The following is a 56,426-nucleotide window of genomic DNA, read 5'->3' as shown; positions in this document are numbered from 1 at the left end:
GAGCAGACGAACTTGTTGGCGTTGAACGCGACGATCGAGGCGGCTCGTGCGGGTGAGGCGGGCAAGGGGTTCGCGGTGGTGGCCAGCGAGGTGAAGGAGCTGGCGCAGGAGACGGCGAAGGCGACGGAGGACATCGCGCGTCGGGTGGAGGCGATCCAGGGGGACACGGTGGGGGCGGTGGAGGCGATCGGGGAGATCGCGGACATCATCGGGCGGATCAACGACTACCAGCTGACGATCGCGTCGGCGGTGGAGGAGCAGACGGCGACGACGAACGAGATGTCGCGGGGGGTGCAGGAGGCGGCGACGGGGTCGAGCGAGATCGCGGGCAACATCACCGGCATCGCCGCCGGCGCGCGGGAGAGCGCGCGGTCGATGGAGCAGCTCAACGTCGCCGTCGGCGAGCTCGCCCACGTCTCGGAGCAGCTCGACGCCCAGGTCTCCCGGTTCCGGCTCTGAGACGCCGACCATGACGCCCACACCCCGCGCGGCCGGCGCGCGCCGCGCCCGAGGAGGCCGACCGTGATCCGCGTGCTCGTCGTCGACGACTCCGTCGTGATCCGTCGCCTCGTCGCGCAGACGCTCGACCGGGACCCCGAGATCACCGTCGTCGGCACGGCGGCCGACGGCCGCCTCGCCCTCGCGAAGGTCGAGCAGCTCGATCCCGACGTCGTCACGCTCGACATCGAGATGCCCGTCATGGACGGCATCGAGACGGTCCGGGCGCTCCGCGCGGCCGGCCGGCGCATGCCCGTCGTGATGTTCTCGACGCTCACCGAGCGCGGGGCGTCCGCGACGCTCGACGCCCTGACGGCCGGCGCCACGGACTACGTCACCAAGCCGAGCGGGAGCGGGTCGGTCCAGACCGCGCTCGAGCGCGTCGGCCTGGAGCTCACGCCGAAGATCAAGGCGCTCGTCCCGCGCGCGCCCGCCGCCCCGACGGCGCGGTCCGGCGGGGCGACGGCCGTGGTCCGGCGTCCCGCCCCGGCCCGACCCGTGCGCGCGGTCGTCGTCGGCTCCTCCACGGGCGGGCCGGAGGCGCTGCGGACCGTGCTGTCGTCCCTGACCACGCCGCTGCCCGTCCCGATGCTCGTGGTCCAGCACATGCCGCCGGTGTTCACGCGGCAGCTGGCCGAGCGCCTGGACCGCGCGGGACCCACGACCGTGGTCGAGGCCGCCGGCGGCGAGGTGCTCCGTCCCGGTCACGCCTACCTGGCGCCGGGCGGCCGGCACCTCGAGCTCGGCCGCCAGGGCACGGGCCTGACGACCCTCGTCACGGACGGGCCCCCCGTCAACTTCACACGCCCCGCCGTCGACGTCCTGTTCCGCTCCGCGGTCCGCACGCTCGGCGGCGACCTGCTCGCCGTCGTCCTCACGGGGATGGGCTCCGACGGCCGCGACGGTGCGGGCGAGATCGCCCGCGCCGGCGGCCACGTGCTCGCCCAGGACGAGCAGAGCTCGGTCGTCTGGGGCATGCCGGGTGCCGTCACGACCGCGGGGCACGCCCACGCGGTCCTTCCCCTCGACCAGGTCGCCCGCGCCATCGTCGGTGCGGCCGAAGGAGCGCACGCATGACCGTCTCGACCCAGTCGTTCGCCTACGTGAGCGACCTGGTCCGCAAGCACAGCGCGATCCAGCTCGCGCCGGGCAAGGAGTACCTCGTCGAGGCCCGGCTCGGGCCGCTCGCGCGCGAGAAGGGCCTGCAGGGTCCCGACGCCGTCGACAGCTACGTCCGCCGCTACCTGCGGGGCGGCTCCCCGACGGAGACCGTGCGCGTCGTCGAGGCCATGACGACCAACGAGACGTCCTGGTTCCGCGACACCTCGCCGTTCACCGCCCTGCGCCGGGCGATCCTGCCGGAGCTCGCGGGCGCGGACCTCAGCATCTGGTCCGCGGCGTGCTCGACCGGCCAGGAGCCGTACAGCATCGCGATGGTCCTGCGCGAGGAGCGGGTGCGGAGCTACCGGATCCTCGCGACGGACATCAACGCGCAGGTCGTCGAGCGGGCCCGGACGGGCCGGTACAGCCAGCTCGAGATCAACCGCGGCCTGCCCGCGCCCATGCTCGTGCGCAACTTCCGGCGCGTGGGCGCCGAGTGGGAGGTCGACCCGGCGCTGCGGGAGAACCTCACGTTCCAGCAGCACAACCTCCTCACGGCGCCGCCCGGGCCGCGGATGTTCGACATCGTCTTCCTGCGCAACGTGCTCATCTACTTCGACATGCCGACCAAGCAGTCGATCCTCGCCCGGCTCCGCAGCCGGGTGCGACCGGGCGGCTTCCTCCTGCTGGGGGCCGCCGAGACCACCGTCGGCGTCGATCCCGCGTGGGAACGGGTCGACGTCACGCAGGGCTCCATCTACCGACTCCGAGGAGGCAGCGCATGAGAGCGCTGATCATCGACGACGCCCGCGTGATGCGCCGCATCGTCGCCACGACGCTGAGGGATCTCGGCTTCGAGACCGCCGAGGCGGGTGACGGACGCCAGGCGCTCGACCTGCTCGAGGCGGGCGAGCGCTTCGACCTCGCGTGCGTCGACTGGAACATGCCGGTGATGGACGGGCTGCAGTTCGTGCAGGCCGTCCGCGCGCGCCGCGAGTGGCGCGACCTCACGCTCATGATGATCACCACGGAGTCCGAGCAGTCGCGCATCGTGCGCGCGCTCGCCGCCGGTGCCCACGAGTACCTCATCAAGCCGTTCACGCCGGACGCACTCATGGGCAAGCTCGACATGCTCGGGCTGCTGCCGACCAAGGAGCTCGCATGATCGACACCCGGGACACGCTCGCCCGGAGCGTCCTGCCCATCGCCCAGGACCTCTTCGCCGCCATGGTCGACGGCGAGCCGGGCCTGCTCGAGCCCGTCGACGCCCTCGGGGCGCCGATCCCCGACCCCGTGCACGCGTGGGTCGACATCGTCGGCCCGACCTCGTGGCGCACGCTCGTCGTGACCGCCCGCCCGACCGCGGACCGGATCGCGCGCGCGCTCCTCCAGCTGGACGACGACGAGACCGTGGGTCTCGACGACGTGCGCGACGCGCTCGGCGAGGTCGCGAACGTCGTCGGCGGGAACCTCAAGGGCATGCTCGACGGCGGCTCCTCGCTCACCCTGCCGGTGGTCGACACCACGGGCCCGGCGGTCGCGCGAGCGGCCGACCACGCGCAGGCGCTGCTGTGGCGCGGCGAACCCCTCGTCATCTCGTTGTGGACCTCGAAGGACGGAGAACAGCTGTGAGAGTCGTCGTCGCGGACGACAGCCGCGTGATGCGGCAGATCGTCGTCCGGACCCTGCGCCAGGCGGGGTTCAAGGACTGGGAGATCCTGCAGGCGGGGGACGGCGCCGAGGCGCTCGCCCTCACCCTGGCGGAGCAGCCGGACCTCGTGCTGTCCGACTGGAACATGCCGGAGATGAACGGCATCGACGTCCTGCGCGCGCTGCGCACCGCGGGGTCGAGCGTGCCGTTCGGGTTCGTCACGTCGGAGGGCTCGCCGCAGATGCGCGAGCTCGCGGACGCCGAGGGCGCCCTGTTCCTCATCGCCAAGCCGTTCGACGCGGACACGTTCGAGGACGTCCTGCGTCCCCACGTCCGTTGACCCGACGCACGTCCCCCCGGAGGAGCCCCCTGTGACCACGACCCCCCTGCCCGAGCTCAAGGAGATCCGCGACCTGTACGCGGGACTGGTCGGCCGCGGGTGCACGGCCGTGCGCGCGAGCGCGCTCCTGACGCCCGAGACGAGGCCGGGCGTCATCGCCGCGACCTACGTCAGCCACCGGGCGCAGGTCGAGGCGGTCGTCGCCGTCGACGTCCCGCTCGGTGCCCACCTCGGCGCCTCGATCGGCCTCGTGCCGCCCGGTCCTGCCCAGGACGCGGCGGCCGAGGGCACGCTGAGCGACGTCCTGCTCGAGAACCTGTCCGAGGTCCTCAACGTCACCGCCGCCCTCTTCAACGCGGAGGACGCGCCGCACCTCAAGCTCGCGGAGGTGTTCGACTCGACGCGCGGGCCGCTGCCCGGCGCGCCCGTGTCGTTCCTGCGCAGCACCGGTCGCCGGCTCGACGCGGAGATCGAGATCGCCGGCTACGGCGGCGGGGCGCTGACGGTGGTCCTCGCCTGACGGCGACGGGACCGAGACCCGTGCGGAGGCCGGGCCGGGGGCGCACGCCCCGGGCCCGGCCTCTCGTCGTCCCGGCTCGGTGCTCGTCCGGCACCGCACGGCACGGCACGACGACGGACAGCCACCCCGGTGCCGTGAGCGGCGCCGGGGTGGCTGTGGTCGGGGTGGGGACGCGGTCGTCCGCGAGGTCAGGCGGTGACGAGGGTCCGTCGCAGGTCGAGCCCCTGGCCGTCGAGGACGGACTGGACCGCGGCGCCCGTGTCGGGGTGCACGAGCACCGGCGCCATGAGGTTCGCGTGGACGCCGCCGGCGCGCACGCTCGCGACGACGAGCACGAGCGGGTCGGTGTCCTCGGCCCCGATGCGCGCGAGGTCGGACGACGGGATCGCGGGGGAGTAGCCGGGCACCCAGCGGCCGGGGTCGAGGACGAGCATCTCGACGCCCGGGGTGTCGAGCGCGGACAGCGTGTAGACGCCGTCGCCCTGCTCGGTGAGCAGCTCGAACCGGCGGGCCGCGAGGCCGGGAGGCGGGGTGACGAAGGTGAGCGTGGTCATCAGCGGAGGTAGTCCAGGAGGGAGGGCTGCAGGAGGGTGGCGCCGATGCTCAGGGTCGCCTGGTAGGCGACCTGCTTGAGCTGGAGGTCGATCGCGAGCTCGGCGAGGTCGACGTCCTCGATGGCGCCGCGGCGCGTCTCGAGCGAGGTGCGGTTGCCGAGGTTGGTGTCGGCGGCGCGCTCGAGCTGGTTCTGGCGCGCGCCGACGGTCGTGTGCTGGGTGAGGACCGCGTCGAGCCGCGCGTCGACGGCGGCGAGATGGCCGCCGCTGCCGTTGCCGGCGCGCAGGTCGGCCGCCACGGTGTCCAGCAGGGCGAACACCGAGCCGGACCCGGTGCCGAAGACGGCGGCGCCGTCGATGTCGACGCGGACCGTCGAGTCGACGCCGATGCGGCGCTCGACGGACGCCCCGCCGCCCGTGAACGAGTAGTCGTCGCGGAACGCGACCCCCTCGTCCGAGGTCCCGGCGAAGACGGTGCGCCCGAGGTACGTGGAGTTCGACTGGCGCAGCAGCTCGTCACGGAGCTCCACGAGCTCCGCGGCGACGGCCTCCCGGCCCTCCGTCGACGTCGTGTCCGACGCGCCCTGGAGGACGAGGTCGCGCACCCGCTGGACGATGTCGGTCACGGTGCCGAGCGTCGAGTCGAGCGTCGCGAGCCAGCCCTCGCCGTTCGCGATGTTGCGGTCGTACTGCTGCTCGGCCGCGAGGCGGCCGCGGATCGCGAGGGCGTCCGCCGCGGACGACGGGTCGCTCGAGGCGCGCGTGAGCTTGCGCCCCGAGGTGCCCTGCTCCTGGAGCTCGGCGATCCTCGCGAGGTTGGACTGCAGGCTCCTCGTGACGTACGAGGCCTGCATCTGGTTGGTGATGCGCACGGTTCTCCCCTTGCGGACCTGGTCGTGGGCTACAGCCCGACGCGGCCGGTGCGGTTGATGAGCTGGTCGAGCATCTCGTCGACGGCGGTGAGCACGCGGGCCGCGCCCTGGTAGGCGTGCTGGTACTGCATGAGGTTCACGGTCTCCTCGTCGAGCGAGACCGCGGAGTGCGAGAGCAGGTCGCTGAACGCCGCCGTGGACGCCGTGGTCGCGAGCTTCGCGTCGTAGCCGGCCGAGCTCGACTTCACGGCGAGCTGCGTGACGTGCGTCGACCACACCGCGTCGGGCCCGCCGGCGGCGCTGCCGAGCGCGGCGATGCGGTCGGCGACCGACCCGTCGAGGCTGCCCGCCCCGACGGCGGCGGTCGCGACCTGGCCGGGCGCGGTCACCGCGACCCGTAGGCCGGCGCCCGCGGACCTGCCGGGCTCGATCGCGAAGAACGCGCCGCCCGGCGTGCCCGACGGCGTCAGGCCCGTCGTGTGCAGCGCGTTGACCTGCGTGACGAGCGCCGACGCGAGCGCGTCGTAGCCCGCCGCGGCCTGGGCGTAGATCCCGCCGGACGACACCGGCGCGAGGGCCGACAGGTGCCCGGCGAGCTCGCCGCCCTCGAGCCCGACGGCCGCGCCCGGGCGGTGCGACCACTCGAGCCGCACCGCGTCGTCGGCCGCGCCGTCGAGCGTCGAGGACCCGACGAGCCGGACCTCGTTCACGTGGTGGCCGTCGACGAGGAGGTTCCCGCCCAGGAGCACGTTGACGGTGCCGTCGGGGTTCGTGCTCGTCTGGGCGCCCGCGAGGCGCGCCAGGTCGGCGGCGAGCTGGTTGCGCTGGTCGACGAGCTCGTTGGCGGAGCCGTTCTGGCCGGAGGCGTCGAGGATGCGCGTGTTGAGCGCGGCGATCTTGTCGGCGACCGTGTTGATCTCGGCCACGAGCGAGCCCGCGCTCGTGCGCGCCTGGCCCCACGCGGCCTCCACGCGGGCGCGGCCGTCGACGATCCGGTCGACGACGGCGCCGGCCTCCTCGACCACGACCCAGGCCTGGGCGTCCTTGCCGGGGGAGTTCGCGGCGTCCTGCCACGCGCCCCAGAACGACTGCAGCGCGGCGGACAGCCCGGTGTCCGAGGGCTCGCCGTGGATGTCCTCGACGGCCGTGAACGCCGCGGCGCGCACGCTCGCGTACCCGTCGGCGGACGCCGTCTGGCGCACGCGCGACTCGAGGAAGAGGTTCCCGAGCCGGGCGACGCCGTCGATCGTCACGCCCTGGCCGGACCGCGCGGACTGCGAGAGCCGCCCCAGGCCCATCTCGGTGAGCGGGGCCGTGGCCGACTGCTGCACGCGCTGGCGCGTGTAGCCCGGCGTGTTGACGTTCGCCACGTTCTGACCGGTGACGTCGATGCCCGCCTGGGCGGCGCTCATGCCACGGAAGGCGGTGTTGAGGATGGAGAACGAGCTCATGGGCGGGACTCCTTACAGCACCGTGTCGAAGAGGCGGGCGACGTCGGACCGGTCCGTGGTGGCGCCGGTCGCGTCGTAGGTGCGGGGCTCGCCGCCGAGCGTCGCGAGCGTCTCCTGCGTGGAGCGCGACGCGTGGTTGACGAACTGCGTGTTCGTGTCGCGGACGGTCTTGATCCGCACCGTCAGCTCCGTGAGGCCCGTGAGGTGGCCCTCGAAGATCTCGCGCCAGGGGCCTGCGGCCGGGGCGGCCGCGGCGATCTCCCGCAGCGTGGCGTCGGGCGCCAGGCCCCACTCGGCCGCGACGGTCTCGGACGCGACGGTGCGCACGAGGGTCGCCTCGCGCACCTTCTCCATCACGGTCTCGACCTCGCGGTTCGCGTGGGCGAGCCAGCGGGTGCGGCCGGCGGTGAGGAGCAACTGCTCCTCCTCGAGCTTGAACAGCAGCATCTCGAGCAGCTCGCGCTCTCGCCACAGCAGGGTCGACAGCTCCTGAGGGCCCAACGTGGCTCTCCCTTGTGTGCGCGGTGGTCGGTCGGGGCGGCGGGCAGCGCCCGCTCGAGACCCACTGTCGGCACGTGCGGTGCGGATGTGGCGGCTGATCCCCGCGCCCGCTGCATGGGAGAGGTCAGGACGCGGTGCCACCGCGTGCCTCACCCGCGTCTCCCGGTGCCGTACCGGGCCCGCCCCAGCAGAAAGGTGCTTCGGCGTGAACCTCTCCGAGCGCAACGCTCTCGTCGTCGACAACCTTGCCCTCGTCGGCTTCCTCGTCTCCGACCTGTGCGCGCGGGCCGACCACCTCTCGCGCGAGGATCTCGCGTCGGTCGGCGCCGTCGCCCTCACCACGGCGGCCACGAGCTTCGACCCGACCCGCGGCGTCCCGTTCGGCGCGTACGCGCGGCGCCGCATCGTGGGGGCGCTCGCCGACGAGCTGCGCTCGCAGGACTGGGCCCCGCGCTCGGCGCGCCGCCGCATCAAGGCGCTGACGGCCGTGACGGCGTCGCTCACCGCGTCCCTCGGTCGCGAGCCGACCGACGCGCAGGTCGCCGAGGCGATGGGCGTCGCGGTCGCGGACGTGCGCGCGGCCCGCGACGACGCCGGCCGCTCGATCGTGGCGATGGAGGACACCACCTACGACCACGTCGCGCTCGAGGCGCCGACCCCGGAGGAGCAGGTCCTGTCCGTCGAGGAACGGCACGTGGTGCGCGAGGCGGTGGCGGCGCTGCCGGACCAGCTGCGGCACGTCGTCGAGCAGGTGTACTTCGCGGGGCGCAGCGTCGGCGACCTCGCCGCCGAGCTGGGGATCAGCCACTCGACCGTCTCGCATGCGCGGATCGAGGCGGTCCGCCTGCTCCGCGAGGGGCTCGAGGCCCACTACTCGGGCCGCGAGGCGAAGGGCCCGGCCGCGCCGCTCACGGCCCGCCGGCGGGAGTACCTCGCCGCGATGGGCGAGCGCGTCGCGGGCGGTGCCACGCAGCGCTCCGCCTGGGCGGTGCCCGCGGCGTCGTGACCCGGGGCGCGACGGCGTCGACCGGTGTCGGCCGACGTCGGCCACGGTCGGGCCGCGGCGTCCGACAGTCCCCAGGAGCAGGCCGGTCGAGGTGACGGGCCGGTACCGGACGAGCCGGCCCGCCCGGGGCCGCGCGGGACAGGAGCGCACGCATGGGTCTCTCGATCGTGACGAACGTGGCGGCGACGACGACGTACCGCCGCCTCGCGACGACGCAGCGCGAGCAGGGCGCGTCGGCGGAGCGGCTCGCGTCCGGCCTGCGGATCACCACCGCCGCGGACGACTCCGCGGGCCTGACGACGGCGGAGGGCCTGCGGGCCCAGGCGAACGGCAGCGCCGTCGCGCAGCGCAACGCGGCGGACGCGGTCGCCATGCTCCAGACGGCGGACGGCGCGCTCGGCGGCATCCAGGGCATGCTCCAGCGCATGCGCGAGCTCGCGCTCCAGGCCGCGAACGACACGAACGGGCCGGACGCGCGCGCCGCGATGGAGGACGAGCTGTCGGCGCTCGCGCGCGAGGTGAGCCGGACCCACAACGAGTCGGCCTTCGCCGACCAGCTCCTCCTCGCGAGCGAGCCGACGGTGACCTTCCAGGTCGGTGCCGAGGGGGACGCCGCCTCGACGATCGCCGTCCAGCTCCCGCGGGTGACGTGGGCGGTGTCGTCGGTGCTCGTCGCGGGCGACGGCGACCTGCGCGTGAGCCTGACCGGCGCGGGGTACCCCGAGCTCGCGCACATGACCTCGCGTGCGGCGGTCGAGGCGATCGACCGCGCGATCTCGCGCGTCTCGGAGGAGCGCTCGCGCATGGGCGCGACGATCAACCGGCTCGACCACGCGGCGCGCGTCGCCGGCAGCACGGGGGAGAACCTGCGCGCGGCGGAGTCGCGGATCCGGGACGCCGACCTCGCCCAGGAGCTGCGCGACGGCGCGCGCCTGAACGTGCTGGCGCAGGCGGGGACGGCGATGCTCGCCCAGGCCAACCAGGCGCCGTCGTCGGTGCTGCAGCTCCTGGGCTGAGGCTCCTGAGCTCCCGAAAAGTGACGCAGGTCACTGGCCACGACGTGGCGGTGGGTGCCGAGAGTGCTCGGTGACCGGCCCACGGATGGGCTGGGGGATCATCCACTCGCCCGTCTCACGGAGGACTCATCATGGGCTTCAGCGTCAACACGAACGTCTCGGCACTCAACACGTACCGGAACCTCACGAGCACCCAGAACAGCCAGAGCAAGTCGCTGGAGAAGCTGTCGTCGGGTCTGCGGATCAACCGTGCGGCGGACGACGCCGCGGGTCTGTCGATCGCCGAGGGTCTCAAGGCCCAGGTGAACGGTTACAGCGTCGCGGCGCGCAACGCGCAGGACGGCATCAGCGTCGTGCAGACGGCGGAAGGTGCGCTGGGTGAGGCGCAGTCGATCCTGCAGCGCATGCGCGACCTGTCGGTGCAGGCGGCGAACGACACGAACAACGCCGACGCGCGCACCGCCATCAGCTCGGAGCTGGGCGAGCTCGCGGACGAGCTCGACCGGATCGTCGACTCGACGAACTTCAACGGCATCGACCTGCTCAAGTCGACGGCGACGGACCTCACGGTCCAGGTCGGCGCCGAGGGTGCCGGCGGTGGCAACACCATCTCGATCGACCTCACCACCAACGACCTGCAGGGCATCATCGAGGCCGGCGTCTACGACGCCACCAACGGCGGGACGTCGCTCAACGTCGCGACCGCCGCCGGTGCGCAGGCCGCGATCGAGACGATCGACACGGCGCTCAAGGCCGTGTCGACGGCTCGCTCGGGCCTGGGTGCGACGCAGAACCGCCTGGAGTACGCCATCTCCAACATCAACGTCGCGACGGAGAACCTCACCTCCGCCGAGTCGCGCATCCGCGACGTCGACATGGCCAAGGAGATGATGAACTACTCGCGCACCAACATCCTGTCCCAGGCCGGCACCGCGATGCTGGCCCAGGCGAACCAGGCCAGCTCGGGAGTCCTCCAGCTCCTCGGCTGATCCTGACGGCCGCGCGGCCGGTCCCGCGCGGCCGTCCCCACCGACGGCGTCGCACCGGAGCACCCGGTGCGGCGCCGTCGTGCTGTGCGCACCGCGGGCGCCCCCCGACGGGACGGGGAACTCGTCGAAAGTCGCCCCCACGACGTGGCGGTGGGTGCCGAGAGTGCTCGGTGACCGGCCCACGGATGGGCTGGGGGATCATCCACTCGCCCGTCTCACGGAGGACTCATCATGGGCTTCAGCGTCAACACGAACGTCTCGGCACTCAACACGTACCGGAACCTCACGAGCACCCAGAGCAGCCAGAGCAAGTCGCTGGAGAAGCTGTCGTCGGGTCTGCGGATCAACCGTGCGGCGGACGACGCCGCGGGTCTGTCGATCGCCGAGGGTCTCAAGGCCCAGGTGAACGGTTACAGCGTCGCGGCGCGCAACGCGCAGGACGGCATCAGCGTCGTGCAGACGGCGGAAGGTGCGCTGGGTGAGGCGCAGTCGATCCTGCAGCGCATGCGCGACCTGTCGGTGCAGGCGGCGAACGATACGAACAACGCCGACGCGCGCACCGCGATCAAGTCGGAGCTCGACGAGCTCGCGGACGAGCTCGACCGGATCGTCGACTCGACGAACTTCAACGGCATCGACCTGCTCAAGGCCAGCGCGACCGACCTCACGGTCCAGGTGGGCGCCGAGGGCACCGGTGACGGCAACACCATCACCATCGACCTCACCACCAACGACCTCCAGACGGTCATCGAGGCGGGCGTGTACGCCGCCGCGGGCGGCAGCTCCCTCACGGTGGACACGGCGGCGAACGCGCAGGCCGCGATCGAGACGATCGACACGGCGCTCAAGGCCGTGTCGACGGCTCGCTCGGGCCTGGGTGCGACGCAGAACCGCCTGGAGTACGCCATCTCCAACATCAACGTCGCGACGGAGAACCTGACCTCCGCCGAGTCGCGCATCCGCGACGTCGACATGGCCAAGGAGATGATGAACTACTCGCGCACCAACATCCTGTCCCAGGCCGGCACCGCGATGCTGGCCCAGGCGAACCAGGCCAGCTCGGGAGTCCTCCAGCTCCTCGGCTGACCCTGACGGCCACCCGGCGGGCGGCACGGACCGCCCTCCGCGCCGTCCGCCGGGTCTTCTCCGCACCACGTCCCCAGCACGTCCCCCGTCCCACACCTGGAGGTGATCCGCGTGGGCATCTCCTTCACCGGGCTGTCGAGCGGTCTCAACACGGCAGACCTCGTCAAGCAGCTCATCGCCGTCGAGTCGATCCCGCAGCAGCAGCTCCAGGCCAAGGTCAAGGCCGAGCGCTCCGAGATCACCGCGCTCCAGGACCTCAACACGCGCGTGGCCGCGCTCGCGAAGCTCGCCAAGGAGCTCACCGCCGGCGACGCGCTCGCGCTCTTCACCGCGAAGGGCTCGTCCGACGCGGTCTCGGTCGCCGCCCGCGCCGGCGCCTCCCCGGGGAGCATCGACGTCGTCGTCGACGCCGTCGCCACCGCGCAGAAGTCGGTCACCGCGACCCTCACGACGGCTCCCACCACGCGCTTCACCCTCACGGACGCCGCGGGCGAGCACACCGAGCTGACCGCGGCCTCCACGTCGCTCGACGACGTCGTCGCGGCGATCAACCGCGCCGACGCGGGCGTCACCGCGGTCAAGGTCGGCGCGGGCACCGACGCCGCGACGGGGGAGAAGCTCTACCGCCTCCAGCTCACGGGCGCCGCGACGGGCGCCTCGGGCGCGTTCTCGTTCCACGCCGGGATCGCCGCCGAGGTGGACGCCGGCACCGCGACAAACCTGCTCGCCGCTCCCGGCGCGGCCACCGTCACGGCGGCCGCCGACTCCGTGGTGCGCCTCTGGGCCGGCACCGCCGCCGAGCAGACCGTCACCTCGGCGTCGAGCACGTTCACCGACCTCCTCCCCGGCATCGACGTCACCGTCTCGAAGGCGTCCGCCGACCCCGTGACCGTCACCGTCGGCGAGGACCCCGAGGCGCGCGCGAACAAGGTCCGCAGCCTCGTCGACGCCGTGAGCGCGATCCTCGCGCGCATCGGGACGCAGACCAAGGTGACCATCGGGTCCGACGGCTCGACCTCCGGCGCGACGCTCGCCGGCGAGTCCATCGTGCGCAACGCGCGCCAGTCGCTGCTCGGCGCCGTCACGGACCCGGTGGACGGGGCGTCCCTGTCGTCGATCGGCATCGAGATCACGCGCTACGGCGAGGTCACGTTCGACGCCGAGAAGCTCTCGGCGGCCCTCGCCGCCGACCCCGACACGACGATGAGCACGTTCACGCAGGTCGCGACGCGCGTCCAGAAGGCCTCCGAGATGCTCTCCGACAAGTACGACGGCCTCCTCACGACGTCGGTGAAGAACCGCGAGACCCAGGCCACCCGCCTGGACGACCAGATCGCCCGGTGGGACCAGCGGCTCGAGCAGCGCTTCAAGCGCCTCACCGCGCAGTACACCGTCATGGAGGTCCAGCTCGCCAAGCTCGACTCGCAGCAGCAGTGGCTGACGGGCCAGCTCGCGACCCTCATGCCCTCCTCGTCCTCGAAGCGCTGAGCCGCACCTCCCGCGAAGGAACCGCCGTGACCCACCTCGCCCGGAGCGCCTACGGGCGCGACGCCATCCTCACCGCGTCCCCCGCGCGCCTGCTGACGCTGCTCTACGACCGTCTCGTGCTCGACCTGCGCCGGGCCGAGGCCGCGCAGGGCGAGGAGCGGTGGGCCGCCGCGTCCGAGCAGCTCCTGCACGCGCAGGCGATCGTGGCCGAGCTCATGGGCTCGCTCGACACCACGGTCTGGGACGGTGCCGAGGACCTCATGGCCCTCTACGTCTACGTCCACGAGGCGCTGGTCGCCGCGAACGTCCACCGCGACATCGGGCGCACGCACGAGGTCCTCGAGATCGTCGTGCCGCTCCAGGAGACGTGGCGCCAGGCCGCGGAGGTGCTGCCCGCCGGGCACGGGAGCGCCGCGGCGCACGGCGGTGGAGCGACCGGTGTCGCCTGACCGCGCGGGCACGCTCACGGCCTGGGCCCGTGCCCTCGACGAGCTCGACGCGATGGCGTCGGTCGCGGGCGAGCACGCCGGCGAGACGGCCGTCGCCCACCTGGCCGCGTGGACCCCTCCGACCGGGCTGGGGCGGCTCCCGGCCGAGCTCGTGGACCGCGCGCTCGAGGTCCTGGTCCGCCAGGCCGACGTGGTGGACCGCCTGCACGCCGCCATCGTGGAGAACCGGCGGCACTCCCGTGCCCTGACGTGCGTGCCCCGCGCGCACGACTCGACCGCGGCGGCGTACCTCGACGTGAGCGCCTGACCCTCGCGACACCTCCGGCCCGGCGGCGCTCCCGGGCGAGTGCGGCTCACACGTCGCGACCCTGCATAGGGGTCGGGTGAGCACACGACCGACCGCGCAGCACGCGTCCCCGCTGCGCGCGCACGACGCACGGCGGCCCCTCGGTCGTCGGCAGCTCAGGGTGAGCACGGACCGCTCCCCCCGCAGGCCATCGGACGGCCGACACCGACGACGTGGGGAATCCGCGACCGTGTTCGACTCCGTCACCTCCGTAGCGATCCAGAGCGCGCTGGACGGGCTGTCCGCCCGGCAGAGCGCCATCGCCGAGAACGTCGCCAACATCAACACCCCGGGCTACACCGCGAAGCGCGTGCAGTTCGAGGAGGCGCTGGCGGCCTCCGTCGCCGACGGCGACGCCCGGCGCACCGCCTTCACCGTCGACCGCTCGCTCGAGCCGACCCGGCTCGACGGCTCGAACGTCAACCTCGACACCGAGACCGTCTCGAACGTCGACACCGTCCTGCGCTACCAGTTCGCGACCCAGGCCGTCGGCGGCGAGGCCGCCGCCCTGCGCGCGGCGATGCGGACGGCCTGACATGACCTACGACGCTCTCGGCATCGCCGGCACCGGCCTCACCCTGCACCGCAAGTGGCTCGACGCCGTCGCGGACAACCTCGCCAACGTCAACACCGTCACGTCGACCGACGACGCGGCGTTCCGCGCCCGCTACGTCCTCGCCACCGAGGGCGGCGAGAAGAACCCCGGCGCGTACGTCGCCGGGGCGGCGTGGGGGAGCGCGGAGGGTCGGCTCACGTACGAGCCGGACCACCCGCTCGCGGACGAGGACGGCTACGTGCGCTACCCGGACATCGACATGTCCGAGCAGATGGGGAGCCTCATCCTCGCCCAGCGCGGCTACCAGGCGAACGCCGCCGTGATCGACCGCGCCAAGACGGCCTACGAAGCAGCACTCCAGATCGGGAAGTGATCCTCATGCCCATCCCCTCCGTCGAGGCCACGACCGGCACCGGGTACCTCACCGGCGTCGAGAGCCTCTCCGCGACCGCCGCCGCCGCGACCGGGTCGACCGGTGCCGCGGGCGCGAGCGCCTTCGCCGACGTGCTGGGCGGCGCGGTCGACAGCACGCAGCAGCTCCAGGGCGCCGCGAACGAGCTGGCGATCGCCGCCGTCACGGGCGACCTCGAGAGCGTCCACCAGGCGACCATCGCCTCCACCCGTGCCCAGACGACCCTCGAGCTCGTCGCCGCCGTGCGCAACAAGGCGGTCGACGCGTTCAACGAGATCATGAGGATGCAGGCCTGACGATGCCCGAGAAGATCAGGTCGACGTTCGGCCGCGCGTTCGGCGCCGTCCGCGACTTCACCATCGCCCAGCGCACGCTCGCGCTGCTCGCCCTCGCGATCCTCGTGGTCGGGATCGTCGCGCTCGTGTCGTGGGCGTCGCGCCCCAGCTACACGCCCCTGTTCTCCGGCATGTCGAGCGCGGACGCCGCCGCGATCGTCGACCAGCTCCGGTCGCAGGGCGTGCCCTACGAGCTGACCGACGGCGGCGGCACGGTGCTCGTCCCCGAGGAACGGGTCTACGAGCAGCGGCTCGCGGCCGCGACGGCCGGCCTGCCCGCCGACGAGTCGACGGGCGGCTACTCGCTGCTCGACGAGATGGGCGTCACGTCGAGCGAGTTCCAGCAGGACGTGACGTACAAGCGCGCGCTCGAGGGCGAGCTCGCCCGCACCCTCTCCGCGATGGACGGCGTCGAGACGGCGACCGTCCAGCTCGCGATCCCCGAGGAGACGGTCTTCGCGGCCGAGCAGGGCACCCCGACCGCGTCGGTGTTCGTCGCTCCCGCCCGGGGCCAGAAGCTCACGACCGAGCAGGTCGAGGCGATGGTCCACCTCGTCTCGGCGTCGATCGACGGCATGGCGCCCACCGACGTCGCAGTCGTCGACGCGCAGGGCGAGGTGCTCTCCGAGGTCGGCGTCGGGGCGCGGTCGTCGGGCGAGCAGGCCGGGCAGTACGAGGAGAAGGTCTCCGGGCAGGTGCAGGCGATGCTCGACCGTGTCGTCGGCGCGGGGAACTCGACCGTCGCCGTCACCGCCCAGATGGACGTGGCGAGCTCCGAGCGGCTCGAGGAGACGTTCCGCACCCCGGAGGGCGGCCCGGTCCTCAACGAGTCCACGACGACCGAGGAGTACACCGGCGGGGCCGGGGGTACGGCGGGGGTGCTCGGGCCGGACAACATCGCCGTCCCGGGCGGCGCCGGCGCGGACAGCAGCTACACGTCCGAGGACGCCACGCGCAACAACGCGATCGACAAGGTCACCGAGACCACGACGACGCCCGCCGGCGCGCTGACCCGGCAGGCCGTGTCGGTCGCGCTCGACGCCGAGGTGGCCCGGGGGATGGACACGGCCGCCATCACCGCGATGGTCTCCGCCGCCGCCGGGATCGACGCCGAGCGCGGGGACACCGTCGAGGTCGCGGTGCTGCCGTTCGACACGGGCGCCGCGGAGTCGGCCCAGGCCGCGCTCGCCGCGGCGGAGGAGGCGGCCGCCGCCGAGAGCCGGGCGCAGATGCTGCGCACCGCGGCGGTCGTCGCCGGGGTGCTCATCGCCCTGGTGATCGTGCTCGTGGCCGTGCGGCGCGCCCGTCGCCGCCGCGAGCGGCGCGAGACGGTCGACCTCGAGGACCTCCGCATGACGACCCTGCACGAGCTCGACCGCGACGACGAGCACCCGGCGCTCCTGTCCGGCGGCGGTCAGGGCGAGCTCGAGCCCGTGCCCGAGCGGCCGGAGATCCAGCCGCCGACCCCGCGGTTCACGAGCCTCGACCAGCGTCGGGCCGAGATCGACGCGCTCGCGGCGACCGACCCCGACAAGACGGCCGAGTACCTGCGGGTGCTGCTCGCCGAGGACCGGGCGGGGGCGCAGCGATGAGCGTCACGACGGCACCGCCGGAGACGGCGCCCGCGGGCACCGGCGCCGCCGGCCTGGCGGCCGCCCTCGACCCCGCCGCCGCGGCGCTCGCGACCGAGGCCGCGCGCAAGGTCGCCGCGATGAGCGGGGTGCAGAAGGTCGCCCTGGTGCTCATGCAGCTCAGCCAGGAGCGGGCGGCGACGGTCCTGTCGCTGCTCTCCGAGGAGGAGGCCTCCGAGGTCGCCGCCGAGATCATGCGCACCCAGGTGGTGGACGAGGAGCTGGCGGTCGCGGCCCTCGACGAGTTCTACGACATGGCGCTGTCCGGCACGCCGCGCCCGCGCGGGGGCAAGGACTTCGCCGTCGGGCTGCTCGAGGCGTCGATGGGCGCCGACCGGGCGGCCGACGTGGTCGAGCGCCTCGTCGCGAGCATGCAGGGCAAGGCGTTCGAGTACCTCGACGGCACCGAGCCGGGACAGATCGTGTCCCTGCTCGACGGCGAGCACCCGCAGACCGTCGCCCTCGTCCTCGCGCACCTCAGCTCGGGCGTCGCGTCCGCGGTGCTCGCCAAGCTGGCCGACGACTACCGCACGGACGTCGCGCAGGCGCTCGCGACCATGGGCACCGCGTCGCCGGACGCGGTGAAGATCGTGTCGGAGCAGTTCCGCACCCGCATGGGCGCGAGCATCACCCCGCGTCAGCCGGTCGAGATCCTCGGCGGCGTCCAGCCGCTCGTCGACATCATCAACCGCTCCGACGGCGCCACGGAGAAGGCGGTCCTCGAAGGGCTCGAGGCCCGCGACCCGCAGCTCGCCGAGGAGGTCCGCTCGCGCATGCTGACCTTCGAGGACATCGCCTCGTTCGAGGCGCGCGACGTGCAGATCATCCTGCGCGGCGTCGAGATGTCGGTGCTCGCGCTCGCGATGAAGGGCACGACCGCCAAGGTCGTCGAGACGATCACGAAGAACATCTCCGAGCGCAACCGGGCGCTGCTGGAGGAGGAGGTCGCCGGGCTGGGCGGGGTGCGCATCAGCCAGGTCGAGGAGGCGCGCGCGGAGATCGTCCGCGTCGTCCGCAACCTCGAGGCCGACGAGAAGATCACGATCCACCGCACGGACGGGGACGAGCTTGTCTACTGACGCCTCCTTCGTGCCGCGGGCCGTGCCGGTCCTGCGCAGCGACCGCGTCGCGGAGGTCGAGGCGGCGGCGTCGGCCCGCGGGTACGCCGCCGGCTACGCGGCCGGGGCCCGCGCGGCCCGCGACGAGGCGGAGCGCCTGCGCGCCGCGCTCGAGGCGGACCACGCGCGGCGCACCGCCGAGCGCGACGAGCGGACCGCGCGCGCGGTCGCCGTCCTGCGCGAGGCCGCCCGGGCGCTCGGCGAGCGGACGGTCCCCGTCGTCGCCGCGGCGCAGGACGCCACGGTCCGGGGCGCGCTCGACCTCGCGGGGTCCGTCCTCGGGTACGAGCTCACCGACCGGCCGGGGGCCGCCCGCGCGGCCCTCGCGCGCGCGACGGCCGTCGCCGACGGCGCGGTCGTCGCCGTCCGGCTGCACCCCGACGACGTGCGCCTGCTGACCGAGGCCGGGGTCGACGACGTCCGCCTCGTCGCGGACGCGTCGCTCGACCGCGGCGACGCCGTCGCGGAGCTCGAGCACGGCTTCCTCGACGCGCGCGTGCGCGCCGCCGTCGACCGGGCGCGGGCCGAGCTGGCGCTGCTCGACGTCGGGCCCGACCTCACGCCCGACGCCGGGCCCGGCGCGTCCGGAGGGTCGTCGTGACGGCCCCGGTCGGCTCGGCCGCCCCGAGCACGCGCACCGCGGCGGGCGCGTCCCGCCCGCACTCCCGCCCGCCCGCGCTCGACTCCCTCGTCGCGGTGGCGCGGCCCGAGCGGGTCGGCGTCGTGACGTCGGCCGTCGGGCTGAGCCTCGAGGTCGCGGGCCTGAGCTGCGGCATCGGCGACCTCGTCCACGTCGGCGACGGCCCGCACCCCCTCGACGCGGAGGTCGTCGCGACCGCCGAGGGCAGGGCGCGCTGCATGCCGCTCGGCCGGCTCTCCGGTGTCCGCGCGGGCGACCCGGTGCGCACGCGCGGCACCGGGGTCCTCGTCCCGACCGGGCGCGGGCTGTTCGGCCGCGTGGTCGACGCGCTCGGCCGCCCCGTGGACGGGCGCGGCCCGCTCGGGCGCGCGCCCCGCGTGCCCGTGGACGCGGACGCGCCCGCCGCGATGGAGCGGGCGCGCATCGACACGCCGCTCCAGACCGGCGTGCGGGTCCTCGACACGCTCACCACGCTCGGCCGGGGGCAGCGCATCGGGCTGTTCGCCGGCTCGGGCGTCGGCAAGTCGTCGCTGCTGTCGATGGTCGCGCGCGGGACCGACGCCGAGGTGTCGGTCATCGCGCTCGTCGGCGAGCGCGGGCGCGAGGTGCGCGAGTTCCTCGAGGACGACCTCGGCCCCGAGGGCCTGGCCCGGTCGGTCGTCGTCGTCGCGACGTCCGACGAGCCCGCGATGATGCGCCGGCGCGCAGCCTTCACGGCGACCCGGATCGCCGAGTCGTTCCGGGAGGCCGGGTCGCACGTCGTCCTCATGATGGACTCCCTCACGCGCGTGTCCATGGCGCAGCGCGAGATCGGGCTGTCCGTGGGGGAGCCCCCCGCGACCCGCGGCTACCCGCCGTCGACGTTCTCCCTCATGGGGAACCTGCTCGAGCGCGCGGGCACCGCGGCGACGGGCTCCGTCACCGGGATCTACACCGTCCTCGTCGACGGCGACGACCACAACGAGCCGATCGCCGACCAGGCGCGCTCGATCCTCGACGGGCACGTGGTGCTCGACCGGTCCATCGCCGTCTCGGGCCACTACCCGGCGGTCGACGCGCTCGCGTCGGTCTCGCGCGTCGCGTCGCGCGTGACCACGCCCGAGCAGCGGTCGGTCGCGCTGACGCTGCGCCGGGTCCTCGCGGCGCGCCGCAAGGCCCAGGACATCCTCGACATCGGGGCGTACAAGAAGGGCACCGACCCCCTCGTCGACGCGAGCCTCGAGCACCAGGGGGCGATCGACGCCTTCCTGCAGCAGGTCATGACCGACAGGACGCCGGCCGAGGAGTCGTGGGCGCGCCTCACGCGGCTCACCCAGGTGCTGGCCGGAGGGGAGGACTGATGGCGGGGAAGTTCCGGCTCGCGGGCGTGCTGCGCCTGCGCCGCCTCGAGGAGGACGGCGCCAAGGCGGCGCTCGCGGGAGCGCACGCGGACCTCGCGCGCACCGTGGAGGAGACGGGCGGTCTCGCCGCCTACCTCGACGCCTCGCCCGAGCGCCCGACGACGAGCGCGGCCCTGTCCGGTCTCGCGGCCTCGCGCGCCGCGGCGAGCGCGCTGTTCTCCGTGCTCGAGTCCGAGGAGCGCGTGCGCGCGCACGCCGTGGACGAGGCGCGCGCCGAGCTCGCGCGCGCCCGCGCCGCCGCGCTGGGCCTCGAGAAGCTCGAGGAGCGGCACGACGCCGAGACGGCCCGCGCGGAAGGGCGCGCCGACCAGGCCGCGCTCGACGAGATCGCCTCGGCCGCGCGGCGCACGACGGCCGGGGGGTCGACGACGTGAGCATGACCCAGGCGCTCGCCCGCGTGGGCGAGATCCGCACGGAGATCGTGGCGCTGCACGACGTCGTGACCGCCCCCGGCCGGTCGACGGCGGCACCGTCCACGAGCGCGACCGACTTCGCGTCGGCGCTCTCGGCGCTCGCGGCGCTGCCGACGACGGGCGCGGCGGGCACCGGCTCGGACGTGGTCGGGCGCCTGCTCGGCACGCTGTCCGGGGCGACGGGCGCCGACGAGCTCGCGCGCAGCGCGCTGTTCGGGGCGGGGGCGTCGCCGGGCGCCGCGGCGGGGGCGGCCGTCGTGCCGGCGGCGCCCGCGGCGCCGGTCGGCCCGGCGACCGCGCCGGACGGCGCGACCGACGGCGGGGCGGGACGGTCGGTCGTCGAGACGGCGCGCCAGTACCTCGGCGTGCCGTACGTGTGGGGCGGCGAGAGCCTCGGCGAGGGCGGCCTCGACTGCTCGGGCCTCGTCCAGCTCGTGTACTCCGCGCACGGCGTCGACCTGCCGCGCGTCGCGCGCGACCAGATGCGCCAGGGGGCCGAGGTCGGCTCGCTCGCCGAGGCGCGACCCGGCGACCTCGTGGTGCAGCGCGGGGGCAAGCACATCGGCATCTACCTGGGCGACGGGCAGATGATCCACGCGCCCAAGCCCGGCCGCACCGTCGAGATCACGGACGTCAGCGACGCCTCCGTGACGACCATCCGCCGCGTGATCGGCTGAGGAGGACCACGATGACCCTGACCACGAACGCCCTGGTCGCGGCTCCGGCACCGGCCACGACGGCGCGGCCCCGGGCGGCGTCCGGAGCGTCGGCCGACGCGTTCGGCCGCAGCTTCGACGCCGCGCTCGGCGAGGCGGCCCGCGGCCGCCAGGAGCCCGCGCGGCCTCGCGGCGGCACCCCTGCCGATCGGGCCGTCGACGACGGCACGACCGCCGCCGGGCCCTCGACCGACAGCACCACGACCGCCGGGCCCTCGACCGACGGGTCCTCGACCGACGGGCCCGCGGCCACCGGGACCCCCGGCGCCGACTCCTCGGCGGACCGCACCGCCGCCGCGGACGACCAGCCCGCCGGGCCGTCCGTGCCCGTCGGCCTGCCGGGCCTGCCGGTGCTCCTCGACACGACGCCCGTCGGTCTCGACGGCTCGCTCGCCGGCACCGCCACGCCGGACGGCGCGGCAGCTGCCGCCGTCGCGGAGGACGCGGCGGCCGGCGACGCGCACGGCCCGGCGGGCGCGGCGCCGTCGGACGACGCCGCGGCGGCGCCGGACGCGCCCGCCCCGGCCACGGGCGACCGCCCGGGCGCACCCGGCACAGCCTTGGCGGCCGGTACAGCCTCGGCGGTCGGTGCAGCCTCGGCGGCCGGGCCTGGCGAGGCCTGGACGCCGACCGGTGCGCCGTGGTCGTTCGACGCGACGGCGACGGTGGACGGCCCGGCGACCGTGCCGGCCGCGACGCGGGCGAGCGGTGCTGCCGGAGAGGCCGTCGCCACGGCCGGATCCCCGGGGAGCGCCGGGCCCGGGGCCGGGACGAGCACGACCCCGCCGCCGGGCCCGGTCCCCGCCACACCGGGGGCGCCGGTCTCCGCCGCGCCGGGTGCGCCGACCGGTCCCGGGGCCAGCGGCGTCGCTCTTGCGCCGGGGGAGGCGGACGGCGTGACGGCCCCGGCCGCGACCGGCCCGGAGGGCACGGCCCTCGCGCCGGACGGAGCGCCGCGGGCCTCCGCGGAGCTCTTCGCCGCCGCCCCCGTCGCGGCCCCCGCCGCCCCGCAGGCCGCGGGCACGCCCGCGGTGACCGCGCCGGCGGCGGCGTCGCACCCGGCACAGCCGCTGCACGCCCAGGTCACCGGGCCCGTCGTCCGGCTCGCCGAGGCGGGCGACGGCGACCACGTGCTCACGCTCTCCGTGACGCCCGAGAACCTCGGGCCCGTGACGGTCCGCGCGCACGTCGCGGGCGGTGACCTGCGCATCGAGCTCTACGCGCCGCACGACACGGGCCGCGAGGCGCTGCGCGCCATCGTCGCCGACCTGCGGCGCGACCTCGCGGGCATCGCGGGCGGGGCGTCGTCGGTCACCGTCGCGGACGCGGGAACACCGGCCGCGGCCGGGGACGGTCGGGACGGCCGCGGTGCCACCGCCGACGGGTCCGGCGCACGTCGCGACCCGCAGGAGCCCGGCGCGCGCGACCACGGCCCGGGCCGCCCGCACCGAGGGGCCACCGAGCCCGAGACCGAGCCGACAGTGGTCGGCAGGACGTACGGCGCCGCCCGGCGCCTCGACGTCCTCGTCTGAGGAGAGGAACCACGTGCCCGTCGAACCCGTGAGCGCGCCGGCGCCGGCATCGATGTATGCCACGAAGAGCGTGCGCGCGCCCAAGCAGGAGTACGACAGCGAGCTCTTCCTCGGGCTCCTCGTGACCCAGCTGCGCAACCAGGACCCGTCCAGCTCCATGGACACGGGCGAGATCGTCTCGCAGACGACGTCGCTCGCCATGATGGAGGCGCTCACGCGGATGAGCGGGCTCGTCGAGGAGTCGTTCGCGCTCCAGATGCGTCAGTCGGCCGCCGACCTCCTGGGCAACAAGGTCTCCTACCTCGACGCCGACGGCGTCGAGCACACGGGCACCGCCACCGCGGTGTCGTACCGCGACGCGGTACCCACCGTGACGATCGGCGGGGTGACGGTCGACCTCGACCACGTCTCCGCCGTCACCTCCTCGGTCAGCACGGATGCCACCGGGACCCCGGCAGCCACGGACGGCGCCACCGACGACCACGGCAGCTCCGCCGCCTGACCCGAAAGGACTCTCGTGCTCCGCTCCCTCAACACCGGAATCTCCGGCCTGCGCGCCCACCAGAACATGCTGGACGTCACGGGCAACAACATCGCGAACGTCAACACGACGGGCTTCAAGTCCTCGCGCACCCAGTTCCAGGACACGCTGTCCCAGCTCGTCGCGGCGGGTGTCGCGCCGGACCAGCAGGTCGGCGGCGCGAACCCCGCGCAGATCGGCCTCGGCGTCACGACGGCCGCCATCACGACGCAGTTCACGCAGGGCGCCGCGCAGACCACGGGCGTCCCGACCGACCTCATGATCGACGGCGACGGGTTCTTCGTCGTCGAGCGGGGTGGCCAGGCGTACTACACGCGCAACGGCGGGTTCACGTTCGACGGCGCGGGCCGGCTCGTCAACGCGAGCGGCGACCTCGTCCAGGGCTGGACCGCCACCGACGGCGTGGTGAACACGAGCAGCCCGCTCGGCAACCTCACGATCCCCGTCGGGGACGTCATCCCGCCCCGCGCGACCACGGGCGTGACGTTCGGGGGCAACCTGCCCTCGGACGCAGCGGACGGCACCGAGCTCGTGCGCGACGTCGAGGTCTTCGACGCGGCGGGCCGGGCCAGCAAACTCTCGCTCGTCTTCACGGCCGCGGGCGGCGGCTGGTCCGTGAGCGCCCGGGACGGCGCGACCGGCGCCACGCTCGCCGGCCCGCAGGCCCTGACGTTCACCGGCGGCGCCCTGACCGGCGGCGGGTCCCTCGCCGTCGGCGGCGTGACGGTCGGTCTCGACGCGCTCACCTCGTACGCGGGGCTGTCCAACGTCGCCGTCGCGAGCAAGGACGGCGGGGCCGCCGGGTCGCTCACGTCGTACTCCGTCTCCGGCGACGGCTCGATCGTCGGCCGCTACTCGAACGGCCGGACCGAGGTCCTCGGCCAGGTCGCGCTCGCGACGTTCACCAACGCCGGCGGGCTCGAGAAGGCGGGCGACTCGCTCTTCGCGGCGACGCAGTACTCGGGCGACCTGCTGGTCGGCGCCGCGGGCGACCCGGGCCTCGGCTCGATCACCGCGGGCGCTCTCGAGATGTCGAACGTCGACCTCTCGCAGGAGTTCACCAACCTCATCGTGTCGCAGCGCGGGTTCCAGGCGAACTCGCGCGTGATCACGACGTCCGACGAGGTGCTCACCGAGCTCGTCAACCTCAAGCGCTGACCCGGGCGCGGTGGGGTGCCTCCCGGCCCGACCGGGAGGCACCCCACCGAACCCCGCGCTGGACCCCGCACCGCCTTCCGACCCGCACCTCCGTCCCGAACCCGTCCGCACCTGACCCGGACCCGTCCCACCCGAAGGGAGAGCCGTGATCGTCCTCACGCGCTTCAGCTCCGAGCGCATCGCGATCAACGCGGACCTGGTGGCCCGCGTCGAGACCAACCCGGACACGCGCGTGACGCTCATCGACGGCTCGCGCTACATCGTGACCGAGCCCATGGAGGTCGTGATCCGCCTCGTCGAGGAGCACAAGGCGCGCGTGCTCGCGCTCGCGCGCTCCCTGCCCGCCCCCGCCGAGCGCGCGCCGCTCGAGGTCGTCCGGTCCGCGCCCGACGACGACGCCCCCGCCCCCGGCGACCGCCCGGTCGCCCTCGCACCCCTGCCCGACACGAGGACGAAGTAGGCCATGGACCCCGCAACCATCATCGGCATCCTCGTCGCGTTCGGCTCGCTCATCGCGATGGTGTACCTCGAGGGGTCGCAGATCACCTCGATCCTGCTCCCGGCACCGATCATCCTCGTCTTCGGGGCGAGCATCTTCGCCGCCGTCGCGTCGGGGACGCTCAAGGACTCGGTCCGGGCCTTCAAGACGCTGCCGCGCGCGTTCACGGGCAAGGCGCCCCGTCCCGCGGAGGCCATCGAGGAGGTCGTCCGGGCCGCGGAGATCGTCCAGAACGACGGCGGCCTGCTCGCCCTCGAGGCCGAGTCCCAGAAGACCGACGATCCGTTCCAGCGCAGCGCGCTGCAGTCGCTCGCCGACGGCTCGGACGCCGAGCAGCTGCGCACCCTGCTCGAGGAGCGGATCGAGACCAAGGCCCGCGAGGACGCCGTCGCGTACGACTTCTTCAACGCGATCGGCGGCTACGCCCCCACGATCGGCATCGTCGGCACCGTCGTCTCGCTGACCCACGTGCTGGAGAACCTGTCCGAGCCCGAGAAGCTCGGGCACATGATCGCCGCGGCGTTCATCGCGACCCTGTGGGGCATCCTCTCCGCCAACTTCATCTGGCTGCCCATCGGCGCGAAGCTCAAGCGCCTGTCCGACCTCGAGATCGAGCGGCTCCACGTCCTCCTCGAGGGCTACATGTCGATCCAGGCGGGCTCGCGCGCCCGGGTCATCGACGAGCGGCTCAAGACGATGGTCCCCGAGTGGTCGTTGCCCGAGGACAAGGCCGCCTGATGGCGCGGCGTCGCAGGGGCGGCCACGGCGGCGGGGGCGGCGGTGGCGGGCACGACACGGGCGGCTCCGGCCGCTGGATGGTGTCGTACATGGACATGGTGACCGTCCTCATGTGCCTGTTCATCGTCCTGTTCGCCATCAGCTCGGTCGACCAGGGCAAGTACCAGGAGCTGAAGTCCTCCCTCGCGGAGGGCTTCGGCAACGTCGAGGACGCCGCGGTCGTCGAGGAGGTCGTCGAGAACCCGGCCAAGGAGCCGGTCGACGTCGAGACGGACCTCGAGCGCGCGCTCGACGAGGTGTCGGACCTCTCGGCGCTGCGCGACGCGATGGCCCGCGACCTCGCCGCGCACGGGCGGTCCGACACGGTCCGGTTCGACATCGACGAGCGCGGCCTGACCGTGCGGCTCGTGTCCGCGGACACGTTCTTCTCGCCCGGGAGCGCGGACCTCACGCAGGAGGCGCGGGCGGTGCTCGACGTCGTGGGCCCGGCGCTCGCGCCGACCGCGCACGAGATCCGCATCGAGGGCAACGCGGACTACACCTCGACCGTGACGTCGGTCTTCCCGTCGAACTGGGAGCTGTCCTCGTCGCGCGCCACCGCCGTGCTGCGCCACCTCGTCGAGCAGGACGGCCTCGCCGAGCACCGGATCGCCGCGGTGGGCTTCGGGTCGGCGCGTCCGCTCGCCGAGGGCACGAGCCCCGAGGCGCTCGCGACGAACCGCCGCGTCGACATCATGGTGCTCTCGTCCGCGCCGGAGGCCGTGCGCGCGCTCATCCCGCAGGTGCTGTCGGGGCAGCTCAGCGCGGCGGACGTCCCGGCCGCGGAGGCGGACGCGCGGGCTCTCGCGCGGGCCGCCGAGACGGCGGGAGAGGCGGGCGCACCGGGGGAGTGACGCGGTCCGTCGAGCCTGCGCGGCGTCGCGCAGGCTCGCGTCGTGCGCGCCCGCATAGGAGCGGTCGTGAGCACGACGACACCCGAGCGGGTCCAGCAGCCCGCACCGAGCCGCAAGGTCGAGGTCTACGACTTCCGCCGCCCGACGACGCTCGTCCGCGAGCACCACCGCATCCTCGAGATGGCGTTCGAGAGCTTCGCGCGCCAGTGGGGCACGCAGCTCACGGCCCGCGTGCGGGTCGTGAGCCAGGTCAACCTCGCCGCGGTCGCGATGCGCACCTACGACGACTACGTCGCCGAGCTGCCCGTGACGACGACGTTCGTCGTGTGCGAGCTCGAGGGGATCGGCCCGCGCGCCGTCCTGCAGTTCCCGCACACGGACGCCCTCACGTGGATCGCCCACATGCTCGGCGCCGGGCCGTCCATCCCGGTCGTCGACCGCAAGTTCACCGACGTCGAGCGCACGCTCGTGACGTCGCTGCTCACCGAGACGCTGCGCGACCTGCGCCACTCGATGGGCCGGCTCCTCGAGAACCCGCTGCGGATCTCGTCGATCCAGCACAACTCACAGTTCGCCCAGGCCGCCCCGACCGCCGAGCTCATGATCGTCGCCGAGTTCGACCTCCGCGTCGGCGAGCGCGCGTGCCGGGCGACCCTCGCCGTGCCGTCGGTCGCGCTGCTGCCGCACCTCGGCGAGGCCAACCCGGCGGACGACCCCGCCGACGCGACCCGGCGCACGCGCCAGCACGTCGCGCGCTCGCTCGTCGACGTCACCGTCGAGCTCACCGGCGCGTCCATGACGCCGACCGAGGTGCTGGACCTCGCCGTCGGCGACGTCGTGCACGTCCCCCACGCCCAGTCCCGCCCGCTCGACGTCATCGTCGACGGCCACGTCCTGGCCCGCGGCGCCGTCGGCTCGTCCGGCTCCCGCCTCGCCTGCCGCATCGTCACCACCGAGGAGAACTGACCCATGAGCACCGCCACCCCGGTCGAGCAGTCCGTCGTCGAGGCCGCGTCGGCCGCCGCCCACGCGCTCGTCGAGCTCGTCCCGACCAGCACCCCGCTGCGCGCGGCCCTGCGCGGCGGCGCCCCCGTCGGCCCGCAGGCCGCGCGGGCGGTCGTCGCCTCGTACGTGGGGGACTCCGGCACCGACCTCGCGCTCGCACTCATCGACCAGGACGCGCTCGCCGACGCCTCCCAGGAGGCGGCGCTCGACGTCACCGACGTCCTGCGCCCCGCCCTGGAGGCCGCGGGGGCGACCACCGGCGTCGGCGTGCTCGGGGAGGTGCGCGTCGCCGACGCGACCGCGCTCTTCGAGGACCCGGAGTCCGTCGTGTTCGAGCTCTCCACGGACGACGGCCCGACGGCGGGCTGGTTCGTCGTGCGCACGCGCCGCGCGCTCCAGAGCCTGCCCGACGAGGCCGTGACCGGCGCGCGGCTCGCGCGCATCTCCAACGTCGAGATGCGCCTCTCCGTGATCGTGGGCCGCACCCGGATGCCGGTGCGGGACGTGCTCAGCCTCGAGCCGGGCGCCGTCGTCGAGCTCGACCGGTCCGCCGGGGCGCCGGCGGACGTGCAGCTCAACGGGCGCACGATCGCCAAGGGCGAGGTCGTGGTCGTCGACGGCGGCGACTACGGGGTGCGCATCACCAAGATCCTCGACGCGGACGACTGACCGGCATGGACGTCACCACCGTGCTGCGCGTCGCCTTCTCGCTGGCGGTCGTGCTCGGGCTCCTGTGGGTCTCGTACCGCGTCGCGAGCAAGACCTCGCGCTCCGCGCCGCGCGGGCGCCAGGAGCAGCTGACCGTGGTCGCGCGCCAGGGGCTGTCGCAGAAGAGCGCCGCGGTCCTGCTCGAGGCCGGGGGCCGGCGGTACCTCCTCGGTGTGACGGAGTCGTCCGTGACCGTCATCGACGGCCCGACACCCGTCCCGTCCGACGTCCCGCCCACCGCGGTCACCGCGGTCACCGCCGCGGACGCGACGCCCGGTGCTCCGACCTCGGACGAGCCGTCGTTCGACGACGCCGTCACCGCGGCACGGCTGTGGCTCGCGCAGCCGCCCGCGAACGGGGACGCCCCGGCGTGGAACGGCGAGCGCGGCTCGGTTCCCACCGACGTGCCCACCGGCGCGCCCGCCGCCGCGCCCCCGGCCGTCTCGGGGCCTCGGGTCGGGACCCCCGGGACCGCCGTCGTCGTCGCGCCGCCCGTGCCGACGAGCGCCCTGCGCACCTTCCTCGCGCCCGACACGTGGCGCAAGGCCGCGCGGGTCGTGCGAGGAGGTGCCCGGTGACCCGCGCCCTCCCGTCGCGCCGCGCGCTGCGCGTCGCGGTGCTCGTCGGGGCGGTCCTGCTCCTCGTCGCGGTCGCGACCGTCCTGCTCGCGCCCCACGCGGGCGCCGCGGTCGTCGACCCGACCGACCCGGCCCCGCCCACCCAGCCGGTCGACCCGCAGGACGGCGGGTCGACGCTCTCGGTGGAGATCAACGGGCCGAACGGCGAGCCGTCGTCGTCCCTCGTGACGCTGGTCGGCATCACGCTGCTGTCGCTCGCGCCGACGCTGCTGCTCATGATGACGTCGTTCACCAAGATCTTCGTCGTCCTCGCCCTGACCCGGAACGCGCTGGGCACCGCCACGGTGCCGCCCAACATGGTCCTCGCCGGGCTCGCGCTGTTCCTCTCGCTGTTCGTCATGTGGCCGGTGTTCGGCGAGATCAACGACGCCGCGGTCCAGCCCTACCTCGACGGCACCACGACCTTCAGCCAGGCGCTCGACGCGGGCGCCGTGCCGCTGCGGGAGTTCATGCTCGCCCACACGCGCGAGGAGGACCTCGCGCTCATGACGCGCGCCGCCGACCTCGAGAACCCGGCGACCCCCGTCGACGTCCCGCTCACGACGCTCGTCCCCGCGTTCGTCATCTCGGAGCTCCGCGCCGCGTTCATCATCGGGTTCGTCGTCTTCGTGCCGTTCCTCGTCATCGACCTCGTCGTCGCCGCGGCCCTCATGAGCATGGGCATGATGATGCTGCCGCCCACGATGATCTCGCTGCCGTTCAAGCTGCTGCTCTTCGTCCTCGTCGACGGGTGGGGTCTCATCACGACCTCGCTCATCGGCTCGTACGGGATGGGTTGACCGTGGAGACCGCCGCCGTCCTCGACGTCGCCACGCAGGCGCTCGTCCTCGCCGCCAAGCTCGCGGCCCCCGTGCTCGTCACGTCGCTCGTCGTGGGGCTCGCCATCTCGATCGTGCAGTCCGTCACGCAGATCCAGGAGATCACGCTCTCGTTCGTCCCCAAGGCGCTCGCGGTCGCCGTCGCGCTCGTCGTGTGCGGCAACTGGATGATCGGCGAGATGGTGACGTTCACGCACGAGATGTTCGACCTCATCCCGTCGCTGCTGAACGGGGGCTGACGTCCCGTGCAGCTCGAGATCGACCTCGCGTGGCTCCAGGCGACGATGCTCGCGGGCGTCCGCATGGCCGCGTTCATGACCATCGCGCCGCCGTTCTCGCACCACGCCATCCCGCGCCAGGTCCGCGCGATCCTCGCGGTGTCGCTCGGGCTCGTGGTCTCCGGTCGTGCCGCCCCCGGGTACGAGGCGACCGGCACCGCGACGTTCCTCGCGCACCTCGTCGCCGAGGCGGTCACGGGGGCGATGCTCGGGACGCTCGTCATGGTCGTCTTCTCGGCGATCACCGCCGCCGGCGCCCACCTCGACCTGTTCGGCGGGTTCTCGCTCGGCATGGCGTACGACCCCCAGACGAACGTCAACGGGTCGCAGTTCACGCGCCTCTTCGCGCTCCTCGCGGTCGTGCTCATGTTCGTCTCCGACGCGTACCAGCTGATGGTGCTCGGCCTCGCCCGCTCCTACGAGGCCGTCCCGGTGGGCGGCCTGGCCGGCGTCCCGGCGGCGTCGTTCGTCGAGGCCCTCACCGGGTCGTTCGTGGCGGGGCTGCAGATCGCCGGGCCGATCGTCGTCGTGCTCTTCCTGGCCGACGCCGGGCTCGGCCTGGTCAACCGGGTCGCCCCCGCGCTCAACGCGTTCGCGATGGGCTTCCCGCTGAAGATCTTCCTCACGCTCGCGCTCGTCGGGACCGTGCTCGTCGCGCTGCCGCACGTCGTCTCGGTGCTCACGGCCGAGGCCGTCGAGCGCATGGGCGGGGTGGGCTGATGGCCGACTCCACCGAGGAGAAGACCGAGCAGGCCTCCGACCGGAAGATGAAGGAGGTCCGGTCCAAGGGCCAGCTCGGCAAGTCGCAGGACCTCACGGCCTGGGTCGGGGTCGGGATCGCCGGCGCGGTGATCCCGCTGACCGTGAGCGCCGCGGCACGGGCCGCGACCGACCAAGTGCTGTCGCTGCGCACCGTGATCGAGAACCCCGAGCCCGCGGTCGCGCTCCAGCTCGCGCAGGACGCGCTCGGTTCCGTGGTGCCGACCATGCTGCCGCTGCTCGGGGCGATCGCCGTCGCCGTGCTGCTCGCGTCGGTCGCGCAGGGCGGCCTGCACCTGAAGCGGCTGAGGCCCGAGGCCGACCAGTTCAACCCGATGAGCGGGCTCAAGCGGATGTTCGGGGCGCAGGCGCTGTGGAACGGCGCCAAGGCCCTGCTCAAGACGACGGTCGTCGGCGTCGTGCTCTACGCGGTCGTCCAGTCCCTCATGCCGGTCCTCCTGGCCGCGGGCGGCCTGCCGATCGCCTCGCTGCTCGAGGCGGCGGGCTCCGGCGTGCGCTCGCTCCTGGTCTGGGCGACGGCGGCGGGCCTCACGCTCGCGCTGTTCGACGTGCTCGTCGTGGCGCGACGCAACCGCAAGAAGACACGCATGACCAAGAAGGAGCTCAAGGACGAGAACAAGAGCACCGACGGCGACCCGCTCGTGAAGTCGCAGCGCCGGTCGATGGCGCGCTCGATGACGCGCAACCGCATGATCGCCGCCGTGGCCGACGCGGACGTCGTCGTCGTCAACCCGACCCACGTCGCCGTCGCGCTGCGGTACGAGCCCGGACGCTCCGCACCGCGCGTCGTCGCGAAGGGCGCCGACCACGTCGCCGCCCGCATCCGCGAGAAGGCCGAGGAGTCGCGGGTGCCGATGGTCCGCGACGTCCCGCTCGCGCGCGCCCTGCACCGGGCGTGCGACGTCGGGCAGGAGGTGCCCGTCGAGCTCTACATGGCCGTCGCGCGCGTCCTCGCGTTCGTCATGGCGCTCACGCGCCGCGGCGCGGCGGCCTCGTCCGTCCCGCACCGCATGGCCCGCCCGGCGATCGCGCCGGGCGAGTGGCCCGCCGCCGACGACGCGCGGGCCGCATGACCTCGCCCGGCCCAGCCGTCGGCGCGCGCTGCGGCGGCCACGACCTGCATAGGACGTCGCGTCAGCAGCCGCCGACGCCCCGGACCCGGAAGGACCAGCGTTCCGCGTGAAGAACCGATCCCTCGCCATGATCGCCGTGCCGCTCGGCGTCGTCGGCATCGTCCTGCTGCTCGTCGTGCCGATCCCCGCGGCCCTGCTCGACGTGCTCATCATCGTCAACATCCTGCTGTCGCTCGTGATCCTGCTGACGTCGATGTTCGTCAAGAAGCCGCTCGACTTCTCGGTGTTCCCGTCGCTGCTGCTCGTCGCGACGCTGTTCCGGCTGGGCCTCAACGTCGCCTCGACGCGGCTCGTGCTCGGGGACGGCTACGCGGGCGAGGTCATCGGCGCGTTCGGCCACATCGTCGTCGACGGGAACCTCGTCATCGGCATGGTCGTGTTCCTCATCCTCGTCGTCATCCAGTTCCTCGTGATCACCAAGGGCGCGGAGCGCGTGGCCGAGGTCGGGGCGCGCTTCACGCTCGACGCGATGCCCGGCAAGCAGATGGCGATCGACGCCGACCTCAACGCGGGGCTCATCAGCGAGCAGGACGCGCGGGCCCGCCGCGCCGAGATCTCCGCGGAGTCCGACTTCTACGGGGCGATGGACGGCGCGTCGAAGTTCGTCAAGGGCGACGCCATCGCGGGCATCGTCATCACGCTCATCAACCTGCTGGGCGGCATCGTGATCGGCGTCGTCATGCACGGCATGCCGGCCATGGAGGCCGTCGACACGTACTCGATCCTCACGGTGGGCGACGGTCTGGTCACCCAGGTCCCCGCGCTGCTCATGGCGGTCGCCACGGGCATGATCGTCACGCGCTCGAACTCGGGCGAGGGCGACGTCGGCTCGCAGGCGTCGAGCCAGCTCGTCCAGTCGCGGCAGGCGCTCGCCATCGCGGGCGTCGCGGCGTTCGCCATGGCGCTCATCGAGGGCATGCCGAAGCTCCCGTTCCTCGTGCTCGGGGTGGGCCTGATCATCGCGGCCCAGCAGATCAAGGCGAGCCAGCGGCGGGCCGAGGTGGCGCGCGCCGCGGCCGAGCAGATCGAGAAGGAGGGCACGCGCAGCGACGGCACCGAGGACCTCCTCGAGCAGATGCGCGTGCACGCGCTCGAGATCCTGCTCGCGCCCGACCTCGTCGACCTGGTCACCGGCGCGCACGACGACCTGCTCGGACGGGTCCGCGCCCTGCGGCGCAAGATCGCGACCGACCTCGGGGTCGTCGTGCCCCCCGTCCGCACGCGCGACTCCCTGGAGCTCCCGGCGTCGACCTACGCGGTGCGGATCGCCGGCGTGGAGGCCGGTCGCGGCCAGGCGCCGGCCGGCAAGGTCCTCGCGCTCGGCGACGACCTCGCCGCCCTGCCCGGGCTGGCGACGGTCGACCCGGTGTTCGGCATGGACGGCAAGTGGGTCCCGGTGGAGATGCGGCACAGCGCCGAGATGGCGGGCGCCACGGTGATCGACCGGGTCTCCGTGCTCGTCACGCACCTGTCCGCCCTCATCGCCGCGAACGCGGCGCGGCTGCTGTCCCGCGAGGACGTGCGCGTGCTCACCGACGAGGTCAAGCGGACCAACCCGTCGGCCGTCGACGAGCTCACGCCGGCCCTGCTGTCGCTCGCGGAGGTCCAGCGCGTCCTGCAGGGGCTGCTCGAGGAGCAGGTCGCCGTCAACGACCTGCCCCGGATCTACGAGGCGCTCGCGCTCGCCGCGAAGCGCTCGACCGACCCCGAGCACCTCGTCGAGGCGGCGCGCGCGGCGCTCGGACCGGCGATCCCGGCCCGGCACACGGTCGCGGGCACGATCCGGGTCGTGACGATCGCCCCGGCCCTGGAGCAGGCGATGCTCGCGGGCCGCCAGCCCGGCGGCGACCAGGGCACCGCGATCGTCGTCGACCCGGCGCGCCTCGACGCGTTCCGGTCGTCCGTGGGCGAGCGCGTGCAGGCGGCCCGGGCCACCGGCGAGGACGTCGTCCTCGTGTGCGCGCCGTCGCTGCGCGCGGCGGTCCGGCGCCTCGTCGCGACGCAGGTGCCCGACCTCGCCGTGCTGTCGTACACCGAGGTGACGGCGGGCAACGCGCTCATCGAGACGGTCGGGGTGGTGAACGATGCCCCGGCGATTGCGGCTCGAGGGTGAGTCCCTCGACGCCGTGCTCGCCCAGGCACGGCGCCTGCACGGCCCGGACGCGCGGATCGTCTCCGCCGAGCGGGTCATCACGGGCGGCTTCAAGGGGCTCTTCGGGCGGCAGCACTACGAGGCGGTCGTCGAGGTGGGCGACGCGCCGCCCCGGACCGCCGTCGGGCCGGTCCGGTTCCCCGCCGCGCGCCGGGCGGGCATCGCGGCGTTGCTCGACGACGCCGACGAGGGCGACGCGCTGCGCCCGGCGCCGTCGGCCGCGGTCGAGGTCTCGACCCGGGGTGACGACTTCGCGGCGCTGCTCGACGAGCTCGTGGCCGAGACGGCGGAGCCGCCGCCCGCGGCCGTCACCGCCCCGCCCGTGCCCGCGTCGCCGCTGCCGCGCGCGGCGCCGGGCGACCTCGTGGCGCTCGTCGGGCTGGCCGCGGACGTCGTCGCGGCGGCCCGCGCGCTGGCGCAGCGGGAGGGCCTGCTCACGGCCTGCGCGGGCAGCGCGACCGACGGCGACACGGTGCGCGTCGACGACCGCCGCGCGGCGACCGAGGCGCGCGCCCGCGGGGTCCGCGCGGCCCGCGCCACGGTCGTGGCCGTCGGGGTGCGCGTGGACGCGGCCGGGGTGGCGCGGGTCCTCGACGAGCTGGGCGCCGAGCAGGTCGCGGTCGTGGTCGACGCCTCGCGCAAGCCCGCGGACACCGAGCGCTGGGTCGCCGAGGTGCAGCGGCTCGTGCTGGTCCGCGCCATGGTCGTGGTCGGGCGCGAGCTGACGACGACGCCCGACTCGGTGCTCGCGCTCGGGCTCCCGGAGCTGCGGCCCGCAGGCTGACCCGGGCCGCGCCCGCATAGGTAATCCGAACGGTCAGGATGACACGCGGGACGTCAGGAGGACGTGGCGATGCTGGTGCTGGGACGCAAGGTGGGAGAACGGATCCTCGTCGGCGACGACGTCGTGGTCACGGTCGTGTCGGTGGGCCGGGACGGGGTGCGCGTCGGGATCGACGCGCCCCGCGAGGTGCGGGTCCACCGGGCCGAGATCGTCGACCAGGTCGCCGCGGACAACCGGGCCGCCGCGCTCGGGGCGCCCGGGGGCGAGGCGCGCGCCCGCGCGTTGCTGGGGCTCGACGCGCGGCCCTGACGCGCCGCACGGGACGTGCGGGGTCCTCGGCGGCGGAGAGCCGCCGTCGGGGGTGCCCGTCCCGTCGGGAGGCCCGCCGAGCGCTACCCGCGTCCGCCGCGGCCGCCACCGTGGCCGCGGTCCTGCCGGCCCGCGTCCTTGTCGGTGCGCCGGTCGTCGCGGGTCTGCGGCTGCGGCTTCGCCGTCCCCGGCCGGGACGAGCCGCGCGCCTCGTCGGACCGCGGTGCGGGACGGTCGGGCTTCGGCTGAGCCGGGCGCGTGACGGGCGGCCCCGGTCGCGCGGGCACGGGCGTCGGTGCGGGACGAACGGCCGGCGCGGGCTTCGGCTTCGGCGTCGGCTTCGGCGACGGCTTCGCCGCAGCCGGCGGCGCGGGCTGGGGCGGAGCAGCCGGTGCCGGCGCCGCTCCCGAGGCGGGGGCGGGAGCCGGTGCGGGCGTCTCCGGGACGGCCGGGCCCGGTGCGGCCGGCACGACCACGGGCAGCGGCTCGACCACGGGCTCGCCGCCGGGCTCGTCGGCGGGCACGTCGACGGCGTCGTCCACCCGCGGACCGACCGGCTCGTCCGCCGGCTCGTCGACGAGCTCGACGGCGGGTGCCGTCGACGGCGCCAGGCCCGTCAGCACCGGGGAGGACAGGTCGAGGCGGACGGACGTGGCGCCGGCGCCGTCGAGCGGCGCCCACGCGGTCGAGCCGGTCCCCGGGGTCGTGCTCAGGAGCACCTGCTCGGGCCGTACCGAGACGCCCGGGCCACCACCGACCTCGTCCTGCGCGGGCGCGACGACGACCCCGAACGCGAGCGTCGCCGCCGAGAGCACCGCGGCGGCGCCCCAGCGCACGGGACGACCCGGGCCGCTGGAGCGCGCGCGGCCCCGTACCCCGGGCGCACGGCGACGCTCCGGGCGTGCGGGGGCGTGCGCCGACGAGACCGTCGCTGCCGACCGGGACGTCGGGAGCGGGCGCGTGGCGGTGGCCTCGTCCAGCGGGTGCGGCGTGGGCGCGAGCCCCGCCGCCACGGCACCCGTGCGGACGACCTCCCGCGGGGCAGGACGGTCCACGACGGCGGCGGTCTCCCGGAGCAGCAGCAGGGCGGCGCGGTCGGCCGCGAGGCGGTGGCGGTACGGAGGGACGGCGACCGCGCCCTCCGCGGCCAGCGCGCGCACGGCGCGCAGGGCCTCGAAGCGCACGGTGGGCGACCAGGCGCGGCCCTCGAGCGGACGACGGCCGGCGACGAGGTCGTCGAGCACGGCGCGCTGGGCGTCGGTCACCGCCCGTAGCGCGGCGACCTGGTCCGTCCCCGAGACCCCGGCGGCGCGGACGTGCCGCCGGGCGTCGCGCGCGAGCCCGACGGCGTGCGCGGCGACGAGGCCGGCCACCGCGCGCTCGCGCTCGCCCTCCGGCACCGTCGCGGCGACGACGCGCGCATCCTCGACGACCGAGCGTCGAGACCCGGGTCCCTCGTCAGACATGTCCTGCTGCCCCCTGTGCTCCTGCGCCCGCCCTGCGGCCGCCCCCTCGTCCCCGTGCGCGCCACGGTGCGGTTCTCCTGCTCGCCGCGGCGCGCCGCGGGCCTCCCGGCAGGTACGGGTCGTGGAGCGACGCTCGCGCTCACACGCTGTCCACGGCGTCGAGGACGATGCCGACGTCCCGGAGGTGCTGCGCCGCCAGCTCCCGGACCCGGTCGATGTGGGCGACGGTCCGGTGCCGGGGCAGACCCAGGGTCCGGGCGATCCACACGACCGTGTCATGGCCCGGGAGCGGCCCGCCGCCCCCGTACGCCTCGGACATCCAGAGCGCCGCGACCCGTCCGCGGGCCGGGTCCTCCGCGTGCGCCGCGTCGACGACGGAGCGGACGAGCGCCGGGACCTCGACCGCGTGCAGCACGCAGTCGGCGTGCGCGTCGGTCGTGCGCGCGGAGTCGAGGGCCTCGTCGAACGACAGCGCGCCGCGCAGCACGAGCTCGTCGGCCTCCGTCACGACCATGCCCTGCCGGACGACGTCGGCCCGGTGGGCGCCGAGGCGCTCGTTCGTGGCGCGGACGGCCTCCTCGACCGAGGGCGCCGCGCCGCGCAGCGCGGCGAGCTCCGACCGCGTGCGCGCGAGCTCGCGGCGCCGACGCTGCGCGGCCACCATGCCCGACGCCGGCGCGGTCGCGTGGTCGAGGAACGAACGGACGCGGGGTCGTGCCGTGTAGACGACGATGGCGAGGAACGAGCGCATGCTGCGCAGGTACGCCGGGTCGCGCCGGGACCGCTCGAGCATCTCCCAGGCGGTCTCGACGACGATCGCCGCGACGTCGTCGAGGTGCTGGGCCGCGGGCACCGAGTTGGTGCGGCACAGGCGCGCCGCGATCCGGCGCCACTGCGTCGCGTGGGCGGCGAGGAGGGTCGAGACCTCGGTGCGGTACCGGTCGTCGTCCTCGATCGCGACGACGCGGGCGACCTCGTCCCGGAGCGCCCCGGGGTCGTCGTCCTCCTGCGGGCCCTCGTCGACGGCGCGCACGGGACGCGCGTCGCGCGCCCGCTGCGGGCGCGGGTCGAGCAGGGTCCGGTCGGTCACGGTCCAAGCATGCGGACCCGGAGGGGCTCCTGGCGCGCGGGACACCGTCTTTCACACCGGACTTCACCCTCAGGTGCCCCGGGCAGCGGGTGATCTCCGCACGCTTCGCCCGCCGCGGGTGTTTCGCGGACGTCGCCACGGTGGGATGCTGTCCTCGGCGACGGGCTCGCCGGCTGGACAGGGCAGGACGAGATCAGGAGGTGGACCGGGTGCACGCAGCGTCCTGCGCTTCGACGGCGTCGCCGTGCCGGGCCGCCGACGCCCCGGGCGGGGTGGTGTCGCGGTGACCCCGGAGGAGGACGGCGCCGGTGCGCCGTGGGACGACACGACCTGGGCCATCTGGGCCGTGGGCCTCGTGGAGCCGCTCATCGACCCCGACGACCGGCTCGCGACCATGGCCGCGATGCGCGCGCAGGCGAAGGCGCACCCGCTGCGCGCCGTGACGCTCCTCGCCGGCGCCCTCACCGACCTCCTGGACTCGTTGCCCGACGACGACCCGTGGCGCCACCTGGACCCCGCGACGTTCGGCACGTACCGGGACGGCCTGGACCTGGTCCCGTCGGAGGCCGTCGTGATCGCCGAGGACATCGGCCTCGCGGCGCTCGCCCGGCCGCTCGGGCACGGCGGGGCGCGGGTCATGAGCGAGGCGCAGCACGGCTGGGAGAACGCCGCGCACGCGGCGAACGAGCTCGAGGACCCGGTGCGCACGCTCACGCGCGCCGTGGCGTGGGCCGCCTGGCGCCGCCGCGTGTACGTGGGCGAGGACAGCTACCCCGTCCTCGTGGTCTTCTCGTGGCTGCCGCGCGCCGCGCTCATCGCCGCGGGCCGCGAGATCGACGACGACCTCGCGCGCGCCGAGATGCGCGCGTCCGCGAAGATCGTCGACGACCTCGTCTGACCGGCCCCGGCCTCAGCGCCCGTCCGTGCCGCTCGCGGGCAGGGGACGCTGGGCCGGGAGCAGTCCCAGCTCGATCCCGCGGGCGAGGGCGTCCTCGCGCCGGCGCACGCCGAGCTTCCGGTAGATCGAGCGGAGCTGGCTCTTGACCGTGTTCACGGACACCGTGAGGCTCCGGGAGATGTCGACCGCGGTCGCGTGCCGCATGAGGGTGTCGAGGACGACGACCTCGCGGTCGGACAGGGGCTGGGGGAGGTCGGCCGTCGCGGCGAAGAGCTCCGGCACGGGTTCCGCGTCCCCGATGAGGCGCTGCGCCGTCTGGTCCTTGCTCCGTGCCGCGAGCTCGGCGAGCGTGAGGAGGTCGTGCCGGGCGGGGAGCGCGAGGGCGAACCGCAGCCGCCGGTCCTCCGCGACGCCGGCGAGCTTGTCCAGGGCGTCGCGCGCCTGCGTCTCCTCCTCGGCGTGCGTGAGGGCGGCGGCGAGCAGGACGGCGTGCGCGGCCCGCAGGCGCGGCGCGGCGGTCCGCGGCGGCGTGTGCGCGACGAGCACGTCCCGCGCGGTGCTCCACCGGCCGGTGAGCAGCGCCGCGTGGGCCCGCAGCAGCCAGGTGAGCGACGACGTCGCCGGGGCGACCTTGAGCCAGGAGTGCACCGCGCCGACCTGGCCGCGCGCGAGCCCGAGCAGGCCGCTCACGTAGTCGAGGTGGTCGATGTCGCGCGCGGAGATGCGGCGGCGGCCGCGTTCGGACTCGATGTAGCGGCGCAGCCGCTCGATGCCCAGGGCCGGCTCGAAGGACACCAGGTCGACGTACGCCTGGACCGTGGCGACGACCGGGCGGGTCTCGAGCGTCGCGAGGTGCGGTCGCAGCACGTCGAGGTGGGCCTGGGCGCCGCGGGCGTCGAAGCGTTCGAGGCACACGATCGCGCGGGCGATGCGGTACAGGTGGTCGTCGCGACCCGCGCGGACCTCGGCGTGGGGCGACGCCTCGATGACCTCGAGGTCGCGCACGGCCTCCGGCAGGTCCCCGCGGAGCGCGAGCACGAGCGCACGCAGCGACAGGCCGTAGAGCGTGCGGGGGTCGACGGCGGGGGAGCCGCCGAGGTCCTCGAGCGTGGCGAGCGCCTCGTCGTCCGCGCCCGCCCGCGCGAACGACATCGCGACCTCGGCGCGGAGCCGGGGCAGCTCGCGCACGAGCTCCCGGCGCTCGTCCACACCCAGCTCGTCGAGCGTCTGCCGGGCCCGGCGCGCCGGCTCGAGCGCGCGCTGCGTCGCGTTCGTCGAGCGCAGCGCGACGCTCTCGAGCACGTCCAGGACGACGCGTTCCGCCGTCGAGGTCGTCCTCGCCCGGGGGCGCAGGGCGGCCAGCGTCAGCTGGTACGTCTCGATCGCCTCGGTGCGCTCCCCGGGGACGCTGTCGTGGTGGATCGCGAGGGCCCCGGCGAGCAGCGGCCAGCGCCGCAGGTCCGTCTGCGGGAGGCTCTTGAGGACGTCGAGGCGGGCCAGCGCCTGCGGCTCGAGCAGCTCGCCCCAGTACCGCGAGACGGCCGAGGACGCGAGCGCGAGGTCGCCCGCGCCGACCGCGTGCCGCAGCGCCTCGACGGGATAGCCGTTCGTCAGGTACCAGCGCGCGGCGGCGAGCTGGGCGAGCCCCCACTCGTCGGGGTGCTCCTCGCGGACGCGCTCCGCCACGAACGTCCGCACCACCGGGAACAGGACGAAGACCCGGCCCGCGGGACGCCGCTCCCACGCACCCAGCCCGCGCTCCTCGAGCATCCACAGCAGCTGCGGCGCCGCGGGCTCCCGGGTCAGCGCCACGGCGAGGTCGGCGGTGAGGACGTCCGCGACCGCGCACCGCCGCAGGACCTGCTCGAGCCGAGGGCGCTCGGCGCCCTCGAGCTGCTTCTCGAGCGCGGCCCGCAGCAGCTCGTCGGCGACCTGGACGTGCGCCGGGGTCCCGTGGGAACCGGCCATCTCCGCGGCGAGCATCGCGACCCGCAGGTACAGCGGCTGACCGCCGGTGAGGACGTGCGCCTCCGCGGGGTCGAGGTCCACGCCCGCCTGGCGCAGCATGCGGGCCGTCTCGTCCCGGGTCAGCGGCAGCTGGTCCGCCGTGATGACGGTCCGGTCGAGCTCGAGCCCGACCGAGGCGGCCTCCAGGGGGGAGACCGTGCTCGTGGCCACGGCCACGGAGAGGTTCGGGCACAGGCGCAGCAGGGCGAGGACGTCGTCGTGGACCGCGGCGTCCGTGACGTCCTGGTAGTCGTCGATGACGACCACGACCTCCCCGGGCACCGCGAGGAACGCGTCGGCCAGGCGGCCGGGCACGTCCTCGGGGGCGAGCTCCGCCGGCCCCAGCGCGGCCTCGAACGCCTCGAGCCCGGCCCGCGCGGCACGGCGCGCGACCGCGCGCCAGAGGTCCGTCCGGGACATCTCCGGGATGACGGACAGCCAGAGCCCCGGCGTGGCCCGGCGTCGGGACCACTCGGCGAGGAGGGAGGTCTTGCCCGCACCCGCGGGGCCGCGGACCACGCGGAGCGCGGCGTCCACCTCGAGCCGGTCGAGCAGGCGCTCGCGGACGAGCTCGGTGTGCGGGGGGCGTGGCGCCCCGTACAGACGGAACGTCGTCGTGTCCGTCACCGACATGCTGCCTCCGTGCTTCCCCCGCTCCACGGGCGGGCGGACGGACGGCGGCGAACCGCGTCCGGCCACGGCTCCGCCCCGAGAGCCGGCACCGCGCCGTGATCCGCTCTCACCCTAGGCGAGGAGGTGCGCCGGTTCTCGGGGAAGGCGGGTGAAGCGCTCGAACCGGGTCGCCCGCGGCTCCCTCCAGCCCGGACGAAACGGGACGCGCGGGGACGATGCGGACAGCGTGGCCCGTCGCGTGCATAGGGGCCTCGGGCGCGCCCACCCGCGGACGCGACCGGAGAGGAGCCGCACGCCCATGTCTGTGCACCGGGCCCGCCCGCGGACCGCGCTCGCCGCGGTGCTGGTGGGCGCCGTCCTGGTCGGCGCGTCCACGACGGCCCACGCCGTCCCGGTCGCCCGCGCCGCGGCAGACCCGGGCGTCGCGCCCGTGGCGACGGAGACCCTCGTGCGGGTCGTGGAGGACGGCCGGCCCGGTGCCGCGGGTGCGGCGGCGTCCACCGCTGCGGCCGACGGCACGGGCCCCGACGCGGCATCGGGCACGGACCCCGGCGCGGGCATGGACTCCGGTGCCGGCGCGGGCGCCGGCACCGTGGGCGTCGGGCCCGTCGTGCCTGCCGTGCCCGGTGCTCCCGTGCCGGACGGACCGGAGCCTCCCGCGCCCGGGTCGGCCGCTCCGGAGGAGGGCGCGTCTCCCTCCGTCCCCGCTCCCGACCCGGCGGCCCCGGAGGAGGGCGAGACGCCCCCCGGCCCCGACCCCACCGTGCCCGACGGCGAGCCCGCGCCCCGCGTGGTCGTGCTGCCGCCGGTCCTCGTCCGCGCGGCGGCCGGGGACGCGGTCTACCTCGTGCCGGTGGTCGAGGGCGTGCGCTGGTCCCTGGGCGGCGAGCCGATGGCGTGCACCGTGGTGGTGGTCGACGGGTACCGGACCGTCGAGGCGCCGCGGGACGGCGGCGTCCTGCGGGCGACGGCCGCGGCGGAGGACGGCCACGTGCTGCAGCTCCCGGACGGGCGGTCCGCCGCCGAGGCGGTCACGGAGCTGCTCCCCGTCGTCACGGCGGTGCTCCCCGCCGCACAGGACGGCCCGGGCAGGGCGGACACGCACACCGTGCCCGACGCCGAGGGCCTCGTCGTCCGCGACGCGACCGGCGCGGTGCTCCCGCCCGGCAGCACGCACGCCGTCGAGGGGTACCTCGACCACGTGGCGCGCGTCGTCCTCACGCTCTCCCCGGCGGCGGGCCTGCGGCTCGCGGCGGAGGGCGCGGCGGAGCCGGTGCTGCCGGGGTCGGACGGGTCGCGCGCCGTCGAGCTCGTGTTCTCCGGTCTCACCGAGGTCCGGGCGCCGGCGCCCGTGGTCGTCGCCGCGCGCCCGGGCGCGGCGGCCGCGGTCGAGGTGCCGCGGGCCGACGGCGTGGAGTTCGTCCTCGACGAGCGGGTCCTCGCCCCGGGCCGCCATCCCGCCCGGGGCACGGTGACCGTGACGGCGCGCGCGCTCGACGGTTACGTCCTCGTCGGCGAGACGTCGTGGGAGCTCGTGCTCGACGGGCCGGCCGTCCCCGAGGCGCCCGCCGCCCCGCCCGCGTCGCCTGCTCCGGCCGCCCCGGCGCCCGCTGCGACACCGGACGCGTCCGCGCCGACGACGGCGGACGGGCCCGCGCTCGACCTGGCGCCGGTGGTCGGCACGGCGGACCCGTCGCGCGCCGTCGTCGTGGCCGCGGGCGAGGCGCTCGCCGCGGTGCCACCGGCCCCGCCGCGCGGCGACGCCGGGTTCGACCTGCTCACGCTGGTGCTGGGCGGGGCGCTCGTGTCCGGGGCGTGGGTGCTGCGCGCGCGCCGCGACCAGACGGCCTGACTCCGCCCACCGGGGATCAGGGAGCCCGACGCCGTAGCCCGTCCGTCCGGCCGGGCGCGGCACGCCTCAGGTGCGCGGGCCGCCGCGGGCGCCGAGCCGCTCGACCAGGCGCGCGAGGACGTCGCCCGTGCGCAGGCCGTCGTGCTCGAACTCGTTCGTCACCCACGTGCGGACGTTGCCCACGCGCGCCGCCGTGTCGAGCGAGAGCCCGGCGTCGACGAACATGTCGTCGAAGTACACCGCCGCCTCGACCGGCACCTCGTTGCGCGCGAGGACGTCGAGGTCGTACAGGTCGGGCCACTCCTCGCGCGCGGCGAGCGCGTCCGCCGCCGCGCGGAACGGCCGGAGCGCGGTGATCTCCTCGAGCATCCAGGGGTAGATCATCTCGCCGGTGAGGAGCAGCGGTCGCGCCGCCGGGTCGAGGGCCGGCTCCTCGGCGCGGACCGCCTCGGCGGCCCACGCCGTCGGGCCGGTGCCCGACTGCGCGTAGATCGACTCGTGGAGCACGGCGTAGAGCGGGTTGGTGCGGAACGACGTCGCCGCCGCGACCTCGGCGAGGAACGTGTCCGTCAGGGTGTCGGGCGCGTCCGCGTCGAACGCCTCGTCCACGAGCCAGTGGATGCGCTCCGGGCCGGGCTTCATCCCGAGGTCCGTGCCGATCGACTGGAGCCGGCGCACGGTGAGCCGGTCGCCGTCGGGCAGGCGCACGTCGTCGGCCGCGAGGAGGTCCGCGACGCGCGCGAGGCGGGCCGCGTCGTCCGGGTACCGCTCCCGGTAGGCGGCGTTCTTCGCGACGACGCGCGGCTGGGTGCGGCGGTACACCTCGCGCGCGTCCGCCGTCAGGCCCGGCAGCCCGCCCGTGACGTAGCACGCGGCGAGCGCCTCGGGCGCCCGCGACAGGTACGTCATCGTGAGGAAGCCGCCGTAGGACTGGCCGAGCGACGTCCACCGCCGCCCGCCGTAGACCGTCCGGCGCACGTGCTCGGCGTCGGCGACGATCGCGTCCGCCCGGAAGCGGGAGAGGTACTCCGCCTGGGCGGCCCCCGATCCGCGCGCGGCGAGCGCCGCCCCGCGCACGGCCGAGGACCGGCCGGTGCCGCGCTGGTCGAGCAGCACCACCCGGTGCGTCGCGAGCGCGGTGCAGACCCAGCCGTCCGGCCCGGTGGGCCGGGGCCCCTTGCCGCCCGGGCCGCCCTGGAGGAACACGAGCAGCGGCAGGTCGTCGTGACGCCGGACCGGGTCGACGAGCTCGCGCACGAACAGCGTGAGGCGGCGGGGGTCCGTGTCGTCGTCCCACACGAGCGGCACCTCGAGCTCGCGGTCGGTGACGTGGATGCCGGGCAGGGTGTACGCGGTCTCGCGGGCGACGCTCACCCCGCCACCCTAGCCGCGCCGCTCCGGGCGGCCGGCGGCACGTGTCACAGCTCGACGGTCTCGTTCTCCCCGCCGTCGTAGCGCGAGCCGGTGACCTTCGCCTTGACCAGGCTGAACAGCGTCGCGACGCGGCCGCCGGGGGAGTCCCAGTACTCCGCGGAGTCGGCGTGCAGCCGGACGAGCACCACGCCGGGCGTGTCCGGGCCGTCGGGGAACCAGGCGTCGGCGACCGTGTTCCACAGCTCGCGGATCTTCTCGCGGTCGCGGACGACCGCGGCGCGCCCGGACACCGAGACCCAGGACGTCGAACCCGAGAAGGCCGCGTTCGCCGCCGAGTCCCGCGCGATCTCGGCGACCTTGTGCGAGTCGGCGGCGGCGAAGAACCACAGGTCGCCGTCGAAGTCGACGGCCTGGACGCCCATCGGCCGGCTCACCAGGCTCCCGTCGGTCGCGACGGTGGTCAGCATGGCGATCTTCTCGTCCTTGATCAGGTCGCGGACCGTGGCGACCTCGTCGGAGCTCGCGTGGGGCTGCTCGTGGTGCGTGCCGGTCATGTCGTCTCCCGTCGTCGGGCCGCGGGGCGCGGCACCTCGACGCTAGGCACGACGCGCGCGACTCGCCCGTGGGAGCACGACGAGGGGGTGGGGTGCGCGACGCCGCGGCGCCGTGCACCCCACCCCCCTCGGTGGGTGGTCCCGGGACGGGCTACTGCTCCACGTCCTCGTCGACCCACTCCATGGTCTTCGTCACGGCCTTCTTCCAGTTCCGGTAGAGGCGCTCGCGCTCGCCGGACTCCATCGACGGGCTCCAGCGCTTGTCCTCGGCCCAGTTGTCGATGACGTCCTGCTCGCCCTTCCAGAAGCCGACGGCGATGCCCGCGGCGTACGCGGCACCGAGCGCCGTCGTCTCGGCGACCTTGGGGCGCACGACGTCGACGCCGAGCTGGTCGGCCTGGAACTGCATGAGGAGCTCGTTGGCGACCATGCCGCCGTCGACGCGCAGCTCGGTGAGGTCGACGCCCGAGTCGGCGTTCATCGCGTCGACGACCTCGCGGCTCTGGAACGCCGTCGCCTCGAGCGCGGCGCGCGCGATGTGGTTGCGGTTGACGTACCGCGTGAGGCCCACGAGCGCGCCGCGCGCGTCGGGCCGCCAGTAGGGCGCGAACAGGCCGGAGAACGCCGGCACGAAGTAGGCGCCGCCGTTGTCCTGGACCTTGCCCGCGAGCCACTCGACGTCGGGCGCGTCCTCGAACATGCCCAGGTTGTCGCGCAGCCACTGCACGAGCGAGCCGGTCACGGCGATCGAGCCCTCGAGCGCGTACACGGCGGGCGCGTCGCCGATCTTGTAGCAGACCGTCGTGAGCAGGCCGTTCTTGCTCATGACCTTCTCCGTGCCCGTGTTGAGCAGCAGGAAGTTGCCGGTGCCGTACGTGTTCTTGGCCTGGCCGACCTCGAAGCACGCCTGGCCGAACGTGGCCGCCTGCTGGTCACCGAGGATGCCGGCGATCGGGACGCCGGGGACGAGACCGCGGGGACGGCCGTGGCCGTACACCTCGGACGACGACCGGATCTCGGGGAGCATCGACAGCGGGATGCCCATGTCCGCGGCGATGTCCTCGCGCCAGGAGAGCGTGTCGAGGTCCATGAGCATCGTGCGCGACGCGTTCGTCACGTCGGTGACGTGCACGCCGCCCTCGGTGCCGCCCGTCATGTTCCACAGCACCCACGTGTCGGTGTTGCCGAACAGCAGGTCGCCCTTCTCGGCCTTCTCGCGCGCGCCCTCGACGTTGTCGAGGATCCACTTGATCTTCGGGCCGGAGAAGTAGGTGGCGAGCGGCAGGCCGACGACCGACTTGTACTTCTCGGGGCCCTCGTCGCCGCCGAGCTCGTCGACGATCTTCTGGGTGCGCGTGTCCTGCCAGACGATGGCGTTGTAGACGGGCTTGCCCGTGGTCTTGTCCCAGACGACGGCCGTCTCGCGCTGGTTCGTGATGCCGACGGCCGCGATGTCCTCGTGCGTGAGGTTGCCTCGGGTGAGGGCGAGACCGACGACCTCGCGCACGTTGTTCCAGATCTGCTCGGGGTTGTGCTCGACCCATCCCGCGCGCGGGAAGATCTGGTCGTGCTCGAGCTGCCCGGTGGAGTAGATCTCCCCGGAGTGGTTGAAGACGATGGCCCGGGAGCTCGTGGTCCCCTGGTCGATGGCGAGAACGTAGTCGGCCATGGTGCGTTCAGTCCTTCACGTCGGTGTGGGTGTGGTTGCGGCGTAGGTGCCCGGCGCCCGACGGCGCGGGTCGCGTGACCGGGGAGGCCCCCGGCTCCCCGGTCACGCGGGGGAGAGGTCCGGTCGTCCGGGTCGGTCAGACCCAGGCGGCCCCGAGCAGGCCGGCGAGGACGCCGCCGACCAGCGGACCGGCGACCGGGACCCAGGCGTAGGCCCAGTCGCTCGAGCCCTTGCCCCGGATCGGCAGCACCGCGTGCGCGATGCGGGGACCGAGGTCACGGGCAGGGTTGATGGCGTAGCCGGTGGGACCACCGAGGCTCGCGCCGATACCGACCACGATGAGCGCGACCGCGAGCGGCCCCAGGCCCGACGGGGTCTTGCCGGACGCCACGACGAAGAACACGAGCACGAACGTCGCGATGACCTCCGTGACGAAGTTCCACGCGTAGGAGCGGATCTCCGGGCCGGTGGAGAACACCGCGAGCTTGGTCGCGCCGGGCGCGTCCTCGTCGAAGTGCTTCTTGTACGCCAGGAACGCCAGCACGGCGCCGACGAAGGCACCGATCATCTGGGCCCCGAAGTACAGGAACATGTTGCCGACCGTCGGCTCGATGGTCGCCGTCACGAGCCCCTCGGGGCCGGTCGCGGAGAAGAACGGCTCCTGGGCGGTGAAGAGGCCGATGGTCACGGCCGGGTTGAGGTGCGCACCCGACTTGTAGGCCACGTAGACGCCGGCGAAGACCGCGAGGCCCCATCCGAAGTTGATGAGGAGCCAGCCGCCGTTGAAGCCCTTGGTCCTCGGGAGGACGACGTTCGCGACGACGCCCGCGCCGAGGAGGATCAGTGTCGCCGTGCCGAGTATCTCGGACCAGAAGGCGTTCATGAGGAGTTGATCCATCGTGCTCTCTCTTTCGTGGTGGACTTCTCTGTCTCAACCGTCCCGACGCACCTGAGCGTCGGGTCCTCGGGTCGGTCCGCCGTCGGCGTGCGCCCCGTGGGGTCGGTGTGCGGGGCCCCGGGGGCCGACCCGTCGGTCAGCCCCCGGGGCTCGCTCGCGGCGATGTGCAGCTGTCAGGTCGTGCGGAGCGGCTGGAGCGGTGACACGTCGGGCGCCTCCAGCCGGGTGCGCTCGGCGGACGCGTCGTCGGGCGCCTGCTCGGCGGCCGCCTCGGCCTCCGCGCGGGCGGTGTAGCTCGCGATCTCGGCGTCGCGCGTCGCGTCGTCCCACCCGAGGATCTCGGCGGCGACGGCCGCGATCTCGGGCAGCGCGGCGAGGCCCCGGTCGGGCACCTCGTAGTTGAGCCGCGTGCGGTGCAGCAGCAGGTCCTCGAGGTGCAGCGCCCCCTCGTGGGAGACGCCGTACGCGACCTCCGCGCGCAGGTAGGCCGGCGCGTGCTCGAGCGGGCGGGCGAGGTCGGGCTGCGCCTCGCACAGCTCGACGAGCTCGCGCAGGTTCGACCCGTACCGGTGCAGGAGGTGGTCGACCATGGCCGGGGTCCAGCCGTACCGGGACGCCCAGGGCCGCGCCTGGCGACGCACGGCGTCGAGGCCGACGGCGCCGAGCAGCGGGATCTTGTGCGTGATGGACGGCAGGGCGCTCGCGCGCTGGCCGATCGCGAAGTCCACCGCGTCCTTCGCCATGACGCGGTAGGTGGTGAGCTTGCCGCCGGCGATGACCGTGAGGCCCGGGGTCGGGGAGGCCACCGTGTGCTCGCGCGAGACCTTCGCGGAGCTGGTGCCCTCCTTGGTGCCCGGCTGGAGCAGCGGCCGCAGGCCCGCCCACGTGCCGATGATGTCGTCGCGCGTGAGGGGGTGGGCGAGCACGGCGTTCGCGTGCTCGAGCACGTAGTCGATGTCGGCCGCGGTCGCGACGGGGTGCTGGAGCTCCTGCTCCCACGGGGTGTCGGTCGTGCCGATCACCCAGTAGCGGGACCACGGGATGACGAACAGGACCGACTTCTCGGTCTGCAGGATCAGCCCGACCTGGCCCTTGATGCGCTCGCGCGGCACGACGATGTGGATGCCCTTGGACGCGAGCACCCGCAGCCCGCCCTCGCTGCCGGCGAGCGCCTCGGTGTCCTCGGTCCAGACGCCGGTGGCGTTGATGACGGCGCGTGCCCGGACGGTGATCTCACGGCCCGTCTCGAGGTCCTGGAGCACGGCGCCGTTCACGGCGCCCGTCGAGCCCTTGGTGAGCGAGACGACCTGCGTGCGGGAGGCCGCGTGCGCGCCGTACGACGCCGCGGTGCGCACGAGCGTCGAGACGAGGCGGGCGTCGTCGACCGACGCGTCCCAGTACTGGACGGCGCCGACGGCCGCGTCGTGCGCGAGGTCGGGGAACTTCTTCTCCATGCGGCTGCGCGACAGGTGCCGGTGCAGCGGCATCGCGCGGCGACCGGGCGCGACGCTCGCGAGCGTGTCGTAGAGCGCGATGCCCGCGCCGACGTAGGCACGCTCCCACACGCGGTGCTCGAGGGGGTACAGGAAGGGGACGGGGCGCACGAGGTGCGGCGCGATCTCCTTGAGCAGGAGGTCGCGCTCGGTGAGCGCCTCCTTGACCAGGTGGAAGTCGAGCATCTGCAGGTAGCGCAGGCCGCCGTGCACGAGCTTGCTCGACCGGCTCGACGTCCCCGCCGACCAGTCCTGCGCCTCGACGATCGCGGTGGAGAGCCCGCGCGTGACCGCGTCGAGCGCGATCCCGGCGCCGGTGACCCCGCCGCCGATCACGAGGACGTCGAGCTCGGCGTCCGCGCTGGTGCTGGCCTCGAGCGCGGCGAGCGCCTGCCGCCGGGAGTCCGCGGTGAGTCTCGTGGATGCCATCCGTCTTCCTCTCTCGTCCCTCGGTGCTGCGGCACGCCGCGGGACGATCGCGCCCACGGTGCGCTCACAGCGACGGTCCCACGCCCGACCAGGGTGCGCGAGCGGGAACCGCCGTGCGTGCACCGGGGTCTCCGGCGCGGAGGCACACGGTCCAGACCACCACGCGGCGAACGCCCGCGCAACCGTGGTGCACGAACGTGCAGAATGGGGGTGACGGGAAGGAGACCGCGATGGTCGATCGGGAGCAGGACGTCCTGCGCGCGGCGTCGATGTACTACCTCCAGGACATGAAGATGGAGGCGATCGCCAAGCACCTGCACACGTCGCGGTCCACGGTGTCGCGGCTGGTGAAGCGGGCGCGCGACACGGGCCTGGTCGAGATCTCGCTGCGGCCCGCGCGCAGCCGCGGGCCGGGGCTCGGGCAGCACCTCGCGAGCACGTGGGGGATCGACGCCTACGTGGTCCCCGTGCCCGACCAGGCGCCGCAGGTCGAGCGGCTCGAGCAGGTCGCGCTGACGACCGCGCGCCTGCTGTCGACGTGGTTCGACTCCGACATGATCCTCGGGATCGCGTGGGGCACGACCCTCTCGGCCGTGTCCCGGCACCTGCCCCGCAAGCCGACCCGGGGGAGCGCCGTCGTGCAGCTCAACGGGGCGGCGAACACGCGGACGTCGGGCGTGCACTACGCGGGCGACCTCATCGCGGGCTTCGGCAGCGCGTTCGACGCCCACGTGCACCATTTCCCAGTGCCCGCGTTCTTCGACTACGCGGAGACGAAGCGCGCGATGTGGCGCGAGCGGTCCGTGCGCCGCGTGCTCGACGTGCAGCACCGGGCCGACATCGCGCTGTTCTCCGTCGGGGCCGTCGCCGGCGGCGTGCCGTCGCACGTGTACTCCGCGGGGTACCTCGACCCTGACGACATCGCGGTCCTCGACGCCGAGGGCGTCGTCGGCGACGTCTGCACCGTGTTCCTCCGCGCCGACGGGACCTACCGCGACATCGCGCTCAACGAGCGCGCGACGGGGCCGGCCCCCGAGGAGCTGCGGCGCGTGCCGCGGCGGGTGTGTGCCGTCGCGGGCGACAACAAGGTGGCGCCGCTGCGCGCGGCCCTGCGCGCGGGCGTGGTGACCGACCTCGTCGTCGACGAGATCACGGCGGCCCATCTCGTCGGGGGCTCGTGAGCGCGGAGCGCACATATGCGTCCTGATGCATGACTATGCAGCGGGTGCTCCGCGCGCGTACAGTGTCGCGGTGCCCACGACCTCTGCCGTCCGTGTCCGTCCCGCCCTGCCCGCGGACGTGCGGACGGTGCGTGCGCTCGTGCAGCCTTACGCCGAGGACCGCATCCTCCTGGCCAAGGAGATGGTCGGGTACTACGAGGCGGTCCAGGAGTTCGTCGTCGCCGAGGTGCCGGACCCGGACGCGGCGGACGGCGCGGACGCGCGGCGCGTCGTCGGGTGCGGGGCGCTGCACGTCATGTGGGACGACCTCGCGGAGATCCGCACGCTCGCGGTGGACCCGGCGTGGCGCGGGCACCGCGTCGGGCACGCGCTCGTCGTCGAGCTCGTCGCCCGCGCCCGCGCGCTCGGCCTGCGGCGCGTGTTCTGCCTGACGTTCGAGGTCGACTTCTTCCGCGCGCACGGCTTCCGCACCATCGAGGGGACGCCCGTGTCCCCCGAGGTGTATGCCGAGCTCCTGCGCTCGCACGACGACGGCGTCGCGGAGTTCCTCGACCTCGCGCGCGTGAAGCCCAACACGCTCGGCAACACGCGCATGCTGCTCGACCTCGACGGCCCTGCCGTCCCCGGCGGCCCCGCGGACCTCGAGGGCGACCGCGCCGCGGACGCCGCGCGCGGCTGACGGCCCGCCCGCCGCGTCAGGCGGGGAGCCGGTAGAGCACCCCGCCCGGCCCGTCCTCCTGCTCCACGAGACCGTCCTCCACGAGGCTCGCGACGCACCGGTCGAGCTGCGCGGCGTCGTGCCACACCTCGGCCACGACGCCGCGCGGCACCGGGCCCGGCGCGTCGCGCAGCGCCGCCATGACCCGGCCCCGCGCCTGCCGGTCGGTGCCGGCCCAGGCCTGCGTGCGGCGTCGGGCCGCGTGCTCGTCGCCGGGGCGCCCGGCCAGCCGCCACGCGCACGCGTCGCGGACGGGGCAGACGCCGCACCGGGGCGCGCGCGCCGTGCAGACGAGCGCGCCGAGCTCCATCGACGCCGCGGCCCACAGCACCGCGTCGTCGTCGTCGGGCGGAGCGACCGCGGCGGCGGTCGCGCGCTCCGCGGCCGTGTACGACGGCGCGGGCAGCGCGACGCCCCCGACCGCCCGCGCCAGGACGCGGCGCACGTTCGTGTCGACGACGACCGCGCGGCGCCCGTGCGCGAACGCGGTGACCGCCGCGGCGGTGTACTCGCCGACCCCCGGCAGCGCCCGCAGCGCCTCCTCGCCGCGGGGCACCTCGCCGTCGTGCCGCTCGACGATCGCCCGCGCGCACTCCTGCAGGCGCAGCGCGCGCCGCGGGTAGCCCAGCCGGCCCCACGCGCGCAGCACGTCGGCGGTCGGTGCGGCGGCGAGGTCGGCCGGCTCGGGCCAGCGCTCCATCCACTCCCGCCACGCCGGCTCGACCCGCACGACCGGCGTCTGCTGCAGCATGACCTCGCTCACCAGCACGCCCCACGCGGTGCGGTCCGCGGCCCGCCAGGGCAGGTCGCGGGCCGTCTCGCCGAACCAGCGCCCGACGGCGTCCCGCAGCCCCGCGTGCGGGTCACCGGGCGCGGTCGTGCTCGACGGCGCCGGGCGGGCGCGGCCGTCGGGACGCGCGGGGCGCGGGGCGGGGGCTGGCACGGGTGGGTCCTCGGGAGGGTCGGGCCGGCGGGCCGGGGAACGGGGCAGAGCGAGAGCGACAGAGCAGCGCACGGGCAGGTGCACGGGCCGGACACATTGTGCCCCGACCTGCGCCGCCGTCGGCGCGGCACCGGCCCCGCAGGGCGGCCCCGCGGCTAGCGTGGTCCCGACCAGCACGAGCACGACGGAGGACCCGTGAGCACGCCGCGGACCGACCGCACCCCGAGGCCGAGCACCCGCCCCAGCACCGGGCCGGGCGCTCCCACGCGCGCCGCCCTGGTGCGGCGTCGGCTCGTCGCGCTCCTCCTGCTCGTCGCGCTCGTCGTCGGCCTCGTGCTCCTCGGTCAGGTGGCCGTCCGCGCCGTCGGGCCGCTGCTGAGCGGCGACGCGAGCGCGCAGGAGGGCAAGTCCCCGCCCCCCACGCCCGAGGCCGCGGGGCCGCCCCGCGACTGCACGGCGGCGTCGCTCGAGCTCGCCGTGACGACGAACGCCGCCGAGTACGAGCCCGGTCGCGCCGTGCAGCTCGACGTGACCGTCCGGCACTCCGGCGGGCGGCCGTGCCTCGTCGACGGCTCCGACGCGGGCCGCCAGGTGCTCGTCTACTCGGGCGACGAGCTCGTGTGGTCGTCGGCCCACTGCGGGTCCACCGAGCGCCTGCTGCTCATGAGCACGGGCGACGAGGATCCGTCGCGGCTCGTGCGGTGGGACCGGCACCGCTCGGTCGAGGGCTGCGCGCCCGACCAGCCCGAGGTCGGGCCCGGCACGTACACGGCGGTGGTGAGCATCGCCGGCGTCGACGGCGCGACGAGCGAGCCCGTGACCTTCACCCTGCTCGCCCCGCCCGCGCCCACGCCGGACCCGGCCGAGCCCACCGCCCCGGCGGACGGGACCACCCCGCCGGAGGGCGCCCCGGCGGACGGGACCGCTCCCGCCGACGGGACGGCCCCGGCGGACGGGACGCCGCCGGCCGAGGGGACGGCGCCCGCCGAGGGCGCCGAGCCGCCTGCCCCGTCCGATCCTCCGGCCAGCGGCGCGTAGACCGGCGGCGCCGCCCCCGCCCGGGCGCTGACCCGCCTCTGGGAGGGGCCTTTCGAACGCTCCCGGGCGCGGGCGTCAGCGGCGGGCGAGGGCCCAGCGGAAGGCGTTGCGCAGCAGGTAGGACCCGTCGGGACGACGGAACGGTCGCGCGGCGCGGAGCACGTCGGGGCGGAGCTCGGCGCGCAGCTCGTCCGACTCGCCGAACATGATCGCGGCGACGACGTCGTCCGCGTCGGCGAGCACCATCGGCGCGTCCGCGACGCCCTCCGTCACCGGCGTGAAGCCGTGCTCCGCGAGGAGCGCGCCGAGGTGCCCCTCCTCGCGGCTCTCGTCGCTCGGCTCGTGGTCCTCGCCCGCGACCGCGCGCTCGAGCACGGTGAGGTCGTTGAGCGCGTCCTCGGCCCACGTCGCGACGGCGACCAGCCCACCGACGCGGCGGCACTCGACGAGCGTCCTCGCGACGTCGGTGAAGGCGAGCGCGTTGACGAGCGTCACGAGGTCGAAGGAGTCGTCCGGCCAGGGGAGTCGCTCCGCCTGCGCGACGCGCAGGTCCGCGCCCGGGCTGCGGCGCCGGGCGACGTCGACCATCCCGGCGGCGGCGTCGCACCCGGCCGCCTCGGCCCCGCGGGCCACGGCCAGGGCGACGAGCTCGCCCGTGCCGCACCCGACGTCGAGCACGCGGGAGCCCGGCCCGACGCCCGCGGCGTCGAGGATCGCCCGCTGCGCGGGCTCGGCGGCGGGCGCCCACCAGCGCGCCCAGGCGTCGGCCAGTGCCGACCACTCGTCGCCGTGGTCCACGGTCCCCTCCGTGTGCGTCGTGCGGACGGTCGGAGCGTCAGACGTAGCGCTCGAGGATGCTCGACTCCGCGAGCCGGGACAGGCCCTCGCGCACCGCGCGGGCCCGCTGCTCGCCGACGCCGTCGACGGTCATGAGGTCGTCGATGCTCGCCGCGAGGAGCTTCTGCAGGCCGCCGAAGTGCGCCACGAGCCGGTCGATGATCGTCGCGGGCAGGCGCGGCACCTTCGACAGGAGGCGGTACCCGTGCGGGGCGACCGCCGCGTCGAGCGCGTCGCCGCCGCCCGGCAGGTCGAGCACGCGCCCGATCTGGCCGAGGTCGAGGAGCTGCGTGGAGTCGAGGCCCCCGAGGGCCTTCTGCACCTCCGCGAGCGAACGGTCCTTGCGGCCCAGGTCGACGTAGTCCCGGATGACGAACTCGCGGTCCGAGCCGATGCCGCCGATGAGCTCGTCGAGCTGGAGCGCGAGGAGGCGGCCGTCGGTGCCGAGCTCGATGACGTAGCCGGCGATCTCCTCGGAGATGCGCGCGACCATCTCGAGGCGCTGCACGACGGCGCAGACGTCGCGCACCGTGACCAGGTCCTCGATCTCGAGCGCGGACAGCGTGCCGGACACCTCGTCGAGGCGCGCGCGGTAGCGCTCGAGCGTCGCGAGCGCCTGGTTGGCGCGCGACAGGATCGTGTCGGAGTCCTCCAGGACGTGGCGCTGGCCGCCGACGTACAGCGCGACGATCCGCATCGACTGGCTCACCGAGATGACGGGGAAGCCGCTCTGCTTGGCCACGCGCTCGGCGGTGCGGTGCCGCGTGCCGGACTCGGTGGTCTCGATCGTCGGGTCAGGCAGGAGCTGGACGGCGGCGCGCAGGATGCGGTTGGCGTCGCGGTCGAGCACGACGGCGCCGTCCATCTTCGACAGCTCGCGCAGCCGCGTCGCGGAGAACCCGACGTCGAGCTGGAAGCCTCCCGAGCACATCTCCTCGACGACCTTGTCCAGGCCCAGCACGATGAGCGCGCCGGTCCGGCCGCGCAGGATGCGCTCGAGACCGTCACGGAGCTCGGTGCCCGGTGCCACGGCGGCGAGGGTCTCCCGGAGCAGCTCGTCGGGGTGCGCGGGGGAGTTGGCCACGGGGGAATCCTACGCTGCGAGCCCCTCCGCACCTCCGGAAAACCCCGGCGCCACGCCACAAAGCGGTCACGATCCGGTCTCGGCGCGTACGGCTCGGCCGGGCCGCGGTGAGCGTCGGCGGCGCGCCGGGCACCTGACCGGCCCCGGGTGCGCCGGGGACCGGGTCGTGGTCCGCCTAGCTCCGCGCGAGCTCGACCGCCTCGCCGAGGTGCCGCGCCGGGTGGATCGTCATGCCCTCGACGGGGCGCGGGAACGACCCCCGCGGCACGACGGCGCGCGTGAAGCCGAGCCGCGCGGCCTCGGCCAGCCTGCGGTCGAGGCCGGCGACCGGTCGGATGTCCCCGGCGAGACCGACCTCGCCGAACGCGACGGTGCCCTGCGGGAGGGCCTCGTCCTCCCGCGCGGACAGGACGGCGAGCGCGATCGAGAGGTCCGCGGCCGGCTCGGTCACCTTGGCGCCGCCCACGGTCGACGCGTAGACGTCCTGGTCGACGAGCCGCACGCCCGCGTGGCGGTGCATGACGGCGAGGATCATCGCGAGGCGGCTCGAGTCGACGCCGCTCGTGGTGCGGCGCGGGTTCGTCAGCGAGCTCGGCACGACGAGCGACTGGATCTCGAGCGCGAGCGGGCGGCGGCCCTCGAGCGTCACGGTGACGCACGTGCCGGGCACGCCCGCGCCGGTGTGGGACAGGAAGAGACCGCTCGGGTCGGCGAGCCCCACGATCCCGTTCTCGGTGAGGTCGAAGCACCCGACCTCGTCGGTGGGCCCGTAGCGGTTCTTCACCGCGCGGACGAGGCGCAGGCGCGAGTGGCGGTCGCCCTCGAACTGGCACACGACGTCGACGAGGTGCTCGAGCGTGCGCGGGCCGGCGACCGAGCCGTCCTTCGTGACGTGCCCGACGAGGATCACGGGCAGGTCGCGGGCCTTCGCCGCGGCGATGAGCGACGCCGCGACCTCGCGCACCTGGCTCACGCCGCCGGGCGCGCCCTCGACCTGCGCGGACGCGATGGTCTGCACCGAGTCGACGACCAGCAGGTCGGGCTCCGTGGCCTCGATGTGCCCGAGGACGGTCGCGAGGTCCGTCTCGGCCGCGAGCAGCAGCCCGGGCGCGAGGGCGCCGACGCGCTCGGCGCGCAGGCGCACCTGCCCGGCCGACTCCTCGCCCGTGACGTAGAGGACGCGCCGCGGGACGGGGGCGGGGCGCGC

General features: G+C 74.9%; 60 protein-coding genes (2 of these 60 cut by a window edge). 44 read left to right on the top strand and 16 right to left on the bottom strand.

The genetic code is table 11. The features are described 5' to 3' along the window. From B8281_RS18660 to B8281_RS18630, 7 genes are all read left to right on the top strand, one after another. Nucleotides 1-459: the end of a methyl-accepting chemotaxis protein gene (locus B8281_RS18660; RefSeq protein WP_085388484.1), read on the top strand. Its footprint begins 1,149 nt before the window's first position; the window shows 459 of its 1,608 coding nt (coding positions 1,150-1,608); the start codon falls outside the window, past its left edge; it ends in the stop codon at nt 457-459. A gap of 63 nt (nt 460-522) precedes the next feature. After that, entirely contained in the window at nt 523-1,575 is a 1,053-nt protein-coding gene (locus B8281_RS18655) for a chemotaxis response regulator protein-glutamate methylesterase (protein WP_085388483.1), read from the top strand. Beyond that, nucleotides 1,572-2,384 carry a protein-glutamate O-methyltransferase CheR gene (locus B8281_RS18650; protein WP_043658116.1) on the top strand — a complete coding sequence of 271 codons (813 nt, stop codon included), beginning with the start codon at nt 1,572-1,574 and terminating at the stop codon, nt 2,382-2,384. The genes B8281_RS18655 and B8281_RS18650 overlap by 4 nt, the downstream gene beginning before the upstream one ends. After that, complete coding sequence (locus tag B8281_RS18645; RefSeq protein ID WP_021482437.1) at nt 2,381-2,764, top strand: response regulator; 384 nt, start codon at nt 2,381-2,383, stop codon at nt 2,762-2,764. The genes B8281_RS18650 and B8281_RS18645 overlap by 4 nt, the downstream gene beginning before the upstream one ends. After that, on the top strand, nt 2,761-3,231 hold the full coding sequence (locus B8281_RS18640) for a chemotaxis protein CheX (RefSeq protein ID WP_085388482.1): 471 nt from the start codon (nt 2,761-2,763) through the stop codon (nt 3,229-3,231). The genes B8281_RS18645 and B8281_RS18640 overlap by 4 nt, the downstream gene beginning before the upstream one ends. Then, nucleotides 3,228-3,590 (top strand): response regulator, encoded by a 363-nt coding sequence (locus B8281_RS18635; RefSeq protein ID WP_043658110.1) that lies wholly within the window; start codon nt 3,228-3,230, stop codon nt 3,588-3,590. The genes B8281_RS18640 and B8281_RS18635 overlap by 4 nt, the downstream gene beginning before the upstream one ends. 31 nt (nt 3,591-3,621) lie before the next feature. After that, complete coding sequence (locus B8281_RS18630; protein WP_021482434.1) at nt 3,622-4,110, top strand: hypothetical protein; 489 nt, start codon at nt 3,622-3,624, stop codon at nt 4,108-4,110. Between the two features lie 188 nt (nt 4,111-4,298). Here B8281_RS18630 and fliW read toward each other — a convergent pair whose 3' ends face one another. Genes fliW through B8281_RS18610 form a run of 4 tightly spaced genes read right to left on the bottom strand, consistent with a single transcriptional unit; the run spans nt 4,299 to nt 7,488 of the window. Then, the gene (gene fliW, locus B8281_RS18625; protein WP_021483278.1) at nt 4,299-4,664 is read right to left on the bottom strand and encodes a flagellar assembly protein FliW; all 366 of its coding nucleotides are present in this window, start codon (nt 4,662-4,664) and stop codon (nt 4,299-4,301) included. Further along, nucleotides 4,664-5,536 carry a flagellar hook-associated protein FlgL gene (gene flgL / locus B8281_RS18620; protein ID WP_021483277.1) on the bottom strand — a complete coding sequence of 291 codons (873 nt, stop codon included), beginning with the start codon at nt 5,534-5,536 and terminating at the stop codon, nt 4,664-4,666. The genes fliW and flgL overlap by 1 nt, the downstream gene beginning before the upstream one ends. A 29-nt stretch (nt 5,537-5,565) precedes the next feature. Further along, complete coding sequence (gene flgK / locus B8281_RS18615; protein WP_085388481.1) at nt 5,566-6,987, bottom strand: flagellar hook-associated protein FlgK; 1,422 nt, start codon at nt 6,985-6,987, stop codon at nt 5,566-5,568. A 12-nt stretch (nt 6,988-6,999) separates the two neighbouring features. Further along, complete coding sequence (locus B8281_RS18610) at nt 7,000-7,488, bottom strand: flagellar protein FlgN (RefSeq protein ID WP_021483253.1); 489 nt, start codon at nt 7,486-7,488, stop codon at nt 7,000-7,002. A 205-nt stretch (nt 7,489-7,693) separates the two neighbouring features. On the opposite strand from B8281_RS18610, the gene B8281_RS18605 reads away from it, so the two are divergent. The 32 genes from B8281_RS18605 (at nt 7,694) to csrA (ending at nt 35,055) form a co-directional block, all read left to right on the top strand. Further along, a complete protein-coding gene (locus B8281_RS18605) occupies nt 7,694-8,494 on the top strand; it encodes a sigma-70 family RNA polymerase sigma factor (RefSeq protein WP_043658103.1) in 801 nt (266 codons plus the stop codon). A 152-nt stretch (nt 8,495-8,646) separates the two neighbouring features. Next, nucleotides 8,647-9,510 (top strand): flagellin, encoded by an 864-nt coding sequence (locus tag B8281_RS18600; protein ID WP_085388480.1) that lies wholly within the window; start codon nt 8,647-8,649, stop codon nt 9,508-9,510. 131 nt (nt 9,511-9,641) lie between these two features. Next, entirely contained in the window at nt 9,642-10,499 is an 858-nt protein-coding gene (locus B8281_RS18595; RefSeq protein ID WP_085388479.1) for a flagellin, read from the top strand. A 231-nt stretch (nt 10,500-10,730) separates the two neighbouring features. Further along, entirely contained in the window at nt 10,731-11,585 is an 855-nt protein-coding gene (locus tag B8281_RS18590; RefSeq protein WP_085388478.1) for a flagellin, read from the top strand. Nucleotides 11,586-11,696: 111 nt separating this feature from the next. Then, a complete protein-coding gene (gene fliD / locus B8281_RS18585) occupies nt 11,697-13,073 on the top strand; it encodes a flagellar filament capping protein FliD (protein WP_157446676.1) in 1,377 nt (458 codons plus the stop codon). 26 nt (nt 13,074-13,099) lie between these two features. Next, nucleotides 13,100-13,522, top strand: a complete 423-nt coding sequence (gene fliS / locus B8281_RS18580; RefSeq protein WP_021483132.1) for a flagellar export chaperone FliS — start codon at nt 13,100-13,102, stop codon at nt 13,520-13,522. Further along, the gene (locus B8281_RS18575) at nt 13,512-13,829 is read left to right on the top strand and encodes a hypothetical protein (RefSeq protein WP_051028518.1); all 318 of its coding nucleotides are present in this window, start codon (nt 13,512-13,514) and stop codon (nt 13,827-13,829) included. The genes fliS and B8281_RS18575 overlap by 11 nt, the downstream gene beginning before the upstream one ends. 229 nt (nt 13,830-14,058) lie before the next feature. Beyond that, entirely contained in the window at nt 14,059-14,403 is a 345-nt protein-coding gene (locus tag B8281_RS18570) for a flagellar basal body protein (RefSeq protein WP_021482579.1), read from the top strand. 1 nt (nt 14,404) lies between these two features. After that, nucleotides 14,405-14,797, top strand: coding sequence for a flagellar basal body rod protein FlgC (locus tag B8281_RS18565; RefSeq protein WP_021482578.1), 393 nt, complete (start codon nt 14,405-14,407; stop codon nt 14,795-14,797). A gap of 5 nt (nt 14,798-14,802) precedes the next feature. Beyond that, complete coding sequence (fliE, locus tag B8281_RS18560; protein ID WP_043658833.1) at nt 14,803-15,132, top strand: flagellar hook-basal body complex protein FliE; 330 nt, start codon at nt 14,803-14,805, stop codon at nt 15,130-15,132. A gap of 2 nt (nt 15,133-15,134) precedes the next feature. Next, the gene (fliF, locus tag B8281_RS18555) at nt 15,135-16,763 is read left to right on the top strand and encodes a flagellar basal-body MS-ring/collar protein FliF (protein WP_034652806.1); all 1,629 of its coding nucleotides are present in this window, start codon (nt 15,135-15,137) and stop codon (nt 16,761-16,763) included. Continuing rightward, on the top strand, nt 16,760-17,881 hold the full coding sequence (gene fliG, locus B8281_RS18550) for a flagellar motor switch protein FliG (protein ID WP_081600280.1): 1,122 nt from the start codon (nt 16,760-16,762) through the stop codon (nt 17,879-17,881). The genes fliF and fliG overlap by 4 nt, the downstream gene beginning before the upstream one ends. Continuing rightward, nucleotides 17,871-18,521 (top strand): FliH/SctL family protein, encoded by a 651-nt coding sequence (locus tag B8281_RS18545; RefSeq protein WP_085388476.1) that lies wholly within the window; start codon nt 17,871-17,873, stop codon nt 18,519-18,521. The genes fliG and B8281_RS18545 overlap by 11 nt, the downstream gene beginning before the upstream one ends. A 95-nt stretch (nt 18,522-18,616) precedes the next feature. Next, a complete protein-coding gene (locus B8281_RS18540) occupies nt 18,617-19,900 on the top strand; it encodes a FliI/YscN family ATPase (RefSeq protein WP_232322819.1) in 1,284 nt (427 codons plus the stop codon). Further along, entirely contained in the window at nt 19,900-20,334 is a 435-nt protein-coding gene (locus B8281_RS18535; protein ID WP_085388474.1) for a flagellar FliJ family protein, read from the top strand. Before B8281_RS18540 ends, B8281_RS18535 begins: the two co-directional genes overlap by 1 nt. A 2-nt stretch (nt 20,335-20,336) precedes the next feature. Further along, nucleotides 20,337-21,050 (top strand): C40 family peptidase, encoded by a 714-nt coding sequence (locus tag B8281_RS18530; protein ID WP_085388473.1) that lies wholly within the window; start codon nt 20,337-20,339, stop codon nt 21,048-21,050. An 11-nt stretch (nt 21,051-21,061) separates the two neighbouring features. Continuing rightward, the gene (locus B8281_RS18525; RefSeq protein WP_085388472.1) at nt 21,062-22,621 is read left to right on the top strand and encodes a flagellar hook-length control protein FliK; all 1,560 of its coding nucleotides are present in this window, start codon (nt 21,062-21,064) and stop codon (nt 22,619-22,621) included. 13 nt (nt 22,622-22,634) lie between these two features. After that, nucleotides 22,635-23,123 (top strand): flagellar hook capping FlgD N-terminal domain-containing protein, encoded by a 489-nt coding sequence (locus B8281_RS18520; RefSeq protein ID WP_061266696.1) that lies wholly within the window; start codon nt 22,635-22,637, stop codon nt 23,121-23,123. Nucleotides 23,124-23,138: 15 nt separating this feature from the next. Then, nucleotides 23,139-24,320 (top strand): flagellar hook protein FlgE, encoded by a 1,182-nt coding sequence (locus tag B8281_RS18515; protein ID WP_085388471.1) that lies wholly within the window; start codon nt 23,139-23,141, stop codon nt 24,318-24,320. A gap of 145 nt (nt 24,321-24,465) precedes the next feature. After that, the gene (locus B8281_RS18510) at nt 24,466-24,780 is read left to right on the top strand and encodes a flagellar FlbD family protein (protein ID WP_085388470.1); all 315 of its coding nucleotides are present in this window, start codon (nt 24,466-24,468) and stop codon (nt 24,778-24,780) included. A 3-nt stretch (nt 24,781-24,783) separates the two neighbouring features. Then, nucleotides 24,784-25,557, top strand: a complete 774-nt coding sequence (locus B8281_RS18505; protein ID WP_021483317.1) for a motility protein A — start codon at nt 24,784-24,786, stop codon at nt 25,555-25,557. Further along, on the top strand, nt 25,557-26,450 hold the full coding sequence (locus B8281_RS18500) for a flagellar motor protein MotB (protein ID WP_081600165.1): 894 nt from the start codon (nt 25,557-25,559) through the stop codon (nt 26,448-26,450). The genes B8281_RS18505 and B8281_RS18500 overlap by 1 nt, the downstream gene beginning before the upstream one ends. A gap of 66 nt (nt 26,451-26,516) precedes the next feature. Beyond that, complete coding sequence (locus tag B8281_RS18495; protein WP_034652792.1) at nt 26,517-27,416, top strand: flagellar motor switch protein FliM; 900 nt, start codon at nt 26,517-26,519, stop codon at nt 27,414-27,416. 3 nt (nt 27,417-27,419) lie between these two features. After that, complete coding sequence (gene fliN / locus B8281_RS18490) at nt 27,420-28,124, top strand: flagellar motor switch protein FliN (RefSeq protein WP_034652790.1); 705 nt, start codon at nt 27,420-27,422, stop codon at nt 28,122-28,124. Nucleotides 28,125-28,129: 5 nt separating this feature from the next. Further along, nucleotides 28,130-28,741, top strand: coding sequence for a flagellar biosynthetic protein FliO (locus B8281_RS18485; protein WP_085388469.1), 612 nt, complete (start codon nt 28,130-28,132; stop codon nt 28,739-28,741). Then, on the top strand, nt 28,738-29,580 hold the full coding sequence (gene fliP, locus B8281_RS18480; RefSeq protein ID WP_076403290.1) for a flagellar type III secretion system pore protein FliP: 843 nt from the start codon (nt 28,738-28,740) through the stop codon (nt 29,578-29,580). Before B8281_RS18485 ends, fliP begins: the two co-directional genes overlap by 4 nt. Before the next feature lie 2 nt (nt 29,581-29,582). Then, entirely contained in the window at nt 29,583-29,858 is a 276-nt protein-coding gene (fliQ, locus tag B8281_RS18475) for a flagellar biosynthesis protein FliQ (RefSeq protein WP_021482560.1), read from the top strand. Nucleotides 29,859-29,864: 6 nt separating this feature from the next. After that, entirely contained in the window at nt 29,865-30,617 is a 753-nt protein-coding gene (locus tag B8281_RS18470) for a flagellar biosynthetic protein FliR (protein ID WP_043657044.1), read from the top strand. Further along, complete coding sequence (locus B8281_RS18465) at nt 30,617-31,750, top strand: flagellar biosynthesis protein FlhB (protein ID WP_076403286.1); 1,134 nt, start codon at nt 30,617-30,619, stop codon at nt 31,748-31,750. The genes B8281_RS18470 and B8281_RS18465 overlap by 1 nt, the downstream gene beginning before the upstream one ends. 127 nt (nt 31,751-31,877) lie before the next feature. Then, on the top strand, nt 31,878-33,923 hold the full coding sequence (locus tag B8281_RS18460) for a flagellar biosynthesis protein FlhA (protein WP_043657039.1): 2,046 nt from the start codon (nt 31,878-31,880) through the stop codon (nt 33,921-33,923). Further along, nucleotides 33,895-34,746, top strand: a complete 852-nt coding sequence (locus B8281_RS18455) for a hypothetical protein (protein ID WP_157446675.1) — start codon at nt 33,895-33,897, stop codon at nt 34,744-34,746. The genes B8281_RS18460 and B8281_RS18455 overlap by 29 nt, the downstream gene beginning before the upstream one ends. A gap of 69 nt (nt 34,747-34,815) precedes the next feature. Continuing rightward, nucleotides 34,816-35,055, top strand: coding sequence for a carbon storage regulator CsrA (csrA, locus tag B8281_RS18450; protein ID WP_043660876.1), 240 nt, complete (start codon nt 34,816-34,818; stop codon nt 35,053-35,055). A gap of 83 nt (nt 35,056-35,138) precedes the next feature. On the opposite strand, the gene B8281_RS18445 is transcribed toward csrA, so the two are convergent. Together B8281_RS18445 and B8281_RS18440 are read right to left on the bottom strand one after the other, a co-directional pair. Continuing rightward, complete coding sequence (locus B8281_RS18445) at nt 35,139-36,521, bottom strand: hypothetical protein (RefSeq protein ID WP_085388467.1); 1,383 nt, start codon at nt 36,519-36,521, stop codon at nt 35,139-35,141. 139 nt (nt 36,522-36,660) lie between these two features. After that, the gene (locus B8281_RS18440; protein WP_085388466.1) at nt 36,661-37,611 is read right to left on the bottom strand and encodes a hypothetical protein; all 951 of its coding nucleotides are present in this window, start codon (nt 37,609-37,611) and stop codon (nt 36,661-36,663) included. Between the two features lie 283 nt (nt 37,612-37,894). Between B8281_RS18440 and B8281_RS18435 the strand changes: the two genes are divergently transcribed. Next, a complete protein-coding gene (locus tag B8281_RS18435; RefSeq protein ID WP_021483189.1) occupies nt 37,895-38,509 on the top strand; it encodes a hypothetical protein in 615 nt (204 codons plus the stop codon). A gap of 12 nt (nt 38,510-38,521) precedes the next feature. On the opposite strand, the gene B8281_RS18430 is transcribed toward B8281_RS18435, so the two are convergent. After that, complete coding sequence (locus B8281_RS18430; RefSeq protein WP_085388465.1) at nt 38,522-41,149, bottom strand: LuxR C-terminal-related transcriptional regulator; 2,628 nt, start codon at nt 41,147-41,149, stop codon at nt 38,522-38,524. Nucleotides 41,150-41,447: 298 nt separating this feature from the next. Here B8281_RS18430 and B8281_RS18425 point away from each other — a divergent pair, with 298 nt between their 5' ends. Next, a complete protein-coding gene (locus tag B8281_RS18425) occupies nt 41,448-43,001 on the top strand; it encodes a hypothetical protein (protein ID WP_157446674.1) in 1,554 nt (517 codons plus the stop codon). A gap of 66 nt (nt 43,002-43,067) precedes the next feature. Here the strand turns inward: B8281_RS18425 and B8281_RS18420 are convergent, their stop codons facing one another. From B8281_RS18420 to B8281_RS18400, 5 genes are all read right to left on the bottom strand, one after another. Beyond that, a complete protein-coding gene (locus B8281_RS18420) occupies nt 43,068-44,375 on the bottom strand; it encodes an alpha/beta fold hydrolase (RefSeq protein ID WP_198163095.1) in 1,308 nt (435 codons plus the stop codon). 44 nt (nt 44,376-44,419) lie between these two features. Next, nucleotides 44,420-44,929, bottom strand: a complete 510-nt coding sequence (locus B8281_RS18415) for a pyridoxamine 5'-phosphate oxidase family protein (RefSeq protein WP_085388463.1) — start codon at nt 44,927-44,929, stop codon at nt 44,420-44,422. A gap of 151 nt (nt 44,930-45,080) precedes the next feature. Next, nucleotides 45,081-46,598 (bottom strand): glycerol kinase GlpK, encoded by a 1,518-nt coding sequence (gene glpK, locus B8281_RS18410; RefSeq protein ID WP_085388462.1) that lies wholly within the window; start codon nt 46,596-46,598, stop codon nt 45,081-45,083. Nucleotides 46,599-46,734: 136 nt separating this feature from the next. Beyond that, entirely contained in the window at nt 46,735-47,481 is a 747-nt protein-coding gene (locus B8281_RS18405; RefSeq protein WP_228074796.1) for an MIP/aquaporin family protein, read from the bottom strand. 188 nt (nt 47,482-47,669) lie between these two features. After that, nucleotides 47,670-49,418 (bottom strand): glycerol-3-phosphate dehydrogenase/oxidase, encoded by a 1,749-nt coding sequence (locus tag B8281_RS18400; protein ID WP_085388460.1) that lies wholly within the window; start codon nt 49,416-49,418, stop codon nt 47,670-47,672. Nucleotides 49,419-49,648: 230 nt separating this feature from the next. Between B8281_RS18400 and B8281_RS18395 the strand changes: the two genes are divergently transcribed. Together B8281_RS18395 and B8281_RS18390 are read left to right on the top strand one after the other, a co-directional pair. After that, on the top strand, nt 49,649-50,599 hold the full coding sequence (locus tag B8281_RS18395) for a sugar-binding transcriptional regulator (protein WP_034655252.1): 951 nt from the start codon (nt 49,649-49,651) through the stop codon (nt 50,597-50,599). Between the two features lie 25 nt (nt 50,600-50,624). Beyond that, nucleotides 50,625-51,278, top strand: coding sequence for an amino-acid N-acetyltransferase (locus B8281_RS18390; RefSeq protein ID WP_085388459.1), 654 nt, complete (start codon nt 50,625-50,627; stop codon nt 51,276-51,278). Between the two features lie 16 nt (nt 51,279-51,294). On the opposite strand, the gene B8281_RS18385 is transcribed toward B8281_RS18390, so the two are convergent. After that, a complete protein-coding gene (locus B8281_RS18385; protein ID WP_369824912.1) occupies nt 51,295-52,260 on the bottom strand; it encodes an A/G-specific adenine glycosylase in 966 nt (321 codons plus the stop codon). A 195-nt stretch (nt 52,261-52,455) separates the two neighbouring features. On the opposite strand from B8281_RS18385, the gene B8281_RS18380 reads away from it, so the two are divergent. After that, on the top strand, nt 52,456-53,298 hold the full coding sequence (locus B8281_RS18380; protein ID WP_085388458.1) for a hypothetical protein: 843 nt from the start codon (nt 52,456-52,458) through the stop codon (nt 53,296-53,298). Between the two features lie 75 nt (nt 53,299-53,373). On the opposite strand, the gene B8281_RS18375 is transcribed toward B8281_RS18380, so the two are convergent. The 3 genes from B8281_RS18375 to B8281_RS18365 all read right to left on the bottom strand — a co-directional run. Then, nucleotides 53,374-54,096 carry a class I SAM-dependent methyltransferase gene (locus B8281_RS18375; protein WP_085388457.1) on the bottom strand — a complete coding sequence of 241 codons (723 nt, stop codon included), beginning with the start codon at nt 54,094-54,096 and terminating at the stop codon, nt 53,374-53,376. Between the two features lie 37 nt (nt 54,097-54,133). Further along, nucleotides 54,134-55,219 (bottom strand): DNA integrity scanning diadenylate cyclase DisA, encoded by a 1,086-nt coding sequence (disA, locus tag B8281_RS18370; RefSeq protein WP_034654928.1) that lies wholly within the window; start codon nt 55,217-55,219, stop codon nt 54,134-54,136. Between the two features lie 175 nt (nt 55,220-55,394). Next, nucleotides 55,395-56,426 carry the 3' portion of a DNA repair protein RadA gene (locus B8281_RS18365; RefSeq protein ID WP_034654931.1) on the bottom strand. Its footprint extends 432 nt past the window's final position, so only the last 1,032 of its 1,464 coding nucleotides appear in the window; its start codon lies off the right edge, out of view — the gene reads right to left on this strand; its stop codon occupies nt 55,395-55,397.

The sequence above is a fragment of the Cellulosimicrobium sp. TH-20 genome (genome assembly GCF_002105775.1).
In the GTDB taxonomy this organism is placed as follows: Bacteria; Actinomycetota; Actinomycetes; order Actinomycetales; family Cellulomonadaceae; genus Cellulosimicrobium; species Cellulosimicrobium funkei.
The sequence above is the reverse complement of the archived record's forward strand: the minus strand, read 5'-3'. Positions and strand labels throughout refer to the sequence as shown.

Bases quoted from the DNA above. Each gene is read 5' to 3' on its own strand.
- B8281_RS18650 (WP_043658116.1), top strand. From the start codon at position 1,572: ATGACCGTCTCGACCCAGTCGTTCGCCTACGTGAGCGACCTGGTCCGC.
- B8281_RS18645 (WP_021482437.1), top strand. From the start codon at position 2,381: ATGAGAGCGCTGATCATCGACGACGCCCGCGTGATGCGCCGCATCGTC.
- B8281_RS18640 (WP_085388482.1), top strand. From the start codon at position 2,761: ATGATCGACACCCGGGACACGCTCGCCCGGAGCGTCCTGCCCATCGCC.
- fliW (WP_021483278.1), bottom strand. From the start codon at position 4,664: ATGACCACGCTCACCTTCGTCACCCCGCCTCCCGGCCTCGCGGCCCGC.
- flgK (WP_085388481.1), bottom strand. From the start codon at position 6,987: ATGAGCTCGTTCTCCATCCTCAACACCGCCTTCCGTGGCATGAGCGCC.
- B8281_RS18600 (WP_085388480.1), top strand. From the start codon at position 8,647: ATGGGTCTCTCGATCGTGACGAACGTGGCGGCGACGACGACGTACCGC.
- B8281_RS18595 (WP_085388479.1), top strand. From the start codon at position 9,642: ATGGGCTTCAGCGTCAACACGAACGTCTCGGCACTCAACACGTACCGG.
- B8281_RS18590 (WP_085388478.1), top strand. From the start codon at position 10,731: ATGGGCTTCAGCGTCAACACGAACGTCTCGGCACTCAACACGTACCGG.
- B8281_RS18565 (WP_021482578.1), top strand. From the start codon at position 14,405: ATGACCTACGACGCTCTCGGCATCGCCGGCACCGGCCTCACCCTGCAC.
- fliE (WP_043658833.1), top strand. From the start codon at position 14,803: ATGCCCATCCCCTCCGTCGAGGCCACGACCGGCACCGGGTACCTCACC.
- fliF (WP_034652806.1), top strand. From the start codon at position 15,135: ATGCCCGAGAAGATCAGGTCGACGTTCGGCCGCGCGTTCGGCGCCGTC.
- fliG (WP_081600280.1), top strand. From the start codon at position 16,760: ATGAGCGTCACGACGGCACCGCCGGAGACGGCGCCCGCGGGCACCGGC.
- B8281_RS18535 (WP_085388474.1), top strand. From the start codon at position 19,900: ATGGCGGGGAAGTTCCGGCTCGCGGGCGTGCTGCGCCTGCGCCGCCTC.
- B8281_RS18530 (WP_085388473.1), top strand. From the start codon at position 20,337: ATGACCCAGGCGCTCGCCCGCGTGGGCGAGATCCGCACGGAGATCGTG.
- B8281_RS18525 (WP_085388472.1), top strand. From the start codon at position 21,062: ATGACCCTGACCACGAACGCCCTGGTCGCGGCTCCGGCACCGGCCACG.
- B8281_RS18505 (WP_021483317.1), top strand. From the start codon at position 24,784: ATGGACCCCGCAACCATCATCGGCATCCTCGTCGCGTTCGGCTCGCTC.
- B8281_RS18500 (WP_081600165.1), top strand. From the start codon at position 25,557: ATGGCGCGGCGTCGCAGGGGCGGCCACGGCGGCGGGGGCGGCGGTGGC.
- fliN (WP_034652790.1), top strand. From the start codon at position 27,420: ATGAGCACCGCCACCCCGGTCGAGCAGTCCGTCGTCGAGGCCGCGTCG.
- B8281_RS18485 (WP_085388469.1), top strand. From the start codon at position 28,130: ATGGACGTCACCACCGTGCTGCGCGTCGCCTTCTCGCTGGCGGTCGTG.
- B8281_RS18465 (WP_076403286.1), top strand. From the start codon at position 30,617: ATGGCCGACTCCACCGAGGAGAAGACCGAGCAGGCCTCCGACCGGAAG.
- B8281_RS18460 (WP_043657039.1), top strand. From the start codon at position 31,878: ATGATCGCCGTGCCGCTCGGCGTCGTCGGCATCGTCCTGCTGCTCGTC.
- B8281_RS18455 (WP_157446675.1), top strand. From the start codon at position 33,895: ATGCCCCGGCGATTGCGGCTCGAGGGTGAGTCCCTCGACGCCGTGCTC.
- csrA (WP_043660876.1), top strand. From the start codon at position 34,816: ATGCTGGTGCTGGGACGCAAGGTGGGAGAACGGATCCTCGTCGGCGAC.
- B8281_RS18445 (WP_085388467.1), bottom strand. From the start codon at position 36,521: ATGTCTGACGAGGGACCCGGGTCTCGACGCTCGGTCGTCGAGGATGCG.
- B8281_RS18430 (WP_085388465.1), bottom strand. From the start codon at position 41,149: ATGTCGGTGACGGACACGACGACGTTCCGTCTGTACGGGGCGCCACGC.
- B8281_RS18425 (WP_157446674.1), top strand. From the start codon at position 41,448: ATGTCTGTGCACCGGGCCCGCCCGCGGACCGCGCTCGCCGCGGTGCTG.
- B8281_RS18415 (WP_085388463.1), bottom strand. From the start codon at position 44,929: ATGACCGGCACGCACCACGAGCAGCCCCACGCGAGCTCCGACGAGGTC.
- glpK (WP_085388462.1), bottom strand. From the start codon at position 46,598: ATGGCCGACTACGTTCTCGCCATCGACCAGGGGACCACGAGCTCCCGG.
- B8281_RS18405 (WP_228074796.1), bottom strand. From the start codon at position 47,481: ATGAACGCCTTCTGGTCCGAGATACTCGGCACGGCGACACTGATCCTC.
- B8281_RS18400 (WP_085388460.1), bottom strand. From the start codon at position 49,418: ATGGCATCCACGAGACTCACCGCGGACTCCCGGCGGCAGGCGCTCGCC.
- B8281_RS18395 (WP_034655252.1), top strand. From the start codon at position 49,649: ATGGTCGATCGGGAGCAGGACGTCCTGCGCGCGGCGTCGATGTACTAC.
- B8281_RS18390 (WP_085388459.1), top strand. From the start codon at position 50,625: ATGCATGACTATGCAGCGGGTGCTCCGCGCGCGTACAGTGTCGCGGTG.